We start from the raw sequence: 57671 nt of genomic DNA, 5'->3' as shown, positions 1-57671 counted from the left end.
TTATTTGTTGTACCGCTGGAATTATTATTTTCATTCGTTGTTTGACTATTCGAGTTTGTTCCTGTACCAGTTTCAGTATTACCAGTTGAATTAGTTTCATCTTCGTCGTCGTTTGATTCTGAGGTACTGCTTGAACGGCGATTAGTTGTCACTTGATTACTGCTAGAACTGGAGGCACTGCTTGTTGAATAGTCAGAACTCTTATATGGATTAGATGGGGCATGACCTTTAACAAATAACTCCTTAGTGTATGTTGAGGGACTGGAACTAGGTGAAGCAACGACTGGAGTTTCTGAACCATTATTCTTGATCATCATAGATACTACTGAATTAGGTTTTTTCCAGTTAGGATTACTATCAGATTGACTAGCCAAATAACTCATTTCAGCCTTATAAATTTTACCGGCAACACTTTGATAAGTGGAGCTGATACCATTTTGATTTGGCGCATCGTAACCGGTCCAAACACTAATAGAATAATTCTTTGTATAACCGTTATACCATGAATCTTTAGCAGTTCCGCTTAAAGCAGGATTACTTGCTAATACGTTACTGTCATAATTAGTAGTACCAGTTTTACCAGCTTGATGTAAACCAGATATATTTGCATAAGTAGCATAACTACTTGGCACACCCTTAAGCATATCGGTAATCATATAAGCCGTCGATTTCTTCATAGCTCTTGTACCAGACTTACTGTAATTATGAGTTAATCCATCAGCTGTTTCAATTTTTGAAACATAATATGGTTTATAATATGTTCCACCATTAGAGAAAGCGGCATAGGCTGAAGCACCTTGAAGTGATGAAACCTCACCACCGATACCCACTGATAGGCCATTCTCTGAAAGATTAATTCCTAGATTAGAAGCAAAACCTTTTGCCTTTGATAATCCAACAGCAGATAACGTTCTAACCGCAGGAATATTACGAGAATTAACCAAAGCCTCACGCATACTCATTTGACCTTCATACTGCTCATCCCAATCTTTTAATTGGATATTAGTTCCGGCATAAGTATATTCAGTATCTTCAAGTTGATGATATGTTGACCAATTAAGGTATTCAATTGCTGGAGCATAATCCAAAATTGGTTTCATAGTTGAACCATTGCTACGGCTGGTTTGAACAGCTCGGTTTAAGCCGAATTGAATATCACCTAAATTACGACCACCAATCATAGCGACGACTTTACCATTATTAGGGTCAACAATTGTAGCACCAACTTGCATCTTAGAATCAGGGAACTGAACATAATTAGAAGAATTAACGATATTATATAAACGTTTTTGAGCATCGTAATCCATATTGACAGTAATCTTCAAATTATCACGATAGGGGTCGAACCCTTTCTTCTTAACTTCAGTAATAGCTTCCTTGATATAAGGATCGGCAATGATACGCTTGGTATTATTACTATTAGTTACTTTCTTATATGGTTCAAGCCCGTCACTAATTGGGGTATTGATAGCATCTTCCGCCTGTGCCTTAGTGATCTTATTATTAGCATACATAGCCCGAATTACAAGATCACGACGTTGCTTAGCTTCGGTGGGATGAGTATAAGGATCGTAATTACTTGGAGCATTCGGTAAACCTGCTAACAGTGCCATTTGAGGCAGAGATAATTGTTTTAAGGTTTTACCGTAATAGTATTTGGCACCGGTTTCCACACCATAAATACCATTGTTTAAATAAACTTTATTCATATAGAATTCAAGGATTTGCTGTTTAGAGAATTTTTGACTAATACGCATGGCCAACCATGCTTCTTGCATTTTACGTTTAAAAGTTTGGTCTTTGGTATCAGTTGAAAAGACTGTCAATTTAACAAGTTGCTGCGTTAAAGTACTACCACCTTGTAAAGTACCTTTAGTAATATTATTAACAGCAGATTTAACAATTCTAACTGGATCGATACCAAGTGGTTCATTGTAAAAGTTTTTATCTTCAATAGAGACTACGGCATCTTCCATTTGTTGAGGTACTTTATCAATTGTTACGTAATTTCTTTTGTTGTCTCCTAAGGAAGCAATCTGTTTTCCAGTTGAGTCGACGATTGTCGAAGATCCACCACTTTGTAGATTTTCTTGACTGACGGTTGGAGCACTAAAAGCATAATATACGAAGACAAACAAAAATATTCCGACTAATACAGCCACAATAGCCATAATCCATTTAAGAATAGTTTTGAATGTGAATATACTAGTATTCTTATTATTCATTATTTCTCCTTCCTGCTCTCTATTAGTTGTTGTATAGCGCCAACATAAGGTAAAGTAGGATTGTAATTTGCCTCGATTTCAATTGAACATTTAATGATATCCTTAAGTTGGATAGATTTAGCACCATCGTTCTTTTGTGCATCCCAATGTTCAAAAAGATCGTTTGCAGGCATTATAAAATAGCGTTTAAGAGTAACGTACTTTATAATAACAAAGCAGATACCGCCTTGTCTTTGACACATTCTTAGGTGGTCAATCTGATGTTGATGAAAGTTCTTTAATGGAAACGTATTTTTATTTTTAGTTTCTTTAGCTTCAAAATCAACATAGTAGCCATTATAAACACCATTATAATCGGTTGTAGAAGCCTGCCTAAAATAAGCTTCCTTAATGACGGCCTTGCTACGTTTAGGGTAGTCAACTTTAACAATTTGTATTGGCGTTGGCTTTTTATAAATTACAGCAATTTCATGGCTACGGTAATACTTATTACTTTCATTAATTTCCTCCTCTAAGGTCATACCACGATCACCAAATATTAATTTCTTTTTAGCGTTCGTAGCGTGTAGGGAAGGCTTTGATGGACTATTAAAGATTCGACCATCAGGGTAGTTTATTTTCAAAATATCAACTCCTACTGTGCAAATTATACCATGATGACAAAGATATTAATTATTGGAGAGATTCTTTATGATTAAAAATTTATGGATAACAGGGTACCGTTCTTATGAATTAGGTATTTTTAAAGATAATGATCCAAAAGCAAAAGTAATTCAAGATTTTTTTGAACAAAGAATTACTAATTATATAGATGATGGAACTGAATGGATTTTAACTGGTGCCCAGATGGGTACTGAACAAATTGTTGGAAAAGCTGTACAAGAAATCAGGAAAAAAGACTATAATATTAGACATGCGGTAATGTTGCCGTTTTCAGAATTTGGTAATCAGTGGAACGAGAACAATCAACTATTATTAAATGTTTTTTTAAGAAAGGCTGACTATGTTAATAAAGTTAGCAATATGAGTTATCATAGTCCTAGGCAACTAAAAACGTGGCAAAATTTTATGCTTAAACATACTGATGGGGCATTAGTATTTTATGATCCCGAAAGTGGTGGCAAACCTAAATATGATTATGAAGCAATTAAGGCTTATCAAGATCAAGGAAATGACTATAATTTGGAGTTAATTGATTTTGATTCTATGCAGGACTTTGCTAATATGTTATATGATAGTTAAGATATAAGACAATAATTAACACTGGGGTGTTTAAAAATGGATAATATGAATGGAATGAATCAACAAAATAATAATGGTAATGATTTTTCTTTAAATTATCAACCAAATGATATTCTACAAAAAGAATTCAAAACAAAAATGCGTGGTTATGATCCAACAGAAGTGGATCAATTTTTGGATGGCGTTATCAAAGACTATGAAACTTTTACAAATGAAATCAGTCAATTGAAATCTGAAAATGAGAATTTAATGCAAGCTCGCAATGCAGGTGCCGGTAATAATCAAAATTTTCAACAGGCAAGACCACAAAATAGAATGAGACCTCAACCTAAGCCATCCATGAGTGCTTCGGCTGAATCACCAACTAACTATGATATTTTGAAACGTCTCTCAAACCTTGAAAAGCGTGTCTTTGGTCATGATTTTGCCAACGGAGTTCCTGAAAATAACGAATCAAAGCAATTTGCTTCAGCCGTTGTACCTAATAATAATATGGGTAACCATGATGGCATTGAAAGTGGTCATACTGAAATTAATCCTCGTATGAACCAACAGACGGCTCCAATGAATAATAACAATGGATTTAATAATTCTAATAATTTCCAACCTAATCGTCCGATGAATAATAATGGTTCAAACCAAGGACAAAATAATTTTAATGGAAATTTAAATAATAATAACAATTATAATCAATTTTAGTGTATACTATTCAAGTCGGTAAATTACGAGTAATCGCGGTCTAGTTATCTAGGCTGAGGAAAGTCCACGCCCGCGCGAGCTGAGATGCTTGCAGTGTTCGTGCTTGGCCCAATAAGCCAAGGTACCTTTTTGGTAACGGCAGTGAACGCACTAAGGCTTTTAGCTATGTGTTACTAGCTTGAAAGTGCCACAGAGACGAAGTATTGTAAGAAATTACAATAGTGGAACGAGGTAAACCCCGCGAGCGGGCAACCCAAACTTTGGTAGGGGCGCTTCATAACGAGAAATGAATCTACTGTGAAGGCTTAATTGTAGATAGATGATTACTTACTGTATTAGGTCGCCAACCTAATACATGGACAAAACGTGGCTTATAGGAATTTATCGAGGCAAAGGGACGACTTGTTCGTCCTTTTTTTATACAAAAATTTAAAAACGAGGGGCAATATGAAATTAATTGCGACTATGTCAAGCGGCTTTGAATCTGTAACCGCAAAAGAACTACAAAATTTGGGATACGATACAAAAACCGAGAATGGTAAGGTCTATTTTGATGGTGAATACGAAGACATTGCTAAGGCCAATTTATGGCTACGTAGTGCTGATAGGATCAAAATATTGATCGACACTTTTAAGGCAACTACCTTTGAGGAATTATTTGATAAGGTTTATGCCATCAATTGGGATAATTGGTTGCCATTGAACGCAGCTTTTCCAATCAAGGCTCGAACAGTAAAATCACAATTACATTCTGAACGTGATATTCAAGCTATTACTAAGAAAGCCATTGTTAACAAAATGGCTGATGTCTTCATGCGTCGTGGTAGATTACCTGAGACTGGTGCAAAATTTCAAATTGAAACTAGAATTCATAAAGATCAAGTAGAAGTCACTCTAGATACTACTGGTGAATCACTTTACAAACGTGGTTATCGTATTGAACATGGAGCTGCACCTTTAAAAGAAAACTTTGCGGCGGCAATGATTCTCCTAACTGTTTGGCATCCAGAGGAAGATCCATTTATGGACCCTACAACTGGTTCCGGGACAATAGCAATTGAAGCAGCCAGAATGGCCAAAAATATTGCGCCAGGTATTCAACGCCACTTTTTATTTGAAGATTTTGATTGGTTCGATGAAAAAATCCTTGAGAATCTTAAAGAAGAGGCAAAGGCTGGAGTTAAAGATATTCCACTAGATATTTTTGCTAGCGATATTGATGGATCAATGATTGATGTTGCTAAATTGAACGCTCATGATGCTGGCGTGTTACATGATATTCAATTTAAACAAATTGCCGTTAAGGATTTAAAGATTGAAGGGGAGTATGGAACTATCATTACTAACCCTCCTTACGGACAACGAATGAGTGATATGGAAAATGTTCGTAAACTATACAAAGAAATGGGAGAAGTCTTTGTGACCGCTCCCACTTGGAATAAATATATTTTGACCAGTGATACTGAATTCGAAAAGTATTACGGTCAACAGGCTACTAAGAAACGTAAACTTTATAATGGTTCTTTAAGAACTGATATGTATCAATACTGGGCTAAACATTAAAGACTGTCTCGTCTGTGTAGATCCCAAAGAATAACTAAAATAATAACTATGGTAATAATCAATGAAAATACCCAAGACCATCGCTGGTCGGCAATTGGTAATTTCATATTCATTCCATAAAACCCTGATACGATCGTGGGAATACTGAGGACAATTGTGTAAATCGTCAGTACTTTCATGGTCGTATTTGTTCTATTGTTCAAAATGTTGTTATATGTGTTTGAAATACGGTCGATGACATCAGAGCTCAGGTCAACTTGATTTTTGATTTGTTCAATTTCAACTAAAGAGTCATTTAAATGTTCACGAGTTGTTTTTGATAGATGAAGACTTTGTACTTTACCTGAAGAAACTAGATCCAATTGTCTGGCTACTGATAAATTATCGTTTATAGCTGTGGTTAAATATGTTGTAAGATCTTCTAAATCAGCTAGGTCTAAAATTTGGCTCTCTGAAGAATGATGTTTTTTGATCATTTTTTGAATTTTATTTCTTTGGACATCAGTTTCATTAATTTGATCACTGTAATCATTGGATATTTGATCAAAAGTATTGAAGATATATTCCCATAATTCTTTACTTTCATCGTCCTTTAGATGGTTCTTTGCTATCAAAATGTAATCCTTAATGTAATGAGTAGCATCATTAGTAAATAAAAATATTTGTTCATCTTTAATTGCTAAGGAAATAGGCAATACCCTTTGAGAAATATCAGTGATTTTATTATTCTCATTTTGTACGTTAAAAACAATTAAATAAGTATCGGTAATTTCATCGTATTCAAAACGGGCTCGCTCATTTTCATCATCAGCATAATCTAGGATTTCGTTTGTCAATTTGTACTTCTCAATTAATTGTGTCCTGTCTTCATCATTAAGTGTCTTGGTAGAATGAATGTCAATTAATTTTATGTTTTGGTTTAATACTATTTCATTAATCATATTTTTCCCCTTAATAATGATAATGATACCAAAAATAAAAAATGGGTCGAGAATTATTTTTCTCGGCTCATTTTTTAGTAAATTTAAAGATTCATTAATTAAGGAGTAAATAATTTACCTAAATCTTCTTTAGGAATTCCCTTAAAGTAGTCATCTAGATTAAATTGGTCAAGTACTTTTAAAATCTCATCACGATCAAATTTAACATTTAATAATTTTTGTTTAATATCATTAACATCTTTCATACCGAAAAAGTCGCCATAAATTTCGATATGTTCAATCTTTCCATTTTCAATATTATAACGCACATCTACTGTACCCATATCAAAATGTTTTCTTTGTTTAGCCGTGAAATCAGGTGACTTACCATAAACCCAATCCCAATTGTAATAATATTGCTCTTTGATTTTATCAATTTCTTTTTGTTCAGCTTCAGAGACAATATATTCGCGATCCTTGATTTCTTCAAGGCTATTAGCATGGAAAAGTTCTAGAAGCAATCTATCACGAAATTCTTCAGTAGATAGATTTTGATATTCTTTAGCCAAATATGGTCGTAAATTGGTTACTCGACTTCTGATTGATTTAATACCCTTAGATGCTATTTTGTCTTTTTGAACATGTAGAGCTTTTGTTAAAACATCCAGATCAACATCAAGAGATAATGTACCATGTGAGAAGGTTTTTCCATTTCTTGAATACATGGCATTACCGGAGAACTTTTTGCCATCTACGAGCAAATCATTTCGACCAGATACCTCGGCACTAGTGGCTCCCATTTTATGTAATGCATCAATGATAGGTTGTGTGAATGATTTAAAATCACCAAAATTTTTATCATTAGAATCAACAACAAAGCTAAAACATAAATTACCAAGATCCTGATAAACGGCTCCACCACCAGAAATACGACGAGTAACAGTAATATTATTATCTTTAATATAATTACTATTTATTTCTTCCAGCGTATTTTGGTTTCGACCTACAATAATACATGGCTTTTCAATATAAAAAAGCACCAAAGGTTCATCGAACTTAACATTATTCATTAAATATTGTTCTGTAGCTAGGTTATCGCGAATATCACGATCTTTCATTACAACATAGTACATAAAAAAGCCCCCTCATTGGAATTGAAAACGTTTTAATAGTAGCATACTTTCTAAATTGTAGATACTATTTTAAGTTTGTTCTTAAATGAATCATTTCTTGATGAACTAGTGCATGAGCTGCACCATTATCCTTATCAGATATATGTTTAGCAAAATATTCAGGAAACAATGCTAGGGACTTTAAAATTTCATTTAATATCGGTTGATAATGTTTTGAATAGTTTTTGACAATACTATCTATTACTATTTGACTATCAGAATGAATTAATAATATTTCATGGTTCCAATTATTATCTATAATTTTTTTCAAAGCCTGGTTTAATGCTAAGAATTCTAGATAATGATTGTCATCAAAATTTTCCCTATGAGCATCTTTATAAATATTATTATTGACCTTTATTACGTATGAAACGACGCCCAGATTTAAATTAGTATTTAATCCAGCATCGGTGTACAATTTAATCATATTATTTAGAACCTTTCAGGAGATATTATGTCAAAGAAACATTTCGTTCAACCAACTGGCGCATGGGGAATTATCATGTGGTCAATTGCTTTGAGCCTGGTTTGTTTAGGTATCATTATGCAATTGGAGATCATGGCGTTCAGTTTTATTCCTTTTTTAATTTGGATCATTGATGGAATTTACGTCTTTTATATTATAGCCAATTCATGGGTTAAAATAACAGCCGACCAAGTTATCATTAAAGAACCATATTATAAGACACGAACTTTTAAACATTCAGATGTTACTATAAAAGAGAATAGTAAATGGAGTATAGAACTAGATTTTAATAATAAAGATTTCTTTCCATTTAGGGTTACATCCACAAGGGGAATTTTAAATATAATTAGAAAAGAAGCAGGTGAAAGCAATGTCATTTCCAAGTGATATCGAAATTGCTCAAATAAACGAGCATGACAATATGAAGAATATTAACGAAATTGCTGGCAAGATTGGTTTGACGCCAGATGATATTGAACCATACGGACACTATAAAGCTAAGTTTTCTGGCCGCAGTATTACTAAAACTATGGAAGAAAAAGATGATGGTAAGCTTATTCTTGTTACCTCAATTAATCCAACTCCTGCGGGAGAGGGTAAATCTACTGTTGCTATTGGTCTAGCTGATTCATTACAATCATTAGGCAAGAAAACAGTCTTAGCATTACGTGAGCCATCATTAGGTCCAGTTATGGGTATGAAGGGTGGAGCCACTGGGGGTGGATTCGCTCAAGTAGTTCCAATGGAAGATATTAATCTTCATTTTACCGGCGATATGCATGCATTGACTAGTGCCGTTAATACTTTGGCTGCATTAATTGACAATCATGTTCATCAAGGTAATCAACTAAACATTGATCCTAGAAGAATTGTTTGGAAACGTGCTTTGGACATCAATGATCGTGCTTTAAGAAATATTGTTATTGGTCTTGGTGGACCTTTCAATTCAGTTCCTCGTGAAGAACATTTTGAAATTACGGTTGCTAGTGAATTAATGGCAGTTCTATGTTTGGCTCAAGACATTGATGACTTAAAAGAACGTATTTCAAGTATTTTAATTGCTTATACATACGACAAGAAACCAGTTTTTGTTCGTGATTTGCGTGTTGAAGGTGCCATTACGGTACTATTAAAAGATGCTTTGAAGCCAAACTTAGTTCAAACACTTGAAAATACACCAGCTATTATCCACGGTGGTCCATTCGCCAATATTGCTCACGGATGCAATAGTATCTTAGCAACTAAATTAGCTATGAAATTGGGCGACTATGCTGTTACTGAAGCCGGATTTGGTGCTGATTTGGGTGGTGAAAAGTTCCTAGATATAGTTACTCCAAAATTAAATCATGCTCCAAACGCAATTGTAATCGTTGCAACGGTTAGAGCCTTAAAATATAATGGCGGTCAAGAATTAGCAGATATTCAAAATGAAGATCTTAATGCTTTGAATCTTGGATTCAAAAACTTAAAACGTCATATTCATAATATGCGCTACTATAATATTCCGGTTGTAGTTGCAATCAATAAATTTGCTACTGATACTGACAATGAAATTACTCTTTTAAGAACACTTTGTGATGAGGTTGGAGTTGATGTTCAATTAGCTGAGATTCACCACAATGGTAGTAAAGGTGGTCAAGAATTAGCTAAGGCAGTTATTAAGGCTACTGAAAAAGATTCTAACTACACTCGTTTATACGAAGATGAAGAGACAACTGAAGCCAAAATTGCAACTATTGCATCTGAAGTTTATGGTGCTAATAATGTTGAATATAGCAAGAAAGCTCGTAATCAATTGCAGATTCTTAAAGACAATGCTTGGGATGATTTACCTGTATGTATTGCTAAGACTCAATACTCGTTGAGTGATGATCCTAAGAAGCTCGGATCTCCACGTGATTTTACTCTTCATGTAACGGATATCGTTCCTAAACTCGGTGCTGGGTTTGTTGTAGTGTTAACTGGAAATGTTATGACTATGCCAGGTTTGCCTAAAAAACCAGCTGCATTAGGAATGGATGTTGATAATGAGGGAACTATCGGAGGATTATTCTAGTGCAGTTGATCTATTGGCTACTATTTGCAGTTTTAGTTATTGGTGATCAGAGTCTTAAATACTATGTTAGCAATAATATTGCCACAATGAGTGTTCATGACCTTATCCCCGGGGTTCTATCAATTACGCATATCACTAATACCGGTGCGGCTTGGAGTATGTTAGAAGGAAAAATGTTATTCTTCTACCTAGTTACAATTGTTGCTGTTATTATTTTAGGATATTTATTTGTTAAATCTGATAAAAAGGATTATCTTTATCGTTTTTCTTTGATATTCTTATTAGCGGGAACAGTTGGAAATGCTATTGATCGTTTTACAAGGCACTTCGTTGTTGATATGTTTAATTTGGATTTCATCAACTTTCCAATCTTTAATCTAGCTGATACTTATATTACCATCGGGGTAATTTTGATTATCGGATCTTTGATTATTCAAGTAGCAGGTGAGAAAAATAATAAGTAAATCTTATAACTTAGAATATAATGAAACAAAAAAAGTTCGTTTGGATTCATATCTAAACGAACAATTGACAGACCTAACTAGATCACAACTCCAGAAATTTATTAAAGAAGATAATGTTTTGGTTAATAGCCAAACCGTTAAGAAAACTGGAACAAAGCTGACCGCTGGAGATAAGATTATTGTTAATGTTCCTGAAGAGGAACCTATTAAAGCTATTCCCGAGAATATTCCTATCGATATCATATATGAAGATAAGGATGTCATCGTGGTTAATAAGCCACAAGGGATGGTTGTACATCCTGCGGCAGGCCATCCAGATAAGACTTTGGTTAACGCCATCTTGTATCATTGTAAAATTAACGATGATGATGTAATCAGACCTGGAATTGTTCATCGTATTGATAAAGATACATCTGGTTTATTGATGATAGCTAAAAATGATTTAGCTAAACAATCATTAATGAAACAATTAAAAGAGAAGAGTAATCTTAGAGAGTATTTGGCCATCGTACATGGTAATTTCAAAGAAAAAACTGGCAAAATTACTGCACCACTTGGTCGTTCCAAAACAGATCGTAAAAAACAAGCAGTTGTTGAAAATGGACGCCATGCAGTAACTCATTTTACGGTGCTAGAGCAATTCGAAAATTATTCACTTTTAAAATTAAAATTAGAAACTGGTCGGACACATCAGATTAGAGTACATTTACAATACATTGGTCATCCTGTAGCGGGTGATCCTTTGTATGGTCCAAAGAATACTTTGTCTGGTAATGGACAATTCTTACATGCACAAACTTTAGGGTTTGTTCATCCTAGAACTAATGAATGGATGGAATTCTCAATTGATCCTCCTAAGATTTTCCAAGATACGTTGGCACAATTACGACGTTGACAGTCAAGGAGTCGTGCTATAATCTAAAAATAGAATTGTGTGCGATTATAAAAAAAGTAAAGCACTCACTTTGTGAGTGCTTTTTTGAAAGTAGGGAAATTTATGGCTAAAGAAATTATTGATGGTCAAACAATGACACGTGCTTTGACCCGAATTACATATGAAATTATTGAAAGAAACAAGGGAATCGATGATCTTGTTTTAGTTGGAATCAAGACTCGTGGAGTTTATGTAGCTCATAGAATAGAATCCAGATTAAAGCAATTGGAAAATATTAGTATTCCTGTATCCGAATTGGATATTACACCATATCGTGATGATCAAACTCATGACGAAAACGACATTTCAAAAATAAAAACGGAACCATTAGATATTGATATAAATAATAAACATGTTATTTTAACTGATGACGTACTTTATACAGGTAGGACTATTCGTGCTGCCATGGATGCCTTAATGAGTGCCGGCCGTCCAAAGAAAATTTCCTTAGCTGTTTTAGTTGATCGTGGACACAGAGAATTACCAATCAGAGCAGACTTTGTTGGTAAGAATATTCCAACCTCTCAAAAGGAAAAAATCAAAGTATCAATGAAAGAAATCGATGGAGAAGATAAAATCGAAATCGAATAATTAATATTTTGGGGAGTTGCTATAAATGAAACGTTATTTAATTTTAGAAGATGGTACTGTATTTCCTGGAGAGGGTTTTGGATCTTCTATTATTACTACGGGACAATTGGTTATATCAAATAACCGTACAGGGATTGAACAATCAGTCACTGATCCTGATACAGAAGGTCAAATTATTGCCTTTACAATTCCTTCTGTTGGTAATTCAGGGATTAATCGTGATTTCTATGAATCAATCAATTCCCAATGTAAAGGAGTAGTAATTGGATCATCTAGTTTATCAACAGTTGATGATTCAGTTTCCTTTGAAGATTGGATTGCCGGTTTAAAAATACCAGGAATCAAGAATATTGATATTAGGGCTTTAGCAAAACATATTGCTGAACATGGCGAGATGAAGGCTAGTATCATGGATACTCATGATGAGCATGCTATTGATCAGATCAAAGCCTTGGTGTTGCCTCCAGATTTAGTTAAAAGAGTTTCAACTCGTCAATCATATCCAAATCCCAATATGGGATTAAAAATTGTTATTGTTGATTTAGGATTAAAATATTCAATTCTTCGTCAGCTATCATACCGTGATTGTAATTCAATCATTGTTAATTACAATTCAACAGCCGAAGAAATTGAGAATCTTCATCCAGACGGAATAATCTATTCTAATGGACCAGGAGATCCGAAAGACTTACCAAATACTATTAAAACAATTCAAATCTTGCAGAAGAATTATCCGCTTTTAGGTATTGGCCTAGGAAACTTACTCATTGCCCTAGCTAACGATTGCCAAATCGAAAAGCTTAAAACACCGCATCATGAATCGTCCTTAGCAGTTAAAGAAGTTGCCAGTGGCAAAATTGATTTTGTCAATCATAATCATTCGTATACTTTGGATCAAAAGTATATTGGTGCCTCAGATTTTATTGTAACGAATGTTTGTGTGGCTGATGGAACTATCGAAGGCATTCGTCATGAATACCTTCCAATTATGTGTGTACTTTTTGAACCAGAAGCGGCTCCTGGACCAACTGATGGATATTATGTTTTTGATGAATTCATTGATTTGATTGAGTCAGTAAAGAAGCAGGAAGGGGCTAGAAGTCAATGGAATTAGATGAAATACATACTATTTTAGTTATTGGCCCCACTAGCAGCGATAAAAACGTTGACCTTTCAACGGCACTTTATGATACGGTCAACATTTTACATCAGCTTGGATATAAAATATCTATTATTGTGGAAGATCCAACGTCCCTACTATCATCAGGGGTATTTTACGATAAAACGATCGTTGAAAAGGTAACTGGTGAAAATGTTCTAAACTTTGTTCAAACATATCATCCTGATGCGATTCTACCAACAGTTGGCGATCGTAACGCATTAGGTATTATTTCTAGCTTAAATGGAAAAATTGGGACGACCAAAATTTTAGGTCCAAATTTTGCGGCATCGTTAGCAACGTTTAAACGAGAATTATTTATTAAACGTTTAACTAAAGCAAAATTACCAGTTATTAAGTTCATTTCATCTAATGATGAAAAAGAAATCTATGAATTTATTCGTTCAATTGGCTTTCCAATTATTGCTCGGCGACGATACTCCAATCGTCATTCTAGTGGTTGGACCAATATCAATAATCTATTTGAACTAGATAATTTCATGGCCATGGAAGAATTAGATGACACAAAAATTGAAATTGAACGCAGCATCAGAGGATTTAGTGAATATTCATTTACCGTTTTAAGAGATCGTTATGATAATTCTTCGTTGGTTGGAACCATTGAGGATATTGAACCAATTGGAATCCATCATTTAGATTCTAATCTTATTTCTCCAGCCATTTCTTTGAACGATTCCAAACTTCAACGATTGAGAAATTATTCAATAAAATTGGCACGAGCATTTAATATTGTTGGTATCTGTACAGTTCATTTTGCTTATAATCATATAACCAAAGAATCGTATATTACTGAGTTTATTCCCCGATTGAGTGAAGAGACTAAATTTTTAGAATATGCTACAAGTTACCCGGTGGCCACTGCGGTAGCTGAGTTATGTTTAGGTTATCATTTGGACAAGTTACAATTAGATGCGGGTAGTTTCTTTAACGGAGCGACGGAGCCGTTTGTAGATCATATTACGTCCCGTTTTCCTCAATGGAAGACTCCAGGTCAAAAATATTTAGGTCCTAGCAAAACATCTGATTCAAGTATTGTGGTCAATGGTTTTAGTTTAGAAGAGGTTCTAAACAAAGGCGCATTGAACGATAAATTGAATAATAATTTTGATCGATACAACGAATTACGTAAATTGGATGATGATGAGTTATTTGAAAAGATAATTCATCCAACTAATTGGATGCTAGATGTTTTACTGGAGGCTTTAAGAAGAAAATTTGAAAAGCCCGTTTTATCAGAGATTACAGGCATTAACTTGCCATATTTAGCGGCCTTACAAAATATTATTAACAATAGTCTGATTATTCGCGAAGGCGAAATTGATGGCAAGAACGTTGAAAGAATGGTTGAAATGGGTGTCAAAGGTGTTGGGCATAGTAAATTGTTACTGGATAGTCCTGATATTGTTACAAAAACGGTTGTTAAAAATAAAAAAGCCGTCTCAGTGGCCAATAATGACTTTATAAATCACAATTATTTTGTAACTAGCGGTATTACTAACGAATTAGAACTTAGTGATCGCAAAAAAATAATTGTCAGAACACCTATCATTACATCCAAGACCGATATCATGGTGCGTCAATTCGTTTTGTTCCGCTTAGCTAAATCAATCGATCAGAATGGATTAGAGCCAATCATCATTGGCCGTGAGCCTTGGAATGCACCTTTGGAGATTCGTCGCAAAGTAGTAGAGATTGATGATCCGCATATGGAAATGAGGAATCTAGGTTTAATAGATGATGAGAGTATCTTAAAAATTATCGATTTATCAAAGAATCTAGTTGATACCAATGACGATCGTGTTTTTCAATTCAGTGCACAGGAAATTAAGAATATTGATCTTGAAAGTAATACAACTCTTAGAGTAATGGTTGTTAGTGATGGCAAGAATTATTTGATACCGTCAGTGATTTATCAAGCCAAACGCAATAAACATCTTTACGAAATCAGTTCAGTTAATAATTTCATGACTATTGAGGACCGGGCTGATGTATCTAAACTAATTAGTCAAGAGCTTGAAGACGAAAAACAAGTTGATATTTATAATTTTGAAATCGTCAAAAGTAATGATCATTGGTTAGTCACTAAAAAGTACCGTGGAATGACTAGTGATATAATTCGGCATGAATTGGCTAGTTCAGTTCATGTAATTGATACTTTGGTAAAATTATTATTAGGTAATAAGATTGATGATAATTTATCACTCGAGAAAATCTTTGATAACTTTGATGAGAAATTTCTATTAACTATCGACAGCAAGCGTTATAAGTTACTTGATAAAGACGAAACCGAGGCTGAATTGTCTGAATTAAAAAAATCTGAAAAATAAAAATACTTCTCAACAATGTCTATTCTTGTTGAGAAGTATTTTTATTTAACTTTTAAATTTGTAACCAACTGGCGATCTGGATCAACCAAAATCGTTTTTTGGCCTTCAAATATTACAAAACCAGGTTTTGCACCATTAGGCTTTCTAATATTTCTGATTTGAACATAATCAACAGGTACTTTACTTGAATCACGTGCTTTAGAATAATAAGCCGCAATAGTAGCTGCCTCAATTATTGATTGTTCATCTGGATCACTTGTCTTTAGAATGACATGAGAGCCCGGTATATCCTTGACATGGAACCAATAATGATTCTTTTGAGAAATTTTCATAGTTAGTTGATCATTCTCAAGATTGTTCTTTCCAACTGTAATATCGATTCCATTAGTGGACTTAAAATCTTCGCCAATCTTTTTCTTACGTTTTTTACGAGCGTTTTTACGTTTCTTTTTGATATATCCTGAATCAATCAATTCTTCAACAATGCCATCTACATCGTCAATATCTACATATTCAAGGGACGCCAAAACAGATTCCAGATAATTGACTTCATTTGTAGTAATTTCTAATTGTTCCTTCACATGTGGAATTGAATTCTGTAACTTGCGGTATTTTTTATAATAACTTTGTGCATTCAGAGAAGGGGAATATTCAGGATTTAATTTAATCGTAACCTCTTCATTGTTGTAATAATTAGTTAAAGTTATCGAGCTTGAGCCATGTTCTATTTTTGACATATAAGTCGTCAATAGTTCACCATAAAGATTATATTTATTCATCACATCAGTTTGATCAAGTTGTTTATTTAGCTTCTTGATTTTGGACTTATCCTTTTTCAAGATAATATCTAAACGATGCGTAATACTCTTAGTTTGTTGTTCGATACGATCAATACGAGCCTTGTCTAGATAATAATTATCTAACAGTTCACCTAGGCTAGAATAAGTATTAATCTTAGTTGTTGTATTAGTAAATAAAATAGGGAAGAAACCCAATTTATGTTTACTATTTGAATTAGCTGTATTAGGATATAAATCGTTTTGATACAACTGTATGAAATCATCCAGCGTTTGTCCTTGTTCAACAAATTTTTCTAATTCTGCTGATGTATCAAGGCCAATTCCTTCATATTTTTCACGGATATCTTTAGCTGATAAGCTGGTAATATTTTCATCCTCTGTAGCAAAGGGATTTATCTTATTTTGTGCAGGTGGTAGTTTATAATCATCGCCTGGTAATAAGCCACGGAAACTGTTATTTTCAGGTGAAACTCGTTTAATTAAATCAACGATCTTACCATTTTCTTTATTAACTAAAAAAATATTACTATGACGTGCCATAATTTCCGTTATTAGTGTATAGTCATGAATATCGCCTAATTCATTCTTGGCAGACAAGTCAATCATTACAACTCTGTCATTGTTTAACTGACGAAAATTCTGTACGATTGCACTTGTAATATACTTTCTCAACGACATTACAAAAGTAGATGGTTTAGCTGGGTTGGCAAATGGTTGATTGGTTATTTGAACACGTGCATAGGATGGATGAGCGGATAATAATAATTGCTGATTCTTACGATTACTTCTAACCGTGAGAATCAATTCATTAGCGAATGGCTGTTGAATTTTACTAATTCGACCACCGCTAAGATTCTGATTTAATTCGTTTACCATAGCATGGGTAAACATTCCGTCAAAAGACATAATTCATTTCCTTTCTAAAACTATCTGAGAATTTCTGAAACTTTTAATTATGTAACAAATATAAAATAGCGCGAATATGATATAATCTAATGGTTATACAATCATTATACGTAACCAAGCAAGGAATTGATAATTTATGAAAATAGCCATTGTAACAGATAGTACATCTTATTTGCCACAAGAAATAGTCGATAAATATAATATAACAGTTGTGCCAATAGAGGTAGTATTTGATACTAAAACATATCGTGAAGATATTGACATTACTACATCTGAATTTTACGACTTGTTAAAGAAGTCACCGGAATTACCTTCAACAGCGCAACCTTCAATTGGCGAAATGATGAACGTATACGATAAATTGGCTAAAGAAGGCTATGATACCGTAATATCGATTCATTTAGCAAGTACAATCTCTGGATTTGTAAACAATCTTAAGAGTGCTGCTCAAACCATTGATAATATCAATGTTATCGTTTACGATTCACAAATAACTGTTCGACTAATGGGATATTTAGCTCAAGAGGCTGCCCGTATGGCTCAAGAGAACAAAAGCGCGGATGAGATTATTGAACGGTTAAATACACTAAGGGCTTCAATTGGTGAAGCTTTTGTTGTTGATGATCTTAAAAATTTAGTAAAGGGTGGAAGACTATCAAATACTTCTGCTGTAATTGGTACTGTCTTAAATATTAAACCTTTACTGGAATTTGACAATGATTCTCATAAAATTGTAGCTTACGATAAAGTGAGATCAATGAAAAAAGCCAAGTTAAAGGCTGAAGAAAAACTATCAATTGCTATGGAGAATACTACCCATCCATTAAGATTGTTAGTATTAGATGCTGATGATCCTGAAGCTGGTGACAAATGGGCTGAAGAATTACATGAGAAGTATCCAGATGCAACACTAGATCGCTCATATTTTGGACCAGTTATCGGAGTTCATTTAGGCAAGGGTGCTTTAGCAATTGCCTGGATTAGAGATTTTGATAAATCTTAAATTAAAGCCGTAAGGCTTTTTTATTTTCCCGAGATAATATAAAATATTTATTATAAATTATGCTTTATTAATCATTTCAATGAGTTAAAATAAATATAACCATTATTATTTCCACATGAAAAGGGGATTATCATGTTTTCTAAATCTAAAAGAGCAGCCATTTTAGTTGCTGCAAGTGCGCTTCTTGCAACGAGTCTGGGTGGAAATATCGCCTATGCCGATGCAACAAACAATAATAATTCTGTAACCGCTGCAACTACAGGTACAGATAATACTAATGTAGAAACAGCTACCAATGATGATAGTACCAATGTTGTCAATTCAACAACATCCAAGACAGCAGATAATACTAATAACACCTCTACATCTACTAACTCAACAGCTACTACTCAAGCAGCATATAATGATATTGATGTTGCAGCAGTGAAGACAGCTATGTATGCTGAGCTGAATCGTCTTCGTGCTCAAAATGGTTTATCAGCTTTAACATCGGTTGGCGTATTAAATGATTACGCTCAAAAAAGAACAGATAGCTTTATCAATACTGGGGTAGATAATCACGCTGGATGGAATTCAGCAAATATGTATCCATATCATTTAGATGCAGAAGAAAATATTTCTCAAATGCCATACTCCATGTTGGGTACTACTGATCCTACAGTTATTGCCCAAAAAGTTACGCATGAATTTTATAGTGAGATGTATGATCCTCAACCAAATTATGGTCATAGGAAGAACATGCTGAATCCATATATCAATTATGTTGGTATAGGTGTAAGTGTATCTTCTAATGGAATGGTTTACTTTTCACAAGAAATGGGTAATGATCAGGCGTCTCATAGTAAATATGATGCTAGCGATATCTATGCTTATTATTTAACGAACAATAATGATTACGCTAATGTTTCACAATATGATATAGCTGATGCTAACCGTAGCGGTGATGACTACACCAATAGGGATGATTATAAGACTGTTGATTTCAGGGGTGGTGTCACTACTAAGAATCAAAATACAATCGTTTATGACAGATATGGTAATCGAGTATCCAATTTTGGCTTGTCACCTAATACTGAATGGTCATCAGATATAATCGCTATTATTAACGGCAATTTCTATTATCATGTAAGTACAAATGGCTTCGTCTCAGCTAATGATGTTTTGCCATGGGCATCCTTCTTAGCCGGTACAACTGTTAAAACAACAACAAATGCCAAAGTTTATGATGACAACGGTAATTACACTGGTCAAACGATGCCTGCATATTCTGCATGGATTGTTGACAGACGTGCTGTAAATCCTACTACTGGTGTCAAAATGTATCGTATTGGAACTAACGCTTGGATTCAACAGAACCAATTGTCACAATTATAATTTTGTTTAATTTAAAGGGAATACTTCTGAAGTCGTTGAACTTTAGAGGTATTTTTTTTATGATTGAACGCAAGATATCTTTGGAGGAGAAGAATGAAATTACAGCTTTAAAAATAGCCGTCGTATGTTACTCAATCATTATTTTATTTTTATATTCAGAAAACAATTAATATTTTAAAGATAGAAAGGCTTAATTATGGAACCAATGATAGCTATGTTTGTCATAACTCTTGCAGTTGCAATTGGGAATATCCTTGCACGATTAGTACCAGCCATATCAAATACTTATATCAACTTATTAATGGGTATTTTGATAGCACTTATTCCATTTACCAATGATTTGATTTCAAAATTCAACAATGAATTTTTTATGATTGTTATCTTAGCACCTTTGCTATTCTTTGAAGGGCAAAACACTCCAGTCGTGATGGTTCGCAAAAAAATACCAAACATTATTGGAACCGCAGGGGTGTTGGCAATCTTCTCCGCAGTTGTTTCTTCAATTTTATTACACAGTATACTAGGACTAGCTTTACCTATGGCCCTGATTATTATATCCATTTGTACTCCCACTGATGCTACTGCCTTAGAATCAGTAATCAGTGGGCATGAATTTCCTGAATCTACTCAGGAAACATTGAAAATGGAATCGTTGTTTAATGATGCAACAGGGATTATTTTATTACAGGCAGGATTGATTTGGTTACAAAGTGGTCATCTTAATTTAACCCAAAATATAGGTGCATTGTTACTATCATCCATTGGTGGATTAATTGTAGGTAATATTTTGGCTGGATTTTTTACAATTTTTCGACAATGGTTAATAAGAAGTAGCTTGAACGATATTTTTTCTCAAAATATGATTTATTTATTAAGTCCCTTTATTATTTATATAATAGGAGAACTTTTACACGTTTCGGGTATTATTGCGGTTGTTGTAGCTGGCTTAGTTAATAATAGTGAAGCTAATCGCAGTAGATTTGTGGCACCTAGACAAATGAACTTGGGTGTTCAGATGGTCAACTTTTTTAATGAAATGCTGAATGGTTTTGTTTTTGTTACTTTAGGATTAAATTTAGAAAGAATTTTTACCGAACACTATAATCAGTACATACAGACTAAAAATTGGTTAATCATTGGAACGATTTCTTATACAGGGTTATTAATTTGTCGTTGGATATATGCTCGTCTTTTCATTGGAGATCACTCTAATAGAACGGCTTCCTCATTTGCCCTAGGTGGAGTTCACGGAACTGTTACTTTAGCCATGACATTTTCACTTTTAGGCAACAATTTAAACAGTCATATATTTAATCTGATTATTTTAGTTGAAACAGTAGTTATTGTTTTGAGTATGTTGGTACCAACTCTGATTTTCCACTGGTGGTTACCAATTGATAATACTGAAAAATATGCTAATAAAACTTTGAATGAATTACGCCATGATGTTTCAATGGTCGGAATTAAAAAGATTAATTCTATGGAATTATCCAAAGCAGTTCATGATTCAGCAATTTATGATTTACAAGATCAAACTCGAAACAAATCACTGAAATCATTTATTAGTCAGTGGACAATGATTGCCTCTGATTCAAACGTATTAACAACATTACAGAGTAAAGAACAACAAAAGGCCTTGATGTCAGCTTTTCAGGCTGAACGGGAATATTTATTGGATTTGGAAAAACAAAATAAAATGGATTCCAAAATTATTTTTGGTCAATATAACGAAATACTTTTAGCTGAATCTTTGTTAGTGGATACGGAAAATCCGTTAGTTTAAAAGATTAATTTGAATCATAGTTATGTTATTTAGAATAAAATATTTCAATTTTAAAGCATATATATAGTCCAAAATACCTATCAATATTGATAGGTATTTTATTGTGTCAAAAAATTAGAATAGAAAAATAAATTATTAAGCAATTTACTTGAAACGCAATATATGAGAATAATACAGCAATATTTCACAGTGAATGAAAGCGCTTGTTGCTGTACTCTATGAATGTAGATTAAGAAATACTTTGGTATTGGCCCGCTAAAGCATGGTCCTAATTAACAATTTTTTAGAATCACAAATGTATATATAAATAAATCAAAACTTGAGATAGTTATTTACTGTTTCAATATATTTGGAGATGCAATTATGAGTAATAGTATTTCATTAAACGATTTGAAGTCTCGTGATCCTAGTTATTTAGAAACAATTTTTTCATTAGCTAATGGTCATTTTGGAATTCGTGCTAGTGATCCGATAATTGGCTCTGATACTGCCGGAACCGTTGTAAATGGTTTTTATGAAATTTCAAAAATCATTTATGGTGAAAAAGCTTTTGGTTATGCAGATAATAATCAAACAATTGTTAAATTACCAGATTTAAGAACTATTAATATTTATGATAATCAAGGGAACAAATTTGATATATCTAATTTAAAAACGGAATCACTTAATATGAATACTGGATTGTTAACTTCAACATATGAGTTGTCTAATAATATATCTGGTAAGACAATTGAATTAACTGTCAATAGTACTTTACAACAATCCGATAATCAGATGGTCGGACTTCGTTACGAAATTAAGCCGCTTAGCTATTCTGGAAATATCAAATTAACTAAACACTTGAATATTGTCGCCTCAGTTGATACAGTAGGCGACCCTAGAAGAGCTAAAGCTGTAAAAACGTTAGAGTACCAAAAAGACAATCCTAATTCCCATCAGGAAATTCTAACCACTACAACTAAAAAAAGCAAAATGTCACTCCAGATGGCAATATATGCTAAAGATTCTTTGGAAAAAGAATATGATTTAAGTAATGGTAAAGTTGTTTTTGATGTCATTGGTGTTGTAAGTGAACCTAATGGTAAAGTCTCCACCAATGATCTACCAAGCTTTGAAAAAATCGTGAACGATTCAACTAACTTTTGGTCAGACTTCTGGGAACGCAGCGAGGTCAAAATTACTGGTGATGATAGTTTGAACCAAGCTCTTCACTTCAATCTTTTTCAACTCACATCTTCATCCGGGCGTGATGGCAAAACAAATATTTCTGCTAAAGGTTTATCAGGTACGGGGTATGATGGACACTACTTCTGGGATACTGAAATGTATATGTCACCATTTTTTACTTATACTAATCCAGAGATTGCCAAGAATCTTATTAAATATCGTTATAGTATTTTAGAAGACTCAAAAAAAACCGCTCGTGCCGCTGGTGTTGATGAAGGCGTATTATTTCCTTGGCGTACTATTGGCGGTCCAGAAGCAAGTTCTTACTTCCCAGCTGGTACAGCCCAATATCATATTAATGCAGATATTAGTTATGCGGTAGCTCGTTATTACCGAGCAACAAACGATGAGGATTTGATTAAAAAATATGGGATGGAAATAATTATTGAAACTGCTCGTTTCTGGAATAGTCTTGGTAGTTATAGCAAAATTAATGGAAAAGATCAATTTTGTTTCTTTGATGTCACGGGACCAGATGAATATACAGCAATCGTTAATAATAATTATTATACAAATAGAATGGCAAAATTTAATTTAGGCTTTGCAGTGGAATTAATTGATAAGTTCCCTGAAAAGGCCACTGAACTAGGAGTTACGACTGAAGAAAGAAATAATTTCTTAAAAGAATCAAAATCTATCTATCTTCCATATGATTCAGAAAAGAAGATTAACGAGCAAGATGATAGTGCCTTCAACAAACCAATTTGGCCATTTGAAACAACACCAAAAGAAAATTATCCCTTACTGTTACACTACCATCCATTAAGGATTTATAGATACCAAGTCAACAAACAGGCTGATACCTTATTGGCAGACTTTTTATTTGATGATATTACTAAAGAACAATTAATTCGTGAATATGATTATTATGAAAAAATTACGACTCATGATTCATCACTATCCAGATCAATTTTCAGTGCCTTGGCAGCCCGAATTGGTTTGAAAAATAAGGCCTATTCATACTTTATGGATACAGTCAAAACCGATTTAATTGATTTACAAAAGAATACTCAAGACGGATTACATATCGCCAATCTGGGTGGTAGCTGGTTAACGGTAGTTAGTGGTTTTGGCGGATTACAAGTTAAAAATGGATCATTAACAATTGCCAATCATTTACCCGACGAATGGAAAAAGCTTTCGATCAGATTACAATTCCAAGGTCGGCTGTTAGAGATCAATTATCTCCCTAGCAAAATTGATGTATCTATCTTGTCAGGAGAACCTCTAAAAATCATTGTCGATGGTGTGTGTAGAAAAGACTCTTGATTAGTCCAAATTCTGGTAAAATAGAATCAAAGAGGGGGGATAAAATGGCAATTTATTTGGAAATGCCTAATTTAGATCCAAAATTAGGTTTCAAGTTTCTCATAAATGAAGGAGACATTTTAACTACCCCACATTGGCATCGCGAATATGAACTAATTTTATTAACAAAGGGTAAAGTAAATATAGGTATTAATGATAAACAGTTTCAGCTAAGTGCTGGTGGAATGGCCTTCTTCAAGGGTGGGGATATTCATTATATAGTAGCAACTCCGGATTCTAACCGATTTGTTTTTCAATTTGATATGTCTTTATTTAACGAAAACGTTGTAAAGAAAATGGACTTGGCTTCCCACTTAAATAAATTATCACAAGTAAGCTTGTTTTGGGATGAGAAAATAAATCGAAAATTGAGGACAATTCTTCAACAAATTGTTAATGAAGAGAGTAACAATCAATATGATAAAGAATTTGTGATTGAAGGATTGATGTATCGATTAATTGCCTGTATGTTACGTGAACTTCCAAAAGATGATGAAGTTAAGGTTCCTGGGATAAATATTCAGAGCAAAACAATTTTAATTACTTTGAATAAGGTATTTTCATTTGTAGAAAAAAATTATCGTACCAAAGTTACTCTAGAAGATGTTTCTAAAGCTGCTGGTTTTAGTCCATACTATTTCACAAAGTTTTTTAAAAAAAATGTTGGTCAAACCTTCATTGAATTCTTAAATAATTATCGAATTGATAAAGCAAAGTGGGAGATAATTAATACTGATACTCCTATAAGCAGCATCTTGAATCAAGGTGGATTCACAAGTGATAAAACTTTTTATCGACTTTTTAAAAAACAAGTCGGTTTATCTCCTAAGCAGTATAAGAATAAGTACAATTTAGTAAAATAGCTTGAAATCATTTTAATTGCATTAGCAATAAAGATGGTCTCGAGCTATTTTTTTGAGATTGTATATAGATGTTGATTTTACAAGCAAGTTCATATTAAAGATAGATAAACTATATATTTGGCATTCATAGATTACACATCTCAGCACTGATTTTGTTCATTTTTTATTGGTTGACTATCCAAAATCAACTTGATCCAACATTTGCTCTCGAGACTCTTGATCCAATCCCAAATAAGCCAATGTCATTTGCTGGCTACTATGATTCAGCAGACGCATTACTAAGCCGATATTATAATTAGACTGTAAGTATACTCGATAAGCACCGGTTTTTCGCATGGTATGTGTACCCAAATAATTAATATTTAATAAATCACCAGTTTTAGCCATGATTTTATAGAACTGTTTTTCTGAAATATGACGTTCGGGTCTTTCCATAGAAGGAAATAACCACTCTGAAGTAACCTGGTTTTCTAAAAGCCATTTTTGATAAATTAATAAATCTCTTCGGATCGGACGTAAATATAAGGTATTAGGCTTACCTGTTTTTTTATCATGAATATAAGCGGTCTTTTTCAGTTCGTCGTATTCATCAAAAACATCATCGTATCTCAGTGACATAACATCTGATACACGTAGGAGAGTAGCTTTTCCAGTTTGGAAAATTGTATAGTTTCTGCGCCCATATTTAAAATTACGTAAAAGCGTATTTTTAACGTCATTTAGGATGTTGGTGTCTTTTATTGGTAAAACAAGCTGTTTCATAGCTTCCTCCATATGGGGTCTATTATATGGTATTATAAATAAATAGTCCCTTTAAATATATAGTACAATTTCAGAGCTATTAAATCAACGTTTTACGGGGTCTATTTATTACAAATAGACCCCGTTTCTGCTGAAATAATTGTTATTTAACAAATCTTGATTATATGGACTAGTTCGATTCTGAAACCAACAGTTATACATTATCAATTCATAGAATACGTCTCTCAGCATCCCATTCAAAATAATAAATCGATATTTCTTAAATTACATACTTGTATCCAGGTATGTAATTGATTTTTAAAAGCATACACTTTTAGTCATTAATTACTGTTTTTATGCTAAAATTTTAATCATATAGAAACCTTTACAGAATTGGATCAAAAGATACAATTACTAAAAAGACAAATGATAATGAATGATATTTTAAAGACTCGAATTATATTATTATCAATAAACTACTAGATAAGAGAGGAAAAATTATGTATGCTAATTTAGTAAATAAAAATACCCAAACTCAGTTAACTGTCAAAGTCGGCTTTTCTTGGACGGAAATGATTTTTGGGTTTTGGACTCCTGTTTTCCGTTCTGATTTCAAATGGGCTGCTATTTTGGTTTTGGCAGAAATTCTATTTGGATCTTTTACTTGGGGTGGTGGGGCCTTTTTGGTAACTTTAATCTTTGCTTTCTTTTACAATCGACTATATGTGAAAGATATGCTAGCTCAGGGTTATACACCAAGTGATGAAATATCTGCTAATGCACTGAAGAATTATAATTATATTTAAAAATACGATTTTTCAAATGTACTTGAATTGTTATAAGTAAAATTCAATTCTAGTTGCTTAACGCTCTAGCATCATATATAATTACATCTAAACAAGGGAGTAACTGGCAGAATGCCTGTGACAAAATCGTCAGCAAGACATATAGTCTGGTTTTGTCTTAATTAGTGAGACTTGTACGCATATTTGCGTACAAGTCTTTTTTTATCCCTGAAGGAGGATTTTTGTTGAAAACAAATCAACGTTATTATGCTATAGACACAAATTCGCTTTTAAAGGATCTTGGTACAAATGAATCTGGCTTGACCGATCAAAAAGTTCAAGAGTTACTTAAATCCAACGGTCAGAATGTTTTGGCTCAAGGTAAAAAGCAAAACTTGCTGCAACGTTTCTTAAACCAATTTAAGGATTTTATGATCATCGTCTTACTTGTTGCCGCTTTTGTTTCTGGAGTGGTTGCACACGAATGGGCTGATGCAGCCTTAATTCTGGCTGTAGTAATTATTAATGCTATCTTTGGCGTTTTTCAAGAGTCCAAAGCCGAAGAAGCGATTGATGCATTGCGAGAAATGTCGACACCAGAAGCTCATGTTAAGCGTGGTGGTAAACTAGAAACCATCAGTAGTGAGGATTTGGTAGTGGGAGATATTGTTTTACTTGAGGCCGGAGATATCGTTCCAGCTGATATTCGCCTACTCGATTCAGCTTCAATGAAGATTGAAGAATCGGCTTTAACTGGGGAATCAGTGTCAGTTGAAAAGAATATTTCCACTTTACCCAATAAGGACATTCCATTGGGAGACCGGACTAATATGGCTTATATGAATAGTAATGTAACCTATGGACGCGGATCTGGTGTTGTCGTTGGAACTGGTATGCAGACCGAAGTTGGTCACATTGCTGGTATGATCAATCGAACTGAAGACAACATCACACCATTGCAGAATAATTTAAACTCATTGGGAAAAGTTTTAACCTGGTTAATTCTAATTATTGCGGCTGTTATCTTCGTTGTTGGTATTTTCAATAATCCTGGTGATTTGCCACAGGATGCTCTAATCTTAGAAATGTTATTGGTAGCAATTTCTCTTGCAGTGGCGGCCATCCCTGAAGGACTGCCAGCCATTGTTACGATCATCTTGGCTTTGGGAACCACCAGAATGGCTAAACGTAAGGCATTAGTTAGAAAGCTTCCTGCCGTTGAAACCTTAGGCAGTACTGATATTGTTGCTTCCGACAAAACTGGTACCTTAACACAAAATAAGATGACCGTTGAGAAATTTTATCAATATGGTCACTTACAGGATGCAAACAGTAAGATCACTGGGGTGGATAAATTACTTCAAGTGATGACTTTTGCCAATGATACTAAAGTCCAAAAGGACGGTGTCTTATTAGGTGACCCAACTGAAACCGCCTTAATTCAATTTGGGTTTGATCATGATTATCAAATAGAAACAGAACTAGAGAGTGAGCCACGTGTCGGTGAAGTGCCATTCGATTCGGAGCGTAAATTAATGTCTACCATTCACCAACTAACCAATGGCAAGTATCTAGTGGCTGTTAAAGGTGCCCCAGATATGTTGTTACAACGTGTTACCAAGAAGCAAAATAGCGTTAATTCTGTGGATGAGTTCACAGAAGCTGATCGTACAGAGTTACTTAAAGTCAACAAATTACTTGCAACTCAAGCTCTACGTGTCTTAGCTATGGGGTATAAGATTATTGATAAATTACCGACCGAATTAACTTCAAAGACTGTTGAGCAAGATTTAATTTTTGCTGGGTTAGTCGGTATGATTGATCCTGAACGTCCTGAGGCTGCTAAAGCGGTAGTCGATGCTAAGTCAGCTGGTATTCGTCCTATGATGATTACAGGTGACCACCAAGATACAGCCAAAGCAATTGCTGTTCGTTTGGGTATCATTGATGCCGGAGCCGATGATGCTGTTGTCACTGGTGCTCAATTGGACCAGATGAGTGATGAGGAATTCGCTAAAAAGGTTAAGCAATATTCTGTCTATGCACGTGTTTCCCCAGAGCATAAAGTTAGAATCGTTAAAGCTTGGCAAGACAAAGGTAAGGTTGTAGCGATGACTGGTGACGGTGTGAACGATGCACCTGCTCTAAAATCAGCCGATATCGGTATTGGAATGGGGATTACTGGAACAGAAGTTTCAAAAGGTGCCTCTGATATGGTTTTAGCCGATGATAATTTTGCTACAATCATTGTGGCTGTTAAAGAAGGGCGGAAAGTCTTTTCTAACATTCAAAAGTCAATTCAATATTTATTATCAGCTAACCTGGGTGAGGTCCTAACGTTATTCATGATGACGCTTTTAGGATGGGATATCCTTCTACCGGTTCAATTGCTTTGGATAAACTTAGCAACCGATACCTTTCCAGCGATTGCTTTAGGTGTCGAGCCTACTGAGCCAGGTATTATGAAACGAAAACCTCGTGGCCGTAAGTCTAGTTTTTTGAGTGGTGGAATTGGTTCTTCAATCATCTATCAAGGTATTTTGGAAGGGCTGATCACGCTAGGAGTTTATGGTTTAGCAATCAAATTCCCAATGCATTCTGGCAACGCTGCAATTCATGCTGATGCTTTAACAATGGCATATGCTACTTTAGCGCTGATTCAGTTATTCCATGCATTTAATGTTAAATCTACTTACCAATCAATCTTTAAAGTCCATCCGTTCAAGAATAAAACCTTTAATATCGGAGTGACAGTTTCATTTATTATGGTAGCATTAACAATTCTTATCCCCGGGTTTAACAGTTTATTCCATGTTACTGAATTAAACATTTTACAGTGGTCCATAGTCTTGGGTGCAGGATTATTAATGATTCTAGTTGTTGAGATTGTTAAATTCTTCCAGCGACGCTCAGGTTTGAAATAAATATGGATGTATTTTGTACTACAACCTCATTGAGTTAATCAAAAAGGGAGAGTTGAATACTAACATTCAACTCTCCCTTTAATTTTCTTATTCCAATCCCAGAATATCATAAGGACTAAGGTATCTTGATTTCATAATAATATCAATAATTTCAGCAGGCTGTTCCGGTTTCTCTTGGTTCAACCATAATTCAATGATAGCAAAAAATTCTGAAACCATGATTTCTAAGGCATACTTGTGAGGGATGTACTTAGTGAGAGAATCATTTCCCTTAACCCGTTTTAAATCATCCAAGATAATCTGAGCTATCAATTTTTTTAATTTGATTTCTAAATATGGATCTCCGTTAGGACCGAGTAAGGCCGCAAATAAATCAAATTCGGAATAGACATAATTGATAACTAATTCAATTGCTGGATAAGTTTTGAAATTATTTGAATCTATATTTTGATAAGTCATTGATTCAGAGATATTTGATTTTATCAGTTCTTTAATATCTGATATTATTTTATTTTTGTACGAATCTATTAGATCAAATTTATCAATATAATGAAGATAAAAAGTACTTCGATTAATATGTGCTAACTTAGTAATATCTGTTACTGAAAAATGGCTAAGCCCTTTTTGCTGAATAGCAGCAATTAGGGCTTTTTTTATAGCTGCTTGAGTATTGTTTATTTTTTGATTGGTCAAAATAATCCTCCAAATCGACACTTTTAAATATTTTGCTGGTTGAAGTAACTGTCCTAAGTATATATCATTTTAAATTGAAAACAACATAGTGTTGATTTAAATGAGGAGGAAATATAATGACATTTATCGAAGTCAATCAAAGTTCCAAAATATATGGCAGTGGCGAACAAGAGGTCAGGGCTAATGACAAAGTGAGTTTCAAAATTGAAGAAGGGGAATTAACCATTATCGTTGGTGCATCAGGAGCTGGTAAGTCGACTTTACTAAATATTCTAGGTGGAATGGATCAACCAACATCAGGTGATGTAATAATTAATGGTAAGAATATTGCCAAATACAATAATCGTCAATTGATAAAATATCGTCGACAATCGATCGGTTTTGTTTTCCAATTCTACAATTTAATTCCTAATTTAACTGCCAAAGAGAATGTTGAATTAGCTGCTCAAATTAGTCCTGATTCATTGTCGATCCCGACAGTAATGGAACAAGTTGGGTTAGAGAATAGAATGGATAACTTTCCAGGACAATTATCAGGTGGTGAACAACAACGAGTTGCTATTGCTCGTGCAATCGCTAAGAACCCTGAATTACTACTTTGTGATGAACCTACAGGTGCTCTTGACTACAAGACTGGTAAAAAAATCTTGAAGATGTTACAGGATTTCTGCCACGAAAATAACAAAACCGTCATCATTGTTACTCATAATGGAATGATTAAACCAATGGCAGATCATGTGGTCGAAATTAGTGATGGCAAAGTAAAAGAAGATAAAATTAATACTAGACCCGTTCCAGTAGAACAGATTGAATGGTAAGGAGAAAAATCATGAAAACAAATTTGAATAAGAATATTTTCCGAGAATTCAAATTTTCACTGGCCCGATTCCTTTCAATCACGATTCTTCTGGGATTAGGAATTTTTATACTGGTTGGATTGAAATCAACGGGAATAGATATGCGCAATACTGCTAACAAGTATTACGAATCTCATTCCATGGCAGACTCTCAAATAAAGAGTAATTTGGCATTCACTAACTCAGATCAAAACTATATCAAACAAATGAAACATGTCAAAAATGTTGAATTTGTCACACAACAAGATGCCCGTTTAAAAAATCAAAGTATTCGACTACAATCTCTCACTAAAAAAGTTTCAACTAGTAAAGTGGAATTTGGTCGATTACCCAATAAATCAAATGAAATTGCACTAAATACTAATGATAAAGGTAAGTATCATTTAAACCAGCAAATTACACTTAAAAATAATAAAGGTACTAACAAAATCGATAATTTGCAAACTAACACCTTCAAGATTGTAGGATTTGTTAGTTCAAGTGATTATCTGAAAAAGAATAATCTGGCAACGACTAATATTGGTAATGGTCAAATTGATACCTTTGGAATCGTTGCGAAGAATGCCTTTACCAAAGCCGAACCAACCATTGCAAAAATTTCATATAACAATATTTCTGGTAATAGTTATTCTAATAAATACGAAAATTCCGTTCAGTCTAATGTCGATCGAGAAGAAAATGGTTTAAAATCTCGTGCTAATAAACGCTACAAGAACTTGATAGCTAATAAAGAGAACCAATTAGTATTGGCTAAAGAATCAGGAGTGCCAGATGAAATTATCCAGCAACAAGCAACAAAGATTAAACAGATACCGGCAATAACTTATCAGATTCAAAGCAGAAATGACTATAATGATGGTTATTATACTTATGGCGAAAATGCCAAGAGAATCGATATGTTATCCAATACCTTCCCACTTATTTTCTTTGCGATTGCACTGTTAGTATGTTTAACTACAATGTCTCGTATGGCTGAGCAAAAACGGCAGGAAAGTGGAACTCTATTGGCCTTTGGATATACCAAACTAGATACCATCAAGGTCTATTTATACTACGGTTTGTCAGCTGCAGTTATTGGGACCGTTGTCGGAGCAGTATTAGGTAGTAGATTACTACCTAAAATTATTTACTCAGCATATACAGCTAATTTCGTAATTCCAAACTTTGCGGCTAGTGAAAATTGGCCTTGGATCGTTATCTCGGCCTTTCTTGCGTTAATATTTACCTTATGTCCAGCTTTATTCACAGCTGCTAAATATTTAAAAGAATCTCCAGTAGAATTAATGACCCCCGAGGCACCCAAAACTGGTTCTAAGATTCTATTAGAAAGAGTTAGTTTTATTTGGAAACATCTTTCATTTAATTACAAAGTAACCTTTAGAAATATTTTCCGTTATAAAGCTAAAATGTTGATGACTATTCTAGGAGTTATGGGATGTACTGCTTTACTAATTACTGGATTTGGTCTGAAAGATTCTTTAGGAAGTATCATTACTACACAGTACTCTAAAATTACTCACTATGATGTAATTGGAGTTTACAATCCTCAATCATCAAAGGCCAGTGCTTATCAAGACAAAGTTAAGTCACTGTCTGGATTGAAAAACTATACTAAGGCCAACTACAATACGGTATCAGTTAAAATTAACAAGAATGATAGCCAATCGGTGTCACTAATTACACCTGATTCTACTAGTAAGTTTCAAAAATCGATTTCGCTAATTAACGTTGATAATAATCGTTCTATCAAAATGAAGAATGATGGTGCAGTGATAACTAATAAATTAGCAAAATTGTTGAATCTTAAAGTTGGCGATACGATAACTATTAAAACAGCTAACTCACAAAAGTACAAAGTTAAGATAGCCCAAATTACTCAAATGTACGTGGGTCACGCAATTTATATGACTCCTGGTTATTATCAAAAGGTCTTTAATAAAGATTCAGTCAATAATGCATACTTTATTAGTTTAAAGAATCGTTCCAAGACTAATTTGAATCGTGTGGCACATACCCTTACAAAACAGTCAGCATCAGTAACAGTGGTTAGTTCTAATGATGTTAAACAGACAATCAATAATGTTCTTAAAGGATTAAACCATTTGGTACTAATTATTATTATCTGTTCATCGTTGTTGGCATTTGTGGTGCTATACACATTAACCAATATCAATGTTAGTGAACGCATTCGTGAATTATCAACTATCAAAGTATTAGGGTTTTATCCATTTGAAGTAGTTATGTATATTTATAGAGAAACATTACTACTGACAATTACCGGTATTCTAGGTGGTTATCTTGGCGGATATTATTTGCATAATTATATAATGCAGACTCTACCACCTGAAAATGCCATGGCAAAACTAAACTTGTTGTGGAGTAACTTTGCTGTTTCAGGTGTATTGACATTAGTATTCTCTATAGTTGTTATGATACTAATGGCACAAAAGATTAATCGGGTCGATATGCTTGAAGCGTTGAAATCAGTTGATTAAGGGTTTAATAAGTAAAGACCACGTAGAACAAAAACTCGAAAGAGTATTCATTCTATGTGGTCTTTATTTGAACATTTTTAGTGGATAAGAATGTGGGCGTCTCCAATAATGATTTTTTATTTCGTTAATGTTTGTTGATATTTCAAAGTTAAGTGTTGTAGTTGTTTCTCAACATCATCTAAATTAATCTGTGATTGATACTTTGGCGCAACTACTTGAGAAACTAACATTTGTAAATAATCATTCAACACATTTTGAATAATAACCTTATGTTGAGTTAGCACTTGTGGTTGCATCATTGCATCAACAGTAGCCTCCATCTGGACCAAAAAGATCTCAGGTTTCAGACTTTTGTTAAAAGCTCCATTGGAAACTCCATTTGTTAGAAAAGCCTGAACTTGTTGGCACCAATTTGCATAACTTTCTTCAAACTTTTCCGAGAGTTCTTCATCGGCCTGTACAAGGTCACGACGGAATTTTTGTGAACTTGAGGCAATCAGATTTGCCAAATTCAAAATGACTTCTGGAAAATCTTTTATGCTGGATTCTGGATTTGCAGCTTCAGGAACTGGTCGGGTAGACATAAATCTTAGGTATCTTGCTACTACATCAGTAATTATAGCTGTCTTGGATGAATAATACTGATACAATTTTGTCCGACTGACGCCCATTATTTTTGCAATTCCTTCCATTTTTAAATCGGCAAAACCGTTTTGTACAATAGTTTGAGTAATTCTTCTAATCATTTGTTGGCGACGTTCTTCTTCGGTAGTCATATAAACTTCTTCCTTATTATTGAAATAAAAGCTTAAAAACAGTATACAATTTTCATTCTTAAAAATCAAAGTGAACAAAAAATGTATTTTTTGTTCACTTTGTTCAAAAATAGTGTTATAGTACTCCTTGTCAAATATTAAAAATGAAAATTAACAAAGAAAGAAGCAAAATGTTATGACAGAATCAAGACGTAGAATCATTACATTTGGATTACTTCTGGCCAATATTATGGCCGGATTTGAAGGTACTATTATTTCTACTGCAATGCCTACAATCGTTGCAGATTTACATGGACTTTCATTAATGAATTGGGGATTTACAATATATTTCCTATTTAATGCTATCGGAACACCTATATGGGGACGTATTGCTGATATCATCGGAAGGAAGAAGAGTTTTCTTTTTGGAACAGCTATTTTTGTAATTGGTTCTCTGTTTGAAGGCTTAGCTTCTAATATGATTTGGTTAATTGTCGCTAGAGGAATTATGGGTATTGGTGCAGGTGGTATGTTGGCAATACCATTTATTATCTTTTCCGAAATTTATCCGGTAAATCAGCGTGCAGGTGTTTTTGGATTTACCGCTGCCTTTGGTGGTATTTCGGCAGTATGTGGTCCGCTCTTAGGCGGATGGATTATTGATGTGTTGAATTGGCATTGGGTATTCTTTATAAATATTCCCATTGGTGTAATTTCAATTATTATTGTGTATCTAGCATTCCAAGAAGAATCAAAGAAACGAAGCGCTAAAATTGATATTTTAGGTAGTATCAGTTTGTCAGTCGTCATCCTAGCATTTTTGTTAGGTGTTCAACTAATTGGTCAAGCCAATACTTCTGCTGTCTGGGCCATCTTATTTCTTGTAATTGCAATTGTCTTTAGTTTCTTATTTGTTTATATTGAAAAAAATACTAATGATCCACTTATTCCTTTACATTTATTTAAAAATAAAGAAATGTTAATTTGGGATCTTATGGCATTTGTTGGAATGGGATTTTATATTTTCTTCAGCGTATACATTCCAATGTGGGCACAAGGAATCCTATTAACTAGTGCCTTAGTTGGTGGAGCTACTCAAATACCAACAGCAGGATTATGGTATGGTGGATCTCGTTTTGGTAGTCTATTATCAAAGAAACGCGGTCATAATTTTACTGCTGTTTCAGCCTTATTGATTGCCATGGTTGGTACTGTCATATTGCTTACTTTAGGTATTACTCCTAAATACTATTTCTTCATCATAGTTGGTACTCTATTGGGAATAGCTTTAGGAATGCTACTAACAACTTCACAGGTAGGTGTTAGTGAGGTTGTTTCTAATAATGATTTAGCAGTTGCAACTACTCTTAATCGTTTATTTAATACTTTAGGACAAACAATAATGACTGCGGTTTACGGATTGGTGTTTAATATTGTTGTAGGTAATAAGGCCACAAAATTGAATTTGCCATCAAGCAAAATCAGTGAATTAACTAATTCCGTAGCAAATAGCGACTCCAAAGCACAATTACTAGTTATGCATCAAGTACTTTATGCTGGAATTAGAAGTGTCATGATTGTTGCCCTTGGTCTATTATTGATTGCTTTACTTATGGAAGTTACAAACATTTATTTTGCGAAAAATAGAAAGCAAACTAAACGTTTGTAATATTAATAATCTAACTAAATAATTATTTTGAAGGAGATTTTAAAAATGAAATTAGCTATTATTGGCGCAACTGGAAAGACTGGAAATGCTGTTTTAAGAATTGCTCTTGATAAGGGGATTAACGTTACCGCTGTGGTACGTAATGCAGCTAAATTAACAGAAAACGTTCCTGTAATTGAAAAAGATGTTTTTAATTTGACCACTACTGATTTAAAAAACTTTGATGCGGTCATTTGTACCTTTGCCTCCGCAAAAAAGAGCGACTATCCACGTGTTAATCAACATCTCGTTGATACCTTAACTGGAACAAATGCACGTTTGATCGTAGTTGGTTCTGGGGCTACTTTATACGCAGATGATAAGCACAATAAAACTGTTGGCGATAAATTACCAATTTTTATGCGTAATTCCAGCAAGAATCACATGAAGGCACGTCAAATATTACAGGATAGTCAAATAAATTGGACCTACATGGCTCTTGCATTAGTAGACGAAGTAGAACATCCAAAAAATGAACGTCATCTTATGACCGTTGCTTGGAAATAGTGTAATTCAAATCGAAAATTTTCCTAAAAAAATGGCTGCTTAAAATATTAAGCGGCCATTTTTAATTGACTAATTTATTCTGATTAACGAAATCGGGAATACATATATTATTCATCTAAATCACGAAACATATCAATAAAACTAACAGAAGCATCTGATAACTTCCTTTGTTTTGACCAAATTAATTGTTGCTTGAGACGTAAATGATTTCAATGTTGTTGGTGGTAATCCTGCTAGGGGTCATTAAGGAATAAATAATCGTATAAGTCTAAAAATAATTAAGACTAAGCCATTTATAGAATGTCATATAATATGTGTACAAGAGGGGACTAAACATATGATGAATTCAAAAGGGGTGTAAAAAATGTCACAAAATGATGATTCATATACTTTTCGAATTTCAGAAAAAAAACAAAAGACTTTAAATGCTAATGGTAATACTAACTTTGAGAAAATCATTTCTTCAGATGGCAAGAAAATTACATTCCGAAAGATTACATCAAATCATCCTAATGACTTGAATGTTGCAAATCAAATATGTAAGGATCATGCGGATTTAATGAAACGTTTAGACAATCTATAATTTTTAAAAGATTTCCATTTAAAAACTTAAAGTTATCAATATATGTGAATCAGAACATATAATTTATCTTTCACGGGTTAGTGGTTTAATATTCATATTTAAATTTAAATAAGCAACATCTTCTTAGACTTATTCATTGTATCTTAACGAGTTATTTCGTGGATTCTTGAATATTGGCTACGATAACGTTTTTTTGCCTTTGAACATCATATGATCACAAAAATATTTCTCAAAAGATTTTAAGAAGAAATTCCTTGAGAAATATTTTTGTAATGCTTTATTAAACGGAGATTTTAAATGAGATTAATATTTAAGGCTATAGTAAATAGAAGAGTAGTCGAAATATGGGATTCGCCGAAAATGTCTGGAAATATAGAAATTTTATATTTAAGGTTACATAATATGTATTATAAGAAGTTGCCCAAAAAGTTAAAAAAGCTTTTTAAAATAACATCATTTAAAATTAATCATGTTTTCTCATAGCAAGTTGTTGCAAATACATTAGGACGTCAGTTTTATAACCGTATTTTTCAATTTGCTTATTCAATTCAATATTATTATGTGTAAATGATTTACCGTCTTCAAAGAGCTTTGCATACAGTTCATAGAATGGCAGTTCATATTCCTCAGCGAATTTTAATTCATCAGTAATTGAATATTTTACTTTTCTAAAATCGATTTCACCATAACCAGTATCGTCAAAGGATAAAACAGCGTACTGAGCACGCATGTCAGCACTAAATTTGGTCCAAGCTGTATAAGGTTGTCCAATAGACCCAGGATTAATAACTAATTGATCTTTGCTGCTAGTTCTGAACAATTGATGATGCATATGACCATATATGGATATATCATAAGGCTTATTAAATAATAGTTGATCAAAATTTGATTGTTTTGAATATGGTAACAATTCATGACCATAGTTTTTAGTAGAATAATTGTGTGTTAATAGGATATTAAGACCATTAACACTAGTTTCAGCATAAATAGGCCATTGGTGCATTTGCTGAAGATACTTAGGGTCTAGGTGACTAAAGACGTATTTTAAAAGCTCAACAATATAGGTGGTTTGAGGTTCATCAATGTATTGTTTACTAATTGAAAGGATATCTTCAAAGAGAAAATCGTCCCAGTTTCCACGAATCATGAAGGTGGTATTAATCGAATTAAGCAATTTCATAATAGAATTAGTACCAGGACCAGGCATTAATAAATCACCAAGAAACCAATACTCAGAAACATTTTGTGACTCTGCATCTTCTACAACCTTTTTAAAGGCATTATAATTTCCATGAATATCAGAAATTATTGCAATTTTTTTCACTGTTACGCCCTCTTTATTGTTTGTTGTTTTTCTTTTTTATATGTTTTCGTAAAACACATATTTAATCTTTAAATTATAATAAAATATATGCGTGCTTATTGATCAATTTAAAACAATTGTCGCATCAGTTCATCAGTTAAATAGCACAGAGCGCGCCTAGGAATCACTCTATTCTACTCTTTTTAAACCTTTTTTGAACAAATACTAAATAATTTAATGAACATGTCTGTTCAATGAATTTAAGATTGGCTTTATATCAGCTTTTACCCGTTATCGGTCTTGTTTACTCTTTTGTGTTGGAAATTCAGTTTATGTTTTCGTAAAACATTTTATTTTAAGCTTCCTTTATAAAATAAAAACGGTCAAATAATTTAACTGACCGTTTGCTTATTTTCTTGATAGTTCTTAATCTCCTCCAAGAAACTATCTCCATATTGTTCTAATTTATACTTTCCAACTCCACTAACAGCTAAGAATTCTTCACTATTAGTAGGAATACGAACACACATATCCTTTAAAGTCTTATCTGAAAAGATCATAAACGGAGCAATGGCCTGCTTCCTAGCAAATTCTAGTCGTAAGCTACGCAACTTTTCAAATAGATCCATATCAAAACTGCCATCAGCAACCATTGGCTTATTGATTGATACTTTCGATTTTCTTTTGGATGAAGATCTATTCAATTCTTCTTTTCTTGCAACATTGATCTTCCCTTTTAAGACGTCTGCTCCCTTTTTCGAAAGTAATAATATTGGATATTTTCCACCACTAGTCTTTAAAAAACCATTTGCAGACAAAAAATCTATTAATCTACCTGTTTCACTCAGCGACTTACCTTTAAAAATTCCAAAAGTAGACAGTTCTTGAAAATTACGCCAGTCATTGGCTACGTCTTCTTTTCCGACCAGCACTCGACTAACCGTTTTCTTGCCATATCTTTGGTCCATTCTGACAACGCAGCTCAAAACTTTTTGAGCATCTGAGGTAATATCTACAATCTGTCTATTATCCAGACAATTAGTACATCTTCCGCAAACATCTGTATTCTTTTCACCAAAATAATCTAATATAAACTTCATTAAACAAATTTCAGTCTCTGCATATCGGTGCATATCGAATAACTTGTTTTTCAAACTCATTTTGTATTGATCATCACCTAATGACTGATCAATAAAGAACTGATGCAATCTTAAATCAATAGGTGCATACAATAAAATAGCTTCTGCTGGCAATCCATCACGACCTGCACGACCAACCTCTTGATAATAGTTCTCAATCGTTCCAGGAATTGCATAGTGTAAAACATATCTAACGTTTGTTTTATTAATTCCCATCCCAAAAGCATTCGTAGCTACTATCACATTTGTTTTATCAAACAAGAAATCTTCTTGTTGAGTATGACGTTCTTGATCACTTAATCCCGCATGATACCGGCCAACTTTAATGCCATTCTCTTTTAAAAATGAAAAGATACTATCAACATCTTCACGACGACCTGCATAGATTATTCCAGATTCATCAATATGAGCTTTAACATAATTTAAAACATATTCATCTTTATCTACCTTGCGTTCAATCTTTAAAGCCAAATTATTTCGTTCGAAACCTGTTTTAATAATATTTTTGTCAGGTACCTCTAGAATTTTTGCCAAATCATTTTGAACTTGTTGCGTTGCCGTAGCAGTTAATGCCAACCAGGCAGGACTTCCTGGTAAATTCTTTAATGGATCAATCATTTTTAAGTAACTGTCTCTAAAATCATGACCCCAAGATGATAATACATGAGCTTCATCAATAGCAATCAATGAAATCTCCAAACCTGACAACCAGCTATAAAATTCATCATCAACAATTTTTTCAGGTGCAACGAATAAAAGCTTCACAGCGCCACTTTCAATATAGCGCATTCTTTCTTCACGATCGTGCCATTCAACGGTACTATTTAAAAAAGTTGAAGGAATACCTACTTCATTCAAGCTATCAACTTGATCTTTCATTAAAGAAATCAAAGGTGACACAACTAGCGTCAAACCAGGTAGAATCGTTGCCGGTAATTGATAACAAATAGACTTTCCACCACCAGTTGGCATGATCCCCATAGCTTTTTGACCATCAAGAATCTTCTCTATTAGTTCTTTTTGACCTATTCGAAAAGTATCATAACCAAATTCATCTTTTAAGATTGCTTCTAAATTCAAGATAAAATACTCCTAATTGAAAAATAATATAGATAAATCATATCACATTATTTCTTAATTGCTCGAACGACTGAATCCTCTATCTGACTTAAATCATGATCTAGTTGTTTATCGTCAATCGTATCTAAAATCCTTTGGCTTTGTAAAAAGTAAAGGATAATTTGCCCAATGACCATCCTTATCCACTCTATTGGATCAACATCTTCTCTCATTTCTCCAGTATCTTTCAAAGCCTTCCAGATATTATTAAAAAATAAATCTTTAAGCGACATGACCTTGTCTAATAACATATTACGTACTTTATCATTGATCAGTACCTGGGAAATCAAAATAATAGCAGCATCTCTATTTTGAACTAAGAATTCAAATCGATTACGAACAATGAATTGAACTAAGCTTTCCAAATCATAATTGCTAGAATTTACTTGTTTGGCAAACTCCTCTCCATACGTAGGTAAAATATGATCAATCATTGGTTCCAAAATAAACAGCAATAAATCGTCTTTGGACTTAAAGTATTTAAAAATAGTAGCCTGGCTCATCCCTGATAATTTTGCAATCTCTGCCGTTGAGGTACCATCGTAACCTTGTTTCGAGAATAGTTGCAGGGAAGCTTTTAAAACCTTTTTTTTGCCATTAGGCATATCACTGGTTGCTAACCAATCACTTAAATCTTGAAATGTTTTCTCCATAGTCTATACCTTCCTATACTTCTTTAAACCAACAATATTCAATATCGTTAAGATAACTAAAAAGATCAACAAAATACCGATCTCGGGAAGAATCTTGATGAAACCATCCCCTGACATGACAATTCCACTTAATGCATCTCCAGCATATTTCAATGGCAAAATATAAGATATCACCTTAACTCCATTTGCCATAGTATCCAAAGGTATAATTCCTGAGAAAAATATTTGAGGAACAATTACCAACGGAATAAACTGCATCATTTGAAACTCTGACTTTGCAAAAGTGGACATTAATATTCCAAAAGCTAGTGCTACTAATGCCAAAATAAAGTTAATTAAAATTACATTCAATAAATTACCAACCACCTCAACGTTTAAGGCCCAAACTGTAAATAAGACAATGATCAATGTCTGTAAAATAGCCAAAATACCATAACTGATCATGTATCCAAATACAATATCGGAACGTTTTACCGGCGTTGCTAATAATCGATTCAATGTGCCTGAGGTTCTCTCATTCAATAATGCCATCCCTGATATTAGAAATACAAAGAAGAACACAAAGAATCCCATTAAAATAGGCACAATTTTATCAAAGAAATTTGTATCGCTATTACCATAACGATATTTGTTATGTATCTTTACTTGATGTGTTCTTGCTTCAGGTGCATTTGGTATCCGCGATTGAACTTTTTGTAGTGTTTGTTCCAATTGCTTCATTGTATTAGCAACAACTGATGATTTCAAGGCCGCTTTTGTTGCCGCAGTCTTACTGGCATCAGTGTTAGCATAGGTCACATAGAAGTCGCCACCGGAATACTTTATTACTGCATCAACTTTTTTATTATCCAGTGCCTTTTGGGCCTCAGCATTTGATGAATACTTTTTTGTAGAAATATGACTTACTTTATCAATTGTTTTTACTAGACTGCTTTTTACATCAACTGTAGCGATATCTACTTGTGTAGAGGAATTAACTGAAAATACCAACTTCATTAAAAATAAGATTAATATTGGTGCTAAGAACATTAACATTAATGTCCTCTTATCTCTTAGTAGTTCTTTAGTTACACGTTTAGCGATAGATATTGTTCTCATTTTGTTGTGCCTCCGCTTTCAAAAAAACATCCTCAATAGAATTAACTTGATATGCTTGTTTCAAACTTGATGGATCATTATAAGCAATAATCTGTCCGCCCAACAAAAGTGCTACATCATCAGTCAATTCTGCTTCATCCATTACATGAGTTGTTACCAGGATTGTTGTACCTTGGTTACGCAAGTTTTGTAGCTCCCACCAAATCTTTCTTCTTAGTGCTGGATCAACTCCAACAGTCGGTTCATCCAAAATCAAAATCTGATTTGAACCCAATAAAGCAATTGCTAAAGATAGTCTCCGTTTCATCCCTCCCGAATATCCACTGACTCTTTTATCTAAATCCTTTACTAAATCTACTACTGATGAAACATGTTCAATCTGTTCCTGCGCAACTCGACCTTTGATTTCTTTCATATCAGCATAAAACTGCAGGTTCTCTCGTCCTGTTAATTGCTCATACAAAGCATCTGATTGTGCCATATAACCAATTCTTCCTAAAAGCTTACGATTAGGCATCTTTTGATTAAAAATCGTTGTCACCCCTCTATCGGGGATCTCCATACCTAAAATAATCTTAATTATCGTAGATTTACCTGCACCGGACGGTCCAATCAACCCAATAATCCTTCCACTTGGAACTTGAAAATTGACATTTCTTAATACTGTTTGTTTACCAAACTTTTTAGTGATGTTATTTAAAGAAATTATGGAATTGTACATTTGTTTTCCTCCATTCATCGGGTGAGTGAGTAGTTACTCACCTGATATTTAAAATGAGTGTACCACATTAATTTTAAAAATAAAAGGCTCCAAATTAAAAAGCTGATAAATTTTATCAGCTTTTCTTTTTTTCAAGTTCCAAAAGGCTCCTCTTCATTGTTAAACCACCACGATACCCCCTAAATTACCACCCTTTGTTAAAACTCGATGACATGGAATAATCATTAAGATTGGATTCTTACCGATGGCTGTACCGACAGCTCGAACTGCTTTAGGACGATTAATTAACTTGGCAATCTTGGAATAATTGCTTGTCTGCCCATAAGGTATCCGCTGCAATTGACGCCAAACTGACCTTTGAAAATCAGTCCCTGTAATATCAATTGGTAAATCAAATTTTGTTCTCTTGCCTTGTAAATACTGTTTTAATTGATATTGATACGGTTCCACGACCGATTCATCATCTATTAAGTCCACTTCGGGATAAAACTTTTTTATTTCAGAATTATCACTATCTTCTGACCCAACAAAGACCAATCCCTTAGCAGTAGCTCCAATTAAATAACTATGATTCTCAATTCTAAAAACATGATAATAAATTTCTTGCATATTCCTCACCAACTTTTATGTAGTCTTATTATATGCTAAGATGCACTTAAAAATCTTGCATTCTAATTCGAGGTCTTATTATGTTACATCCCTTAACTAATGGTCGCTGGCAAAAAATAATTACCAATCAATCGGGGAATTTCTTTTATGGTGTCAAAACCACTAAAATATTTTGCAAACCTACTTGCCATTCAAAAACACCCAATAAAGATAATGTTTTAATCTTTAAAACTACTAGAGAAGCAATAAAATCGGGCTTTCGTCCTTGTAAAAGATGTCAACCTACTGGGCAAACACTATCTAATGATGAATGGGTCAATCAAATAAAGAAATATCTTCAATTGAACTATCAACAAAAATTGACTTTAGATAAAATTGCTCTAGATTGTCACGGCAGTAGTTCAAGTCTACAAAGAATTTTTAAAAAAATTACAAATAAAAGTCCTAATGACTACTTGATTGAACTTAGACTACAACATAGTCAACAGTTACTAAGAGAAACTGATTACTCAATTAAAACAATTGCTGCTCGTTGTGGATTTAATAGCGATACATATTTTAATACTAGTTTTAAAACCAAATATCATCAAACACCTTTAGATTATAAGTATCATAACAATTAACTTTTATAGTCTTGCAAAGGACTCTACAAATGTAGTAACGTATAGCATGTAAGCGCATTAGTAAATGATAATTGTTGTCTTGATCAACGATATTTTAAACAAACTGGTTAACTATTAAGTCTTTAACTGTATCGATGAATCATTTCATCATAAACATTGCTATGTATTCCAAGGAGGAAAATTAATATGGGGTTATTCTCTAGAAAGAAAGTTGATCAATTTGTTGCACCCGCTTCAGGTAAACTAATTCATTTGGATAAAGTCAGTGATCCAGTTTTCTCACAAAAACTTATGGGTGACGGATTCGCTGTTGCTCCTGATAATGATGAAATCGTTGCTCCCATTGGAGGAGTGATCGGTACGGTATTTCCAACTAAGCACGCACTAATGATTACATCAAAAAACGGATTAGAAATTATGTTGCACCTAGGCATAGATACAGTTGAATTAAAAGGTAAGCCATTTGAAACCTTTGTAAGGGAAAATGATGTCGTTAAGGCTGGTCAAAAGTTAGCTACCATGAATCTAAAACAAGTAAAAGATGCTGGTAAAGATACTGCTATTATGACAATCATTACTAATTCAGATGCTGTTAAATCTATGGACGAATTCACTGAGAAAACAATTTCCGCTGGTGACAGCGCTCTTAACGTAAATGTAAATTAACGAAACGTGTGGCAAACAAGCTACACGTTTTATTTTTTTGTTTGTAAATTTAACAAAATGTATAATATTCAATAAAGGAGGTTTAATTATGGTCAAAATTCCTTATTTAAAAGGTTTTGAAGCATACCTTAAAACCCGCCATATCTCTGTCAAGGCACACACCGAATATATGAATTCGTTAAATGACTTTTTCACTTATACAATTCAACATAATTCTGACTATAAGATTAGTGAAAAAATTACTGATGTTCACGAGATGGACATCAGATTATTCAAAAATTTTATGCTTGAGGATTTAAAACTTAGTCCTAGTACTATTAATAAGGTTATTAGTAATCTGAACGTTTATTTTAAGTATCTTTTTAATGTTAAAAAAACTCCTGAAATCCCTACTTTAAATATTAATAGTGTACCTGTGCCTAAACAAACCGATTTTCCAGTTGAAGTTTTTTTAAAACTCCCCTATTATCTCAAGGCCGATCTTAGTATATATACAAGGCTTTTGATTTTAATTATTTCCAAAGGATTTAACTATAAAGAAGCTTTAGCCGTTGATTTTTATAAGAAATTCAATCAATTGTATTTTGACGCCGATGAAAATAATTTTTTAAATCTATACAAAAGTTATATTGAACCATATCGCTCATATTGGAACAATGATAATCTATTTTTAAGCCGTAATCGCGGAGCCAATACCCCACTTCTATCAGTTCCAGCACTTCATCGAGATCTTAAACGAGACAGTTTATCTACCCAACTAGATTTATCGCCTAAAAAACTTTATACAACCTTTATTCTTTTGGCCTTAAGCACTAAGGAGTTATCATCTGATCAAAGAAGAGCACTTGATGCTTTAGATACGCCCTCATTGATGTATTATCGTCGTCTCATGCGAGAGACAAAATTTGATATATAAGAGAAAGTGAAATTATGAAAAATATTGCAGTTTATTGTGGTGCTGCCACTGGAAATCAGGAAATATATACCATTGGAGCAAAAAAACTTGGTCAATGGATCGTTAACAATAATTATGGATTAACCTATGGTGGTGGTAGATATGGACTTATGGGCGTGGTTGCTAATAGTGTTCTTGAATCCCATGGTTACGTACATGGAATTATTACTAAGGAATTGGTCAACCGCGAGCTGTCACACCAAAAATTATCCAAGTTGGATATCGTTGATAATATGTCACAACGAAAGCAAGACATGTTGAAAGACTCAGTTGCTAATATTGCTTTACCAGGTGGTCCTGGAACCTTAGAAGAGATTTCTGAGGCCTTCTCCTGGACAGTAATAGGGGACAGCTCCAATCCTTGTATTTTTTATAATATCAATCATTACTATGATAGATTAGCTGATTTTTTTGATTCAATGACTGAACAAGGATTCATGGAGAAAAAAACACGTCAGACCTTACTATTTAGTGATTCTCTAACTGCGATAGGTAATTTTATTGATTCTTATACCCCACCAACTTTACGCAACTATACTAAATGAACACATGAGAACTTATTATTTCACTAATTGATCAAAAGGGACTATATTCTACTTGTCAGATAGAAGAATATCTGGCAAATATACTCCTTAGATATACATCATAAAATGTATGATTTTTCTCATTAATACTACTTATAATAAATATCCTCCTAACTTAAATAGTTAATAAAAGATAGACCAATTAAAAAGAATATAAACTCTCTGATATATAACAAAAAAGCCACGTCGGAATTAATTTTCCAACGTGGTTTTTGTTTTTTAAAGTAAAGTTGTTACACTTCCTGCAATAATAACTAAAACTAGCCCTGAAACGATATACACCATTTCTTTTTTTGTTTTATGTTCATGTAGAATATAAATTCCGCCTAATGTTGCCAAAATAACATTCATTTGCGATAAGATGAATCCAGTAGCCAATCCATTAACTGATGGACGGGCAGAAATTAAATAAGTTAAAGCCGCAAAGGCAAAGAAGAAACCACTTATGATATTTGTATAAGAACTCTTAGTCTTAAATGGCTTGTCCAAACGATTACTTTTTGTTGCTAAAGCAAAGATCGTTGCCACTACTACCATTCCCAATGCTTGAGGTAAGAACGCTTCAAAACCACTAACTGTGATAGCTTGTGGGAAAGCTGAATAACCTAAGTAACCAATTTCAGCACAGGCTACCAATAACACACCTTTGATAGCATTAAATCCGCCTGATTCCTTGGACATTTTATTTTCACTATACGTCGTCAACCAGACACCGAAAATGATTAAAAGAATTGCTGAGAAACCAATCAGTTTGGCCTTTCCACTAGCCCATTCTCCCAATACTATGACACTCCATAATGAAGCACCAACCAATTGAAAACCAGTTGAAACTGGCATGGTCCTAGAAACACCCATTTCTGCAAAGGCATAAAATACTAATATTTGACCCATTGACCAAAATGCACCTGATAAGAAAGTGAATAGAAACTCTTTGCCCGATAACATCGGTGTTTGACGAACAACTGCAATTATAATTGCAAAAATTAAAGTACCATATGTCGTTCCCAGAATTTGGTTAACTGGCTTTCCACCAAATTTACCAGTCAGGACTGGAAATAATCCCCATCCAATCATTGGCATTAGGCCGATCAATAGATTCAATGCACTCATTAACTAAAACTCCCTTTTTAAAAATCTTCAATTTAAAAGCTACTGGACAATAAACCAGTAGCTTTTTGCAATGGGAGTATTATAGCAGAAAAGCGAATACGTTTTCAACAACGCATTCGCTTTTCACAAAAAAATCATTTGTTTTATGAACTAAAAGAATTATATAATTCTTAATTAAATTGAGCATTCAATGGGGGAACAACTTGCTTCTTACGTGATACAACACCAGGTAAGGCAGCCTTGTTATCTTCAACTTTAGTATTCAAAGCCGCTTCAAACTTGGAAATTGCTTCGCTGTCACCAAGAATCAAACCAGTTGTGTCACTAGTTAGGATATTAGTAATTAGAAGTACAAACAAATTATAACCTTTGTCTGCATTTTCAGCTTTAATATCTTTAACAAAATCATCTTCACGTTTCAAAGTGTCATCAACATCTACTGTATTAACTTGGGCAACACGTACACTAGTGCCATTCATATCAAAGCTTTTAGCATCCATATCAATAAGTTCTTGAGTTGTCTTGCTGTCTAAGTTTGTTCCAGCCTTTAACATTTCAAGACCATATGTTTCATAATCGATACCTGCTGTTGTAGCCAAACTCTTCAAAGCAGCACGATCTTCATCAGTAGTTGTAGGTGATTTCAATAGCAATGTATCAGAGATAATTGATGAAGCCATAATGGCTGCAATTTGAGCAGGAATTTCAACATCATTTTCTAAATACATCTTCCAAATAATCGTACTTACACATCCAACTGGTTCTGCACGATAGTACAATGGTAATGCAGTTTCAAAGTTAGCAATTCTATGATGATCAACAACATGAGTAATCTCAACATCAGCAATGTCATCAACACTTTGTTGCCTTTCATTATGATCGACTAGCATAACTTTTTTAACTTCGCCGTTAATGGCTGAAATAATACGTGGATATTTAACATCAAAATGATCATAAACAAATTTTGTTTCTAGGTTTGGTTCGCCTAAAGCAACAGCTTCAGTATTGAAACCTAATTGATTTTGTAGATATGAATATGCGATAGCTGCTGAAACAGCATCGGTATCAGGATTTTTGTGTCCGAAAACTAATTCTTTTTCCTTTGGCATGTGTACTATACCCCTTTATAAAATTTATCTAGAAGACTTTAAACGATCAATGTAACTCATTTTATCTAAGAACTCATCCCAGCCATTCAAAAATTCTTGAATGCGAGGAATTTTTTCTTTATCTTCCCGATATATAAATGATAAATCACTTGATACTGCTGGTTCAAGTGGTGTTTGATAAAGTTTAAACATTGACTGATGCGCAATACAAAAGCTCAATGGCAGTACTGTATAAACGTCATCCGATTCTTGCGTAAACTTCAACAATTGATAAGGTGAAGAAAACCTTGCGACAACCCTAGGTGAATCAACATATGCATCCAAAAATTTACTGCGTAGTAAATCGGAAAAATAATAAGATCTTAAGTAAGCAGCCCATGGTTTAGTAGTAGCATCTTTATAACTAACAGACTTTTTCTTACTAAATTTCTCATTGTTATGAATCAACATAAGATTGTCACTAATAATCTTCTTACTCTTATAAGACTTCCAACCTTTAATACTCTTATCTGGCAAATACATAATGGCCAAATCAATACGGTTATTTTGAATATTGTCCCAAAGTTCTGTTCGCGTTAAAAGGTTCAAATCAATTATAACGTTTGGATTAATCCGATTATATTCAACAATAAAATCTTCAATCACAACCGATTCGGCCGTTGAAAGCAGTCCGATACTAATCGGACCACTCTTTTCAGAGGATTCCTGTTGAATCTGATCAGTAACATTATTTATGATATCAAACATTTGATGAGTAGCCTTCAGTAGCGATGTTCCAGCGTCAGTTAAATAAATTTTTTTACCAACACTGTAAAACAATGGTGCCTCAACAACTCGCTCAATTTTTTTAATTTGCTGTGTCAAGGCAGGTTGAGTTATACCTAACTGCTGTGCAGTTTTGGTGTAACTCATATTTTTCGTTAACTCATCAAAATAATTTAAAGCTTTAGAACTAAAGACTCTTCTTGATTTTTCATCCAACAATAAAAGAATCCTCCTAAGTATTTGTGAAAACAAAATTAATATATGCAATAAGCTAATAATACTATATAAATTAAAAGTTTGCTGTTTATATTATTATTTTTCTTCTATTTTTTTCACAAATCTAACTGGATTTCCATCTATTGCTGGATCCATAATAAACGAGCCATTTGAATAACGATCTGTACTTTGATGATTTGAACGATCAATTTCAATTTCTTTATTTGTATCAGTAATAATTGAAATATCCATATCATTAGAAATATTGGTTACTAATGAAACACGATGTGGTTGACGTTTCAATTCACGTAACGTTAAAACTCCTCTGCGAGCCCGACTAGTTACTGGAATTTCAGATAGTTTCATTTGCTTGTATGAACCTCTTTGAGTTACTAAAGCAATTTTTTCACTTTCATCAGTAGCTAAGAAATAGCTTGCCAATGAATCATCATCTTTAAGACTGACAAATTTGACGCCCATTGCTTTGCCACTAACCACAGGAACCTCTTCAATTGGAAATGCTGAAGCATAGGAATGCTTAGTAAAAACATAGACCAAGTTTTTAGCATCTTTTTCAACATAATAAACATCCATCACCCGATTGGTATCAGACTTTATCTTACAATACTTGGATGCTCTTGATTTATAAGTTCTTCCTGGTAATAAATCACTAAAAGCAACTTGTTTAATATAATTCTCATTAGTAGCAATTAGGAAATTGCCAGTTTCCTTTAGGTCTTTAAAAACAAAGGCCTTCAGAATTGATTCGTCATTATCTAATCCTATTTCTTGAGATAAATGTGAACCAGTATCTTTCCAACGACTATCTTCAATTTCGAAAATCTGACGATAGATCATGTTTCCCTTATCAGTAAAGATAAACAAATGATCAAGCGTATTAACATTTACATCAATAATCGGATAATCTTCATCTTTCAAACCGTTATCATCAGTACTAGAAGCTTGATATGAACGTAAACTACTTCGCTTTACATATCCATCATGACTAACTAACAGACGTACATCCTCACTAGCCACCATTACCCGTGTATCAACCTCAATTTCCTCAACCTTGGCCTCAATCTTAGTTCGACGCTTATCTGAATATGTATTACGAACCTCAAGTAGTTCTTTTTTAATCACACTCATTAATGTTGTATGATCATTGATAATTTTATCCAATGAACTAATTTGATTTTTAAGTTCCTTATCTTCTTTTTCTAAGTCGGTAACATCTGTATTAGTCAAACGATAAAGTTGTAAGGAAACGATTGCTTCTGCCTGTTCTTCAGTAAATTTATATTCCTTAACTAAATTGTTCTTAGCATCAGATTTATTTTTACTACCACGAATAGTTTTAATAACCTTATCAAGAATTGATAAAGCTTTGATCAAACCTTCAACGATATGTAATCGTTTTTTTGCCTTGGTTAGATCAAATTGACTACGACGTAAGACAACGTCCTTTTGATGCTCAATATATTCCTTTAAGATTTGAACTAAACCGACCTGCTGAGGACGCATGTCAGCAATGGCAACCATATTAAAATTATATGAAATCTGTAAATCAGTATTCTTAAACATATAATTCAAAATTCCATTAGCATCAACATCACGCTTTAGCTCTATAACAATTGACAACCCTTGACGATCACTTTCATCACGAACCTCAGCAATACCATCGACCTTCTTCAAAACTCTAATTTCGTCCATTTTTTTGACTAACTGAGCTTTGTTGACCTCATAAGGGATCTCCGTGATGACAATTTGTTCTTTATGACCACGAATTTCTTGGATGGACGTTTTGGACCTTAAGTAAACTTTACCTCTACCAGTACGATAAGCATCTTTAATACCATCTTTACCTTGTAAAATTCCACCCGTTGGAAAATCGGGACCTTCAACGATTGTTATCAACTCATCTAAGGTAATCTCTGGTTTATCAATCATTTTAATTGTTGCATCAATAACCTCACCCAGGTTATGAGGTGGAATTTCTGTCGCATAACCAGCTGAAATTCCGGTTGCTCCATTAACTAACAAATTAGGAAATCTTGCTGGTAATACCTTAGGCTCTTTTTCAGTATCATCAAAATTCCATTCTTCGTCTACTGTATCCTTATTGATATCGCGAAGCATTTCACTAGAAATTTTGCTTAAACGAGCTTCAGTATAACGCATGGCTGCGGGTGGATCACCATCCATTGAACCATTGTTACCATGCATTTCAATTAATGGATTACGTAACTTCCAATCTTGTGACAAACGAACCATGGCTTCATAAATCGAAGAATCACCATGGGGATGGAAATTACCCATAACATTACCAACACCCTTGGCTGACTTTCTAAAACCTTTATCATAGGTATTTCCATCCAAGAACATTGAATACAAAATACGACGTTGTACTGGTTTTAAACCGTCACGAATGTCTGGTAAAGCTCTCTCTTGAATAATTGATTTTGAATATCTCGCAAATCGATCTCCCATGATTTTTTCGAGCGAGATATCTTGAATTTTAGGAGAATTTTCAGTCACTATTTATCACCTATTCCTTATTCAATAAATCGTCAACGATTTTACTATCAATTGGATCAGTTTCATCATCAACCTTTTCCAAAATGTTGTCTCCCTCTTCGGTACCGTTGAAACGAACATTCTCTTCGATCCAATCACGACGTGGTTTTACTTTATCACCCATTAGAGTAGTTACTCGACGCTCAGCTAAAGCAGCATCATCAATATTTACCCTAATTAGAATACGATTCTCTGGATCCATGGTTGTCTTCCATAATTGATCGGCATTCATTTCACCTAAACCTTTAAATCTTTGTAAATCGTAACCTTTACCCATTTTTTTAATATCTTCCTGCAGTTCATCAGGAGTCCAGGCGTACTTAATTTGTGTTTTAGCTCCTTTGCCCTTTTGAAGCTTATACAAAGGTGATAAGGCAATATACACATGTCCAGACTCAACTAACGGACGCATATAACGATAGAAGAAGGTTAATAACAGAATTTGAATATGTGAACCATCATCATCAGCATCAGTCATGATAATAACTTTGTCATAATTACGATCTTCCAATTTGAAGTCGGCACCTACTCCAGCACCAATTGTATAGATCATTGTGTTGATTTCTTCGTTTTTATAAATATCTTCCAGTTTGGCCTTTTGAGTATTCAAAACTTTTCCACGTAATGGTAAGATCGCTTGAAATTTACGATCACGTCCTTGTTTAGCTGAACCTCCAGCAGAATCACCCTCGACTAGAAATAATTCATTTCTATCTGAGTTTTTTGATTGAGCTGGGGTTAATTTACCGGACAATAATCCGTCATTCTTCTTATTCTTTTTGCCATTACGAGTACTCTCACGCGCTTTTCGGGCAGCATCTCTTGCTTCACGAGCTTTCAGAGCTTTTTTTACTAGCATCTGAGCTTGCTCACCATTTTCCATCAAATAGAAACTCATTTGTTCATAAACTAATTGATCGACAGCTGATCGGGCTTGTGGAGTTCCCAACTTTCCTTTGGTTTGGCCTTCAAATTGTAGTATTTCTTCTGGAATACGTACTGAAATGATGGCTGAAAGTCCTTCACGAACATCACTACCTTCAAGGTTCTTACTATTTTCTTTTAATAGACCTACCTTTCGAGCATAATCGTTAAAGGCTTTTGTCAAACCAGATTTCATTCCGGCCTCATGCGTCCCACCATCGGCAGTACGAACGTTGTTAACGAAAGAAATAATATTCTCTGAATAACCATCGTTATATTGTCCGGAAAATTCTATTTCAATATCAGAATTAGTTCCTTCAACATAAAAAATACCACCAAGAGTATCTTTGTCTTCATTTAAATACTTAACAAACGATTGAATTCCGTCTTCATAATGAAAGACATCTTCCTTTACCTCAGCACCACGTTTGTCAGTAATAGTAAATTTAACGCCTTTCAATAGAAAAGCTGATTCTCTTAGCCTTTCAGCTAAAGTATCATAGTTAAACTTAGTTGTTTGGAAGATGGAAGCATCAGGTTTAAAACTAATAGTCGTTCCATTATCTTCTTTAGTAGTACCCGTCTTCTTCAAAGTTCCAACCGGATGCCCACCATTTTCAAAGCGTTCTTCATAAACTTTATGGTCACGAACTACTCGAACGGTCATCCACTCAGACAAGGCATTCACGACTGATGAACCAACACCATGAAGACCACCAGAGGTTTTATAACTGTTCTCAGAGAACTTACCTCCAGCGTGCAAAACAGTCAGAATAACTTCAATCGTGGGCTTGCCAGAGGCGTGCATCCCCGTAGGCATTCCTCGTCCGTGATCGACAACAGTAATACTGCTATCTTGATTGATCGACACATTGATTTCTTTACCGAATCCTGATAAAGCTTCATCAACTGCATTATCAACAATTTCATATACCAAGTGATGTAATCCACGTGAATCTGTGGAACCAATGTACATACCAGGTCTTTTTCGTACAGCTTCTAATCCTTCAAGGATTTGAATTGACGAATCATCATATGATGATTTTGGCATTTATATCATTCCTTTTCATTTACTACTAATGAGATATTCTAGTATTATAACACTATTCACAATATACGAATATATGTTCGTATTCAAGAGAAATCTTTCAATTTCAGGTAAAATAGTAGATAATGTCTAGGTTGGTATTTATAATTCTCATAAAAACACCATAGAATTACAATATACCAAAAAATAAAGCTGAGAGAGTGATTTTTTAATGAAACTTCTCATTTGTGCAATTTTAGCCTATTTAATTGGCTCATTTCCAACCGCCTACATTGTAGGTAAAGTCTTCTTCCATAAGAATATTTTTGAATATGGTAGTGGAAATGTTGGAACAACAAATGCCTATCGGGTGCTAGGAAAAGTAGCCGGAACCGTTGTTTTAATAATCGATATTTTGAAAGGAACTTTGGGAGCCTTAATGCCAGTCTTCTTTGGACTAGATCGTCATCTAATCTTATTTGTTGGTATCTGTGCCGTTGTTGGACATTGTTATTCAATCTTTCTAAAATTTAGAGGTGGTAAAGCTGTGGCCACTAGTGCCGGTATTTTATTAGCATATAATCCTTTGTTGTTTGTAATTTGCTTTATCGTTTTAGCAACGATTGTTTATATTACAAGTATGGTCAGTGTAGCTAGTTTAACAACTATTCTTTTCTTCACTATTGCTACACTCTTTTTACACGATTGGATACTTACAACTGTTGCAATTATTATTACTGTCATTATTTACGTACGTCATATCCCTAATATCAAACGATTATTAAAAGGGCAAGAAAACTTGGTTCCCGTTGGATTAAGATATAAAAAACAACAACAAAAGCTAGGTAAGTAATCTTTATATAGTACTAGTTAAGTCCGATAACTTTAAGGGTTATCGGACTTTTATTTTAGAGATAATAATTATTTTCAAAAATCTCAATTATCTTAAAGATATTTTCATCAAAGTAGTACTATTCTTCTATGTTACTGATAGAATAATGGTAAAGCGTTATCAAGTTCAGGGAGGCTTTAGGGATGAATAATAATGATTTGCCTACGAGAGCGGAATATCAACGCTCTCACAAAAAAACAAAGAAACATTTTTATAGACGTTGGTGGTTTTGGACTATCATTGCCATCCTCCTACTGGCTGGAGGTGGTTTTCTAGGAATGAAGATGACCGCAACTGGCCCATATGCTCCGACAACAAAGGTTTCTAAAAAGAAATCTAATACTAAGAAATCTACTGCTAAAAAAGACATTACCTTATCTCAATATAAAGGTATTTATATCAGTGACAAAGATGGCCTTTCCCCAGATCAAATAGAAAAAGCTATTGGTAAATCATCAGCCACTTCGGTATCGGCTACATCTCAAAATAATATTTATACATGGAATACCATTGCTAATGGTGAACTTGGTTCGAAATTAACTATCAGCTTTAACAATAACCACGCCATTGGTAAAACTATTAGTGGCATTAAGGTAAATCGTTCAGAAAAATTGGGACTGGATTCATATAATTCAATTCAAAATGATCAAACGCAAGATACAATTCTTAAGAACGTCGGTAAACCTAATGGTTACAATGACTCAAGTAGCAATGGAAAGATTACTCAAACTTGGACGTATTCTTCCGATGTTAAAGGAAATACAGGTGCAAACTTTATTATTTCCTTTAGCGATGGCAAGGTTACTGGTAAGAGTCAAAGTGGCATAGAGTAAAATTTATAATTTTAAAAGCATTCTTCATGAATGCTTTTTTATATACCAGTAAAATGTATCTGGTTGTAGCTTTTTATCGCTAATCACCAGTTTGTGTTAATTCTTAAATTTTATAATAGATATATTTTATTAATAATTAATTCGTGTTATAATTATTTTTTATTTATTCAAATAATATTTAATGTATTAATGTACATAACTTGACCAAAATTCCTGAATTATCGTATCCTCGTAATAGGAGGTAAGTTAATTATGAGAATACTTGATATTATAGCTTTATGTTTAACCATCATTGGTGGATTAAATTGGCTATTAGTAGGTGCCTTCAAATGGGACTTAGTAGCTGCCATTTCAAATGGCAGAGAAACACCATTAGCAAGAACAATCTATGTTATTGTTGGATTGTGTGCTTTATACTCATTAAAGTTCTTCACATTATTATAGTTAAATATTCAAAAGGACTATCAATGATAGTCCTTTTTTTATAATCTTAATTCCTGAAACAAATAATCTGTGAACCAAATTCTTTCAATATTTTCAGATAAAATAAAAAGATCAGCCAATTATTGACCAATCCTTATTGATTATTAATATTAGTTTAATCTAATCCATTCATTAGTTGCCACTCTATAGTAAACTGCTGGTGCGTAAGCTCCAACCGCAGATGGAATAGCTACTTCTTTATCATTCATCCAACTACCAGCATTTAATGTCGAACCTGTCTCAATAAAACGATAATCGGAATCCATACTATAAATTTTAGTATTAGAATCATTTGTAATAACTCTATGGTAATTTTCAAACACTTGAGCGACCTTATAGTTCTCAACCCATTCGTTTGCACCAACACGCCAATAATTATTTGTTGGATCAAAACTATCTGTCAACCAGTCCGTATTATCGCTCAATCCCCTGTTTGAAATTAAAGTGTACTCGCCATTATCATTGCGTGAATATAAATTAGATTGATATAACGTATGTAAATAAGTGGGCATTTGAATATCTGCTTTAGCCGTAATAGTATTAAGCCCAGCAAATGAAACTAATGCAAAAAATGAAATTAATACAACCCTTAAAAATTTTTTCATATTATAATTTCCCTTCCAATTATTTCAATTACATTGTACAACTTTTATCTAAGAAAACATTATTTAAAATTCTGGAACTAGGGACACTGGATTATCAGAAAGCAAAAAGTCTATTAGTATACTAATTACTTCGATATTCATGGATCAAAATATGTAAACAATATTACAATTGGGATTCTCAAGATGCCGTTGACGATTATAGAAATACTATAACAAACTCTTATTTTTACGTATAAGACGAATTCTAGGCGAAGCAGTCAAACCCCTTAGAATATATTGATTCAAATTCTATGAGGAATTCTGTGCTGCTTAAAAGAAATTTAAAAACATTTAGTAGACCGAAATATTGATACAATAATAAATATACGACTAAAAATAGTGATGAGAGAATACTGAATACACTAAACTATCTTGATAAAAAGCCCACAACTACATCGACCAATAAAATTAAATAAATTTAGCATGTTTTGAGTATACGACTATATTGCAACGTAAGCACCTAATAACCG

The 57671-nt window shown here is 33.6% G+C and carries 49 protein-coding genes, 1 other RNA gene and 1 pseudogene (1 of these 51 running past the window's edge); 30 read left to right on the top strand and 21 right to left on the bottom strand.

What is annotated here, in order from left to right:
* Together CBP76_RS07705 and recU are read right to left on the bottom strand one after the other, a co-directional pair.
* A protein-coding gene (locus CBP76_RS07705) for a transglycosylase domain-containing protein (RefSeq protein ID WP_102196325.1) crosses the window boundary here: on the bottom strand, positions 1-2225 show its 5' portion. 199 nt of this gene lie to the left of the window's left edge; only the first 2225 of its 2424 coding nucleotides appear in the window; it begins with the start codon at positions 2223-2225; its stop codon lies off the left edge, out of view.
* Entirely contained in the window at positions 2225-2848 is a 624-nt protein-coding gene (gene recU / locus CBP76_RS07700; RefSeq protein ID WP_102196324.1) for a Holliday junction resolvase RecU, read from the bottom strand. Before recU ends, CBP76_RS07705 begins: the two co-directional genes overlap by 1 nt.
* Positions 2849-2915: 67 nt before the next feature.
* On the opposite strand from recU, the gene CBP76_RS07695 reads away from it, so the two are divergent.
* The 4 genes and pseudogenes from CBP76_RS07695 (at position 2916) to CBP76_RS07680 (ending at position 5729) form a co-directional block, all read left to right on the top strand.
* Positions 2916-3467: an SLOG family protein gene (locus tag CBP76_RS07695; protein ID WP_102196323.1), complete on the top strand. Its 552-nt coding sequence runs from the start codon at positions 2916-2918 to the stop codon at positions 3465-3467.
* Between the two features lie 54 nt (positions 3468-3521).
* Positions 3522-3920: pseudogene (gene gpsB / locus CBP76_RS13550) on the top strand (cell division regulator GpsB); the annotation flags it as partial.
* A gap of 267 nt (positions 3921-4187) precedes the next feature.
* An RNA gene (rnpB, locus tag CBP76_RS07685) (RNase P RNA component class B) lies at positions 4188-4545 on the top strand.
* 68 nt (positions 4546-4613) lie between these two features.
* Positions 4614-5729, top strand: coding sequence for a THUMP domain-containing class I SAM-dependent RNA methyltransferase (locus CBP76_RS07680; RefSeq protein WP_102196322.1), 1116 nt, complete (start codon positions 4614-4616; stop codon positions 5727-5729).
* Here the strand turns inward: CBP76_RS07680 and CBP76_RS07675 are convergent.
* The 3 genes from CBP76_RS07675 to CBP76_RS07665 form a co-directional block, all read right to left on the bottom strand.
* On the bottom strand, positions 5726-6670 hold the full coding sequence (locus CBP76_RS07675; protein WP_102196321.1) for a magnesium transporter CorA family protein: 945 nt from the start codon (positions 6668-6670) through the stop codon (positions 5726-5728). The genes CBP76_RS07680 and CBP76_RS07675 overlap by 4 nt on opposite strands.
* A 98-nt stretch (positions 6671-6768) precedes the next feature.
* Positions 6769-7782, bottom strand: a complete 1014-nt coding sequence (lplA, locus tag CBP76_RS07670; protein WP_102196320.1) for a lipoate--protein ligase — start codon at positions 7780-7782, stop codon at positions 6769-6771.
* Between the two features lie 64 nt (positions 7783-7846).
* Entirely contained in the window at positions 7847-8248 is a 402-nt protein-coding gene (locus tag CBP76_RS07665) for a reverse transcriptase-like protein (RefSeq protein ID WP_102196319.1), read from the bottom strand.
* 27 nt (positions 8249-8275) lie between these two features.
* On the opposite strand from CBP76_RS07665, the gene CBP76_RS07660 reads away from it, so the two are divergent.
* The 7 genes from CBP76_RS07660 (at position 8276) to CBP76_RS07630 (ending at position 15839) form a co-directional block, all read left to right on the top strand.
* Entirely contained in the window at positions 8276-8674 is a 399-nt protein-coding gene (locus CBP76_RS07660) for an EbsA family protein (RefSeq protein WP_102196318.1), read from the top strand.
* Positions 8658-10343, top strand: coding sequence for a formate--tetrahydrofolate ligase (locus tag CBP76_RS07655; RefSeq protein WP_102196317.1), 1686 nt, complete (start codon positions 8658-8660; stop codon positions 10341-10343). The genes CBP76_RS07660 and CBP76_RS07655 overlap by 17 nt, the downstream gene beginning before the upstream one ends.
* Positions 10343-10807, top strand: a complete 465-nt coding sequence (lspA, locus tag CBP76_RS07650; protein ID WP_102196316.1) for a signal peptidase II — start codon at positions 10343-10345, stop codon at positions 10805-10807. Before CBP76_RS07655 ends, lspA begins: the two co-directional genes overlap by 1 nt.
* Positions 10800-11702: an RluA family pseudouridine synthase gene (locus tag CBP76_RS07645; protein ID WP_166667223.1), complete on the top strand. Its 903-nt coding sequence runs from the start codon at positions 10800-10802 to the stop codon at positions 11700-11702. Before lspA ends, CBP76_RS07645 begins: the two co-directional genes overlap by 8 nt.
* 102 nt (positions 11703-11804) lie before the next feature.
* A complete protein-coding gene (gene pyrR / locus CBP76_RS07640) occupies positions 11805-12332 on the top strand; it encodes a bifunctional pyr operon transcriptional regulator/uracil phosphoribosyltransferase PyrR (RefSeq protein ID WP_102196314.1) in 528 nt (175 codons plus the stop codon).
* A gap of 25 nt (positions 12333-12357) precedes the next feature.
* Positions 12358-13446: a carbamoyl phosphate synthase small subunit gene (locus tag CBP76_RS07635; protein ID WP_102196313.1), complete on the top strand. Its 1089-nt coding sequence runs from the start codon at positions 12358-12360 to the stop codon at positions 13444-13446.
* Positions 13437-15839, top strand: coding sequence for an ATP-binding protein (locus CBP76_RS07630; protein ID WP_102196312.1), 2403 nt, complete (start codon positions 13437-13439; stop codon positions 15837-15839). The genes CBP76_RS07635 and CBP76_RS07630 overlap by 10 nt, the downstream gene beginning before the upstream one ends.
* A 41-nt stretch (positions 15840-15880) precedes the next feature.
* Here the strand turns inward: CBP76_RS07630 and CBP76_RS07625 are convergent, their stop codons facing one another.
* On the bottom strand, positions 15881-17545 hold the full coding sequence (locus CBP76_RS07625) for an Rqc2 family fibronectin-binding protein (RefSeq protein ID WP_102196311.1): 1665 nt from the start codon (positions 17543-17545) through the stop codon (positions 15881-15883).
* Between the two features lie 136 nt (positions 17546-17681).
* Between CBP76_RS07625 and CBP76_RS07620 the strand changes: the two genes are divergently transcribed.
* From CBP76_RS07620 to CBP76_RS07600, 5 genes are all read left to right on the top strand, one after another.
* Positions 17682-18548, top strand: a complete 867-nt coding sequence (locus CBP76_RS07620) for a DegV family protein (RefSeq protein ID WP_102196310.1) — start codon at positions 17682-17684, stop codon at positions 18546-18548.
* Between the two features lie 132 nt (positions 18549-18680).
* A complete protein-coding gene (locus CBP76_RS07615; protein WP_102196309.1) occupies positions 18681-19922 on the top strand; it encodes a CAP domain-containing protein in 1242 nt (413 codons plus the stop codon).
* Between the two features lie 196 nt (positions 19923-20118).
* A complete protein-coding gene (locus CBP76_RS07610; protein ID WP_102196308.1) occupies positions 20119-21705 on the top strand; it encodes a cation:proton antiporter in 1587 nt (528 codons plus the stop codon).
* 363 nt (positions 21706-22068) lie between these two features.
* Complete coding sequence (locus CBP76_RS07605; protein ID WP_102196307.1) at positions 22069-24201, top strand: glycoside hydrolase family 65 protein; 2133 nt, start codon at positions 22069-22071, stop codon at positions 24199-24201.
* 44 nt (positions 24202-24245) lie between these two features.
* Positions 24246-25103 carry an AraC family transcriptional regulator gene (locus tag CBP76_RS07600; protein WP_102196306.1) on the top strand — a complete coding sequence of 286 codons (858 nt, stop codon included), beginning with the start codon at positions 24246-24248 and terminating at the stop codon, positions 25101-25103.
* A 174-nt stretch (positions 25104-25277) separates the two neighbouring features.
* On the opposite strand, the gene CBP76_RS07595 is transcribed toward CBP76_RS07600, so the two are convergent.
* Positions 25278-25865: a site-specific integrase gene (locus CBP76_RS07595; RefSeq protein ID WP_102196305.1), complete on the bottom strand. Its 588-nt coding sequence runs from the start codon at positions 25863-25865 to the stop codon at positions 25278-25280.
* Positions 25866-26344: 479 nt separating this feature from the next.
* Here CBP76_RS07595 and CBP76_RS07590 point away from each other — a divergent pair, with 479 nt between their 5' ends.
* Complete coding sequence (locus CBP76_RS07590; protein WP_102196304.1) at positions 26345-26650, top strand: hypothetical protein; 306 nt, start codon at positions 26345-26347, stop codon at positions 26648-26650.
* 224 nt (positions 26651-26874) lie between these two features.
* Positions 26875-29553: a cation-translocating P-type ATPase gene (locus tag CBP76_RS07585; RefSeq protein WP_102196303.1), complete on the top strand. Its 2679-nt coding sequence runs from the start codon at positions 26875-26877 to the stop codon at positions 29551-29553.
* A gap of 87 nt (positions 29554-29640) precedes the next feature.
* Here the strand turns inward: CBP76_RS07585 and CBP76_RS07580 are convergent, their stop codons facing one another.
* The gene (locus CBP76_RS07580; protein WP_102196302.1) at positions 29641-30246 is read right to left on the bottom strand and encodes a TetR/AcrR family transcriptional regulator; all 606 of its coding nucleotides are present in this window, start codon (positions 30244-30246) and stop codon (positions 29641-29643) included.
* A gap of 113 nt (positions 30247-30359) precedes the next feature.
* Here CBP76_RS07580 and CBP76_RS07575 point away from each other — a divergent pair, with 113 nt between their 5' ends.
* Both CBP76_RS07575 and CBP76_RS07570 read left to right on the top strand, forming a co-directional pair.
* Positions 30360-31064, top strand: coding sequence for an ABC transporter ATP-binding protein (locus tag CBP76_RS07575; protein ID WP_425430302.1), 705 nt, complete (start codon positions 30360-30362; stop codon positions 31062-31064).
* An 11-nt stretch (positions 31065-31075) separates the two neighbouring features.
* Positions 31076-33598: an ABC transporter permease gene (locus CBP76_RS07570; RefSeq protein WP_102196300.1), complete on the top strand. Its 2523-nt coding sequence runs from the start codon at positions 31076-31078 to the stop codon at positions 33596-33598.
* 116 nt (positions 33599-33714) lie between these two features.
* Here the strand turns inward: CBP76_RS07570 and CBP76_RS07565 are convergent, their stop codons facing one another.
* Positions 33715-34374 (bottom strand): TetR/AcrR family transcriptional regulator, encoded by a 660-nt coding sequence (locus CBP76_RS07565; RefSeq protein WP_102196299.1) that lies wholly within the window; start codon positions 34372-34374, stop codon positions 33715-33717.
* A gap of 175 nt (positions 34375-34549) precedes the next feature.
* Between CBP76_RS07565 and CBP76_RS07560 the strand changes: the two genes are divergently transcribed.
* The 3 genes from CBP76_RS07560 to CBP76_RS07550 all read left to right on the top strand — a co-directional run bounded on the left by CBP76_RS07560 (position 34550) and on the right by CBP76_RS07550 (position 37151).
* The gene (locus CBP76_RS07560; protein ID WP_102196298.1) at positions 34550-36022 is read left to right on the top strand and encodes an MFS transporter; all 1473 of its coding nucleotides are present in this window, start codon (positions 34550-34552) and stop codon (positions 36020-36022) included.
* Between the two features lie 45 nt (positions 36023-36067).
* Entirely contained in the window at positions 36068-36568 is a 501-nt protein-coding gene (locus CBP76_RS07555) for an NAD(P)-dependent oxidoreductase (RefSeq protein ID WP_102196297.1), read from the top strand.
* 364 nt (positions 36569-36932) lie between these two features.
* Complete coding sequence (locus tag CBP76_RS07550) at positions 36933-37151, top strand: AbrB family transcriptional regulator (RefSeq protein ID WP_102196296.1); 219 nt, start codon at positions 36933-36935, stop codon at positions 37149-37151.
* A gap of 463 nt (positions 37152-37614) precedes the next feature.
* On the opposite strand, the gene CBP76_RS07540 is transcribed toward CBP76_RS07550, so the two are convergent.
* From CBP76_RS07540 to CBP76_RS07515, 6 genes are all read right to left on the bottom strand, one after another.
* Positions 37615-38475, bottom strand: coding sequence for a metallophosphoesterase family protein (locus CBP76_RS07540; RefSeq protein WP_102196294.1), 861 nt, complete (start codon positions 38473-38475; stop codon positions 37615-37617).
* Positions 38476-38846: 371 nt separating this feature from the next.
* Positions 38847-40673, bottom strand: coding sequence for a DNA helicase RecQ (recQ, locus tag CBP76_RS07535; protein WP_102196293.1), 1827 nt, complete (start codon positions 40671-40673; stop codon positions 38847-38849).
* A 47-nt stretch (positions 40674-40720) separates the two neighbouring features.
* Positions 40721-41365, bottom strand: coding sequence for a TetR/AcrR family transcriptional regulator (locus CBP76_RS07530; protein ID WP_102196292.1), 645 nt, complete (start codon positions 41363-41365; stop codon positions 40721-40723).
* Positions 41366-41368: 3 nt separating this feature from the next.
* On the bottom strand, positions 41369-42463 hold the full coding sequence (locus CBP76_RS07525) for an ABC transporter permease (protein WP_102196291.1): 1095 nt from the start codon (positions 42461-42463) through the stop codon (positions 41369-41371).
* Positions 42441-43184, bottom strand: coding sequence for an ABC transporter ATP-binding protein (locus CBP76_RS07520; RefSeq protein WP_102196290.1), 744 nt, complete (start codon positions 43182-43184; stop codon positions 42441-42443). The genes CBP76_RS07525 and CBP76_RS07520 overlap by 23 nt, the downstream gene beginning before the upstream one ends.
* Before the next feature lie 159 nt (positions 43185-43343).
* Complete coding sequence (locus CBP76_RS07515; RefSeq protein ID WP_245865677.1) at positions 43344-43793, bottom strand: methylated-DNA--[protein]-cysteine S-methyltransferase; 450 nt, start codon at positions 43791-43793, stop codon at positions 43344-43346.
* Positions 43794-43873: 80 nt separating this feature from the next.
* On the opposite strand from CBP76_RS07515, the gene CBP76_RS07510 reads away from it, so the two are divergent.
* From CBP76_RS07510 to CBP76_RS07495, 4 genes are all read left to right on the top strand, one after another.
* Positions 43874-44416 carry an Ada metal-binding domain-containing protein gene (locus CBP76_RS07510; RefSeq protein WP_102196289.1) on the top strand — a complete coding sequence of 181 codons (543 nt, stop codon included), beginning with the start codon at positions 43874-43876 and terminating at the stop codon, positions 44414-44416.
* 186 nt (positions 44417-44602) lie between these two features.
* Positions 44603-45082, top strand: coding sequence for a PTS sugar transporter subunit IIA (locus CBP76_RS07505; protein ID WP_102196288.1), 480 nt, complete (start codon positions 44603-44605; stop codon positions 45080-45082).
* 88 nt (positions 45083-45170) lie between these two features.
* A complete protein-coding gene (locus tag CBP76_RS07500) occupies positions 45171-45998 on the top strand; it encodes a phage integrase N-terminal SAM-like domain-containing protein (RefSeq protein WP_102196287.1) in 828 nt (275 codons plus the stop codon).
* 14 nt (positions 45999-46012) lie between these two features.
* Positions 46013-46582, top strand: coding sequence for an LOG family protein (locus CBP76_RS07495; RefSeq protein ID WP_102196286.1), 570 nt, complete (start codon positions 46013-46015; stop codon positions 46580-46582).
* 258 nt (positions 46583-46840) lie between these two features.
* On the opposite strand, the gene rbsU is transcribed toward CBP76_RS07495, so the two are convergent.
* The 5 genes from rbsU to parE all read right to left on the bottom strand — a co-directional run bounded on the left by rbsU (position 46841) and on the right by parE (position 54373).
* Positions 46841-47731 (bottom strand): ribose/proton symporter RbsU, encoded by an 891-nt coding sequence (gene rbsU / locus CBP76_RS07490; protein ID WP_102196285.1) that lies wholly within the window; start codon positions 47729-47731, stop codon positions 46841-46843.
* A gap of 170 nt (positions 47732-47901) precedes the next feature.
* Positions 47902-48840, bottom strand: coding sequence for a manganese-dependent inorganic pyrophosphatase (locus tag CBP76_RS07485; RefSeq protein WP_102196284.1), 939 nt, complete (start codon positions 48838-48840; stop codon positions 47902-47904).
* A gap of 24 nt (positions 48841-48864) precedes the next feature.
* Entirely contained in the window at positions 48865-49824 is a 960-nt protein-coding gene (locus CBP76_RS07480) for a LysR family transcriptional regulator (RefSeq protein ID WP_102196283.1), read from the bottom strand.
* A gap of 93 nt (positions 49825-49917) precedes the next feature.
* On the bottom strand, positions 49918-52359 hold the full coding sequence (gene parC, locus CBP76_RS07475; RefSeq protein ID WP_102196282.1) for a DNA topoisomerase IV subunit A: 2442 nt from the start codon (positions 52357-52359) through the stop codon (positions 49918-49920).
* A gap of 10 nt (positions 52360-52369) precedes the next feature.
* Complete coding sequence (parE, locus tag CBP76_RS07470) at positions 52370-54373, bottom strand: DNA topoisomerase IV subunit B (RefSeq protein WP_102196281.1); 2004 nt, start codon at positions 54371-54373, stop codon at positions 52370-52372.
* A gap of 208 nt (positions 54374-54581) precedes the next feature.
* Between parE and plsY the strand changes: the two genes are divergently transcribed.
* The 3 genes from plsY (at position 54582) to CBP76_RS07455 (ending at position 56518) form a co-directional block, all read left to right on the top strand.
* A complete protein-coding gene (plsY, locus tag CBP76_RS07465; protein WP_102196280.1) occupies positions 54582-55202 on the top strand; it encodes a glycerol-3-phosphate 1-O-acyltransferase PlsY in 621 nt (206 codons plus the stop codon).
* Between the two features lie 182 nt (positions 55203-55384).
* On the top strand, positions 55385-56074 hold the full coding sequence (locus tag CBP76_RS07460) for a DUF3862 domain-containing protein (protein ID WP_102196279.1): 690 nt from the start codon (positions 55385-55387) through the stop codon (positions 56072-56074).
* A 252-nt stretch (positions 56075-56326) separates the two neighbouring features.
* Positions 56327-56518, top strand: a complete 192-nt coding sequence (locus tag CBP76_RS07455) for a DUF378 domain-containing protein (protein ID WP_102196278.1) — start codon at positions 56327-56329, stop codon at positions 56516-56518.
* Positions 56519-56667: 149 nt separating this feature from the next.
* Here the strand turns inward: CBP76_RS07455 and CBP76_RS07450 are convergent, their stop codons facing one another.
* A complete protein-coding gene (locus CBP76_RS07450; protein ID WP_102196277.1) occupies positions 56668-57162 on the bottom strand; it encodes a hypothetical protein in 495 nt (164 codons plus the stop codon).
* Positions 57163-57671: the final 509 nt, after the last annotated feature.

This window comes from Companilactobacillus nuruki (assembly GCF_002872255.1).
In the GTDB taxonomy this organism is placed as follows: Bacteria; Bacillota; Bacilli; order Lactobacillales; family Lactobacillaceae; genus Companilactobacillus; species Companilactobacillus nuruki.
The sequence above is the reverse complement of the archived record's forward strand: the minus strand, read 5'-3'. Positions and strand labels throughout refer to the sequence as shown.

What these genes read in the sequence shown, in the direction of transcription:
- CBP76_RS07695 (WP_102196323.1), top strand. Translation starts at nt 2,916, where the DNA reads ATGATTAAAAATTTATGGATAACAGGGTACCGTTCTTATGAATTAGGT.
- CBP76_RS07680 (WP_102196322.1), top strand. Translation starts at nt 4,614, where the DNA reads ATGAAATTAATTGCGACTATGTCAAGCGGCTTTGAATCTGTAACCGCA.
- CBP76_RS07675 (WP_102196321.1), bottom strand. Translation starts at nt 6,670, where the DNA reads ATGATTAATGAAATAGTATTAAACCAAAACATAAAATTAATTGACATT.
- lplA (WP_102196320.1), bottom strand. Translation starts at nt 7,782, where the DNA reads ATGTACTATGTTGTAATGAAAGATCGTGATATTCGCGATAACCTAGCT.
- CBP76_RS07665 (WP_102196319.1), bottom strand. Translation starts at nt 8,248, where the DNA reads ATGATTAAATTGTACACCGATGCTGGATTAAATACTAATTTAAATCTG.
- CBP76_RS07660 (WP_102196318.1), top strand. Translation starts at nt 8,276, where the DNA reads ATGTCAAAGAAACATTTCGTTCAACCAACTGGCGCATGGGGAATTATC.
- CBP76_RS07655 (WP_102196317.1), top strand. Translation starts at nt 8,658, where the DNA reads ATGTCATTTCCAAGTGATATCGAAATTGCTCAAATAAACGAGCATGAC.
- pyrR (WP_102196314.1), top strand. Translation starts at nt 11,805, where the DNA reads ATGGCTAAAGAAATTATTGATGGTCAAACAATGACACGTGCTTTGACC.
- CBP76_RS07635 (WP_102196313.1), top strand. Translation starts at nt 12,358, where the DNA reads ATGAAACGTTATTTAATTTTAGAAGATGGTACTGTATTTCCTGGAGAG.
- CBP76_RS07630 (WP_102196312.1), top strand. Translation starts at nt 13,437, where the DNA reads ATGGAATTAGATGAAATACATACTATTTTAGTTATTGGCCCCACTAGC.
- CBP76_RS07625 (WP_102196311.1), bottom strand. Translation starts at nt 17,545, where the DNA reads ATGTCTTTTGACGGAATGTTTACCCATGCTATGGTAAACGAATTAAAT.
- CBP76_RS07620 (WP_102196310.1), top strand. Translation starts at nt 17,682, where the DNA reads ATGAAAATAGCCATTGTAACAGATAGTACATCTTATTTGCCACAAGAA.
- CBP76_RS07615 (WP_102196309.1), top strand. Translation starts at nt 18,681, where the DNA reads ATGTTTTCTAAATCTAAAAGAGCAGCCATTTTAGTTGCTGCAAGTGCG.
- CBP76_RS07610 (WP_102196308.1), top strand. Translation starts at nt 20,119, where the DNA reads ATGGAACCAATGATAGCTATGTTTGTCATAACTCTTGCAGTTGCAATT.
- CBP76_RS07605 (WP_102196307.1), top strand. Translation starts at nt 22,069, where the DNA reads ATGAGTAATAGTATTTCATTAAACGATTTGAAGTCTCGTGATCCTAGT.
- CBP76_RS07600 (WP_102196306.1), top strand. Translation starts at nt 24,246, where the DNA reads ATGGCAATTTATTTGGAAATGCCTAATTTAGATCCAAAATTAGGTTTC.
- CBP76_RS07595 (WP_102196305.1), bottom strand. Translation starts at nt 25,865, where the DNA reads ATGAAACAGCTTGTTTTACCAATAAAAGACACCAACATCCTAAATGAC.
- CBP76_RS07590 (WP_102196304.1), top strand. Translation starts at nt 26,345, where the DNA reads ATGTATGCTAATTTAGTAAATAAAAATACCCAAACTCAGTTAACTGTC.
- CBP76_RS07570 (WP_102196300.1), top strand. Translation starts at nt 31,076, where the DNA reads ATGAAAACAAATTTGAATAAGAATATTTTCCGAGAATTCAAATTTTCA.
- CBP76_RS07565 (WP_102196299.1), bottom strand. Translation starts at nt 34,374, where the DNA reads ATGACTACCGAAGAAGAACGTCGCCAACAAATGATTAGAAGAATTACT.
- CBP76_RS07560 (WP_102196298.1), top strand. Translation starts at nt 34,550, where the DNA reads ATGACAGAATCAAGACGTAGAATCATTACATTTGGATTACTTCTGGCC.
- CBP76_RS07555 (WP_102196297.1), top strand. Translation starts at nt 36,068, where the DNA reads ATGAAATTAGCTATTATTGGCGCAACTGGAAAGACTGGAAATGCTGTT.
- CBP76_RS07550 (WP_102196296.1), top strand. Translation starts at nt 36,933, where the DNA reads ATGTCACAAAATGATGATTCATATACTTTTCGAATTTCAGAAAAAAAA.
- CBP76_RS07530 (WP_102196292.1), bottom strand. Translation starts at nt 41,365, where the DNA reads ATGGAGAAAACATTTCAAGATTTAAGTGATTGGTTAGCAACCAGTGAT.
- CBP76_RS07525 (WP_102196291.1), bottom strand. Translation starts at nt 42,463, where the DNA reads ATGAGAACAATATCTATCGCTAAACGTGTAACTAAAGAACTACTAAGA.
- CBP76_RS07520 (WP_102196290.1), bottom strand. Translation starts at nt 43,184, where the DNA reads ATGTACAATTCCATAATTTCTTTAAATAACATCACTAAAAAGTTTGGT.
- CBP76_RS07515 (WP_245865677.1), bottom strand. Translation starts at nt 43,793, where the DNA reads ATGCAAGAAATTTATTATCATGTTTTTAGAATTGAGAATCATAGTTAT.
- CBP76_RS07510 (WP_102196289.1), top strand. Translation starts at nt 43,874, where the DNA reads ATGTTACATCCCTTAACTAATGGTCGCTGGCAAAAAATAATTACCAAT.
- CBP76_RS07505 (WP_102196288.1), top strand. Translation starts at nt 44,603, where the DNA reads ATGGGGTTATTCTCTAGAAAGAAAGTTGATCAATTTGTTGCACCCGCT.
- CBP76_RS07500 (WP_102196287.1), top strand. Translation starts at nt 45,171, where the DNA reads ATGGTCAAAATTCCTTATTTAAAAGGTTTTGAAGCATACCTTAAAACC.
- CBP76_RS07495 (WP_102196286.1), top strand. Translation starts at nt 46,013, where the DNA reads ATGAAAAATATTGCAGTTTATTGTGGTGCTGCCACTGGAAATCAGGAA.
- rbsU (WP_102196285.1), bottom strand. Translation starts at nt 47,731, where the DNA reads ATGAGTGCATTGAATCTATTGATCGGCCTAATGCCAATGATTGGATGG.
- CBP76_RS07485 (WP_102196284.1), bottom strand. Translation starts at nt 48,840, where the DNA reads ATGCCAAAGGAAAAAGAATTAGTTTTCGGACACAAAAATCCTGATACC.
- parE (WP_102196281.1), bottom strand. Translation starts at nt 54,373, where the DNA reads ATGCCAAAATCATCATATGATGATTCGTCAATTCAAATCCTTGAAGGA.
- plsY (WP_102196280.1), top strand. Translation starts at nt 54,582, where the DNA reads ATGAAACTTCTCATTTGTGCAATTTTAGCCTATTTAATTGGCTCATTT.
- CBP76_RS07460 (WP_102196279.1), top strand. Translation starts at nt 55,385, where the DNA reads ATGAATAATAATGATTTGCCTACGAGAGCGGAATATCAACGCTCTCAC.
- CBP76_RS07455 (WP_102196278.1), top strand. Translation starts at nt 56,327, where the DNA reads ATGAGAATACTTGATATTATAGCTTTATGTTTAACCATCATTGGTGGA.
- CBP76_RS07450 (WP_102196277.1), bottom strand. Translation starts at nt 57,162, where the DNA reads ATGAAAAAATTTTTAAGGGTTGTATTAATTTCATTTTTTGCATTAGTT.